Source organism: Apilactobacillus intestinapis (assembly GCF_049166695.1).
GTDB lineage: Bacteria > Bacillota > Bacilli > Lactobacillales > Lactobacillaceae > Apilactobacillus > Apilactobacillus kunkeei_C.
Genome location: NZ_JBMHFD010000010.1, coordinates 1 through 48,143 on the forward strand (window position 1 = coordinate 1; position 48,143 = coordinate 48,143).

43 protein-coding genes, 1 tRNA gene and 1 rRNA gene are annotated in these 48,143 nt (G+C 37.9%); 39 read left to right on the top strand and 6 right to left on the bottom strand.

The features are described 5' to 3' along the window. Positions 1–10: 10 nt before the first annotated feature. Both rrf and ACOMA7_RS06165 read left to right on the top strand, forming a co-directional pair. Positions 11–127: ribosomal RNA gene (gene rrf, locus ACOMA7_RS06160) — 5S ribosomal RNA — on the top strand. Between the two features lie 46 nt (positions 128–173). Beyond that, a tRNA-Thr gene (locus ACOMA7_RS06165) sits at positions 174–246 on the top strand. 44 nt (positions 247–290) lie between these two features. Here ACOMA7_RS06165 and helD read toward each other — a convergent pair. Next, positions 291–2,597, bottom strand: a complete 2,307-nt coding sequence (helD, locus tag ACOMA7_RS06170) for an RNA polymerase recycling motor HelD (protein WP_414827335.1) — start codon at positions 2,595–2,597, stop codon at positions 291–293. 330 nt (positions 2,598–2,927) lie between these two features. On the opposite strand from helD, the gene trpS reads away from it, so the two are divergent. The 16 genes from trpS (at position 2,928) to ACOMA7_RS06250 (ending at position 18,361) form a co-directional block, all read left to right on the top strand. After that, the gene (trpS, locus tag ACOMA7_RS06175; RefSeq protein WP_421392684.1) at positions 2,928–3,947 is read left to right on the top strand and encodes a tryptophan--tRNA ligase; all 1,020 of its coding nucleotides are present in this window, start codon (positions 2,928–2,930) and stop codon (positions 3,945–3,947) included. Between the two features lie 30 nt (positions 3,948–3,977). Further along, on the top strand, positions 3,978–4,910 hold the full coding sequence (locus tag ACOMA7_RS06180; protein ID WP_034532451.1) for a Ppx/GppA family phosphatase: 933 nt from the start codon (positions 3,978–3,980) through the stop codon (positions 4,908–4,910). Between the two features lie 107 nt (positions 4,911–5,017). After that, positions 5,018–6,283, top strand: coding sequence for a hydroxymethylglutaryl-CoA reductase, degradative (locus ACOMA7_RS06185; protein WP_421392687.1), 1,266 nt, complete (start codon positions 5,018–5,020; stop codon positions 6,281–6,283). Beyond that, on the top strand, positions 6,283–7,245 hold the full coding sequence (locus tag ACOMA7_RS06190; RefSeq protein ID WP_041152447.1) for a hypothetical protein: 963 nt from the start codon (positions 6,283–6,285) through the stop codon (positions 7,243–7,245). Before ACOMA7_RS06185 ends, ACOMA7_RS06190 begins: the two co-directional genes overlap by 1 nt. A 16-nt stretch (positions 7,246–7,261) precedes the next feature. Next, entirely contained in the window at positions 7,262–7,966 is a 705-nt protein-coding gene (locus tag ACOMA7_RS06195) for an NAD-dependent protein deacylase (RefSeq protein ID WP_301568701.1), read from the top strand. Between the two features lie 19 nt (positions 7,967–7,985). Next, a complete protein-coding gene (locus tag ACOMA7_RS06200; protein WP_421392691.1) occupies positions 7,986–8,837 on the top strand; it encodes a DUF72 domain-containing protein in 852 nt (283 codons plus the stop codon). A 74-nt stretch (positions 8,838–8,911) separates the two neighbouring features. Then, positions 8,912–10,948, top strand: coding sequence for a methionine--tRNA ligase (metG, locus tag ACOMA7_RS06205; protein ID WP_301945699.1), 2,037 nt, complete (start codon positions 8,912–8,914; stop codon positions 10,946–10,948). A gap of 77 nt (positions 10,949–11,025) precedes the next feature. Continuing rightward, positions 11,026–11,793 (top strand): TatD family hydrolase, encoded by a 768-nt coding sequence (locus tag ACOMA7_RS06210; protein WP_421392695.1) that lies wholly within the window; start codon positions 11,026–11,028, stop codon positions 11,791–11,793. Further along, positions 11,793–12,344 (top strand): ribonuclease M5, encoded by a 552-nt coding sequence (gene rnmV, locus ACOMA7_RS06215; protein ID WP_034532461.1) that lies wholly within the window; start codon positions 11,793–11,795, stop codon positions 12,342–12,344. Before ACOMA7_RS06210 ends, rnmV begins: the two co-directional genes overlap by 1 nt. Positions 12,345–12,347: 3 nt before the next feature. Beyond that, a complete protein-coding gene (rsmA, locus tag ACOMA7_RS06220; RefSeq protein ID WP_301945697.1) occupies positions 12,348–13,235 on the top strand; it encodes a 16S rRNA (adenine(1518)-N(6)/adenine(1519)-N(6))-dimethyltransferase RsmA in 888 nt (295 codons plus the stop codon). Between the two features lie 89 nt (positions 13,236–13,324). Beyond that, on the top strand, positions 13,325–13,576 hold the full coding sequence (locus ACOMA7_RS06225; protein ID WP_034532463.1) for a Veg family protein: 252 nt from the start codon (positions 13,325–13,327) through the stop codon (positions 13,574–13,576). A gap of 133 nt (positions 13,577–13,709) precedes the next feature. Further along, the gene (gene ispE, locus ACOMA7_RS06230; protein WP_054607917.1) at positions 13,710–14,558 is read left to right on the top strand and encodes a 4-(cytidine 5'-diphospho)-2-C-methyl-D-erythritol kinase; all 849 of its coding nucleotides are present in this window, start codon (positions 13,710–13,712) and stop codon (positions 14,556–14,558) included. Between the two features lie 120 nt (positions 14,559–14,678). After that, the gene (gene purR, locus ACOMA7_RS06235; protein WP_054607918.1) at positions 14,679–15,524 is read left to right on the top strand and encodes a pur operon repressor; all 846 of its coding nucleotides are present in this window, start codon (positions 14,679–14,681) and stop codon (positions 15,522–15,524) included. Next, complete coding sequence (glmU, locus tag ACOMA7_RS06240; protein WP_301945695.1) at positions 15,524–16,897, top strand: bifunctional UDP-N-acetylglucosamine diphosphorylase/glucosamine-1-phosphate N-acetyltransferase GlmU; 1,374 nt, start codon at positions 15,524–15,526, stop codon at positions 16,895–16,897. Before purR ends, glmU begins: the two co-directional genes overlap by 1 nt. 133 nt (positions 16,898–17,030) lie before the next feature. Then, a complete protein-coding gene (locus tag ACOMA7_RS06245) occupies positions 17,031–18,011 on the top strand; it encodes a ribose-phosphate diphosphokinase (RefSeq protein ID WP_034532467.1) in 981 nt (326 codons plus the stop codon). Further along, positions 18,011–18,361 carry a DUF3899 domain-containing protein gene (locus ACOMA7_RS06250; RefSeq protein ID WP_054607920.1) on the top strand — a complete coding sequence of 117 codons (351 nt, stop codon included), beginning with the start codon at positions 18,011–18,013 and terminating at the stop codon, positions 18,359–18,361. Before ACOMA7_RS06245 ends, ACOMA7_RS06250 begins: the two co-directional genes overlap by 1 nt. 47 nt (positions 18,362–18,408) lie before the next feature. Here ACOMA7_RS06250 and yidA read toward each other — a convergent pair whose 3' ends face one another. Both yidA and ACOMA7_RS06260 read right to left on the bottom strand, forming a co-directional pair. Then, entirely contained in the window at positions 18,409–19,221 is an 813-nt protein-coding gene (gene yidA, locus ACOMA7_RS06255) for a sugar-phosphatase (RefSeq protein ID WP_054607921.1), read from the bottom strand. A 13-nt stretch (positions 19,222–19,234) separates the two neighbouring features. Continuing rightward, a complete protein-coding gene (locus tag ACOMA7_RS06260; protein WP_301945694.1) occupies positions 19,235–20,581 on the bottom strand; it encodes an HD domain-containing protein in 1,347 nt (448 codons plus the stop codon). 163 nt (positions 20,582–20,744) lie between these two features. On the opposite strand from ACOMA7_RS06260, the gene ACOMA7_RS06265 reads away from it, so the two are divergent. The 5 genes from ACOMA7_RS06265 to ACOMA7_RS06285 all read left to right on the top strand — a co-directional run bounded on the left by ACOMA7_RS06265 (position 20,745) and on the right by ACOMA7_RS06285 (position 25,401). Further along, positions 20,745–21,185 (top strand): YwiB family protein, encoded by a 441-nt coding sequence (locus ACOMA7_RS06265; protein ID WP_051592206.1) that lies wholly within the window; start codon positions 20,745–20,747, stop codon positions 21,183–21,185. Between the two features lie 88 nt (positions 21,186–21,273). Further along, entirely contained in the window at positions 21,274–21,810 is a 537-nt protein-coding gene (gene rpoE / locus ACOMA7_RS06270) for a DNA-directed RNA polymerase subunit delta (protein WP_373301492.1), read from the top strand. Positions 21,811–21,998: 188 nt separating this feature from the next. Next, entirely contained in the window at positions 21,999–23,615 is a 1,617-nt protein-coding gene (locus ACOMA7_RS06275; RefSeq protein ID WP_034532471.1) for a CTP synthase, read from the top strand. A gap of 163 nt (positions 23,616–23,778) precedes the next feature. Beyond that, on the top strand, positions 23,779–25,053 hold the full coding sequence (locus ACOMA7_RS06280; protein ID WP_421392707.1) for a UDP-N-acetylglucosamine 1-carboxyvinyltransferase: 1,275 nt from the start codon (positions 23,779–23,781) through the stop codon (positions 25,051–25,053). A gap of 102 nt (positions 25,054–25,155) precedes the next feature. Continuing rightward, on the top strand, positions 25,156–25,401 hold the full coding sequence (locus ACOMA7_RS06285; RefSeq protein ID WP_034534394.1) for a type B 50S ribosomal protein L31: 246 nt from the start codon (positions 25,156–25,158) through the stop codon (positions 25,399–25,401). Between the two features lie 41 nt (positions 25,402–25,442). On the opposite strand, the gene ACOMA7_RS06290 is transcribed toward ACOMA7_RS06285, so the two are convergent. Continuing rightward, positions 25,443–25,904 carry a low molecular weight protein-tyrosine-phosphatase gene (locus ACOMA7_RS06290; protein WP_041152432.1) on the bottom strand — a complete coding sequence of 154 codons (462 nt, stop codon included), beginning with the start codon at positions 25,902–25,904 and terminating at the stop codon, positions 25,443–25,445. Between the two features lie 201 nt (positions 25,905–26,105). On the opposite strand from ACOMA7_RS06290, the gene ACOMA7_RS06295 reads away from it, so the two are divergent. The 4 genes from ACOMA7_RS06295 (at position 26,106) to ACOMA7_RS06310 (ending at position 31,041) form a co-directional block, all read left to right on the top strand. Next, the gene (locus tag ACOMA7_RS06295; protein WP_041152431.1) at positions 26,106–27,476 is read left to right on the top strand and encodes a UDP-N-acetylmuramoyl-tripeptide--D-alanyl-D-alanine ligase; all 1,371 of its coding nucleotides are present in this window, start codon (positions 26,106–26,108) and stop codon (positions 27,474–27,476) included. Positions 27,477–27,644: 168 nt separating this feature from the next. Continuing rightward, entirely contained in the window at positions 27,645–29,153 is a 1,509-nt protein-coding gene (gene cshA, locus ACOMA7_RS06300; protein WP_421392712.1) for a degradosome RNA helicase CshA, read from the top strand. Between the two features lie 100 nt (positions 29,154–29,253). Continuing rightward, positions 29,254–30,372: an alanine racemase gene (gene alr, locus ACOMA7_RS06305; protein ID WP_421392715.1), complete on the top strand. Its 1,119-nt coding sequence runs from the start codon at positions 29,254–29,256 to the stop codon at positions 30,370–30,372. A 315-nt stretch (positions 30,373–30,687) separates the two neighbouring features. Further along, on the top strand, positions 30,688–31,041 hold the full coding sequence (locus ACOMA7_RS06310) for a type II toxin-antitoxin system PemK/MazF family toxin (RefSeq protein WP_034532478.1): 354 nt from the start codon (positions 30,688–30,690) through the stop codon (positions 31,039–31,041). A gap of 57 nt (positions 31,042–31,098) precedes the next feature. Here ACOMA7_RS06310 and cbpA read toward each other — a convergent pair whose 3' ends face one another. After that, positions 31,099–31,740, bottom strand: coding sequence for a cyclic di-AMP binding protein CbpA (gene cbpA / locus ACOMA7_RS06315; RefSeq protein WP_053792474.1), 642 nt, complete (start codon positions 31,738–31,740; stop codon positions 31,099–31,101). Between the two features lie 151 nt (positions 31,741–31,891). Next, complete coding sequence (locus ACOMA7_RS06320; protein ID WP_421392719.1) at positions 31,892–32,842, bottom strand: L-lactate dehydrogenase; 951 nt, start codon at positions 32,840–32,842, stop codon at positions 31,892–31,894. Between the two features lie 190 nt (positions 32,843–33,032). On the opposite strand from ACOMA7_RS06320, the gene pth reads away from it, so the two are divergent. The 12 genes from pth (at position 33,033) to lysS (ending at position 47,726) form a co-directional block, all read left to right on the top strand. Beyond that, positions 33,033–33,590 carry an aminoacyl-tRNA hydrolase gene (gene pth, locus ACOMA7_RS06325; protein ID WP_041152427.1) on the top strand — a complete coding sequence of 186 codons (558 nt, stop codon included), beginning with the start codon at positions 33,033–33,035 and terminating at the stop codon, positions 33,588–33,590. A 21-nt stretch (positions 33,591–33,611) separates the two neighbouring features. After that, entirely contained in the window at positions 33,612–37,139 is a 3,528-nt protein-coding gene (gene mfd, locus ACOMA7_RS06330; RefSeq protein ID WP_476855496.1) for a transcription-repair coupling factor, read from the top strand. Continuing rightward, the gene (locus tag ACOMA7_RS06335; protein ID WP_421392724.1) at positions 37,129–38,706 is read left to right on the top strand and encodes a putative polysaccharide biosynthesis protein; all 1,578 of its coding nucleotides are present in this window, start codon (positions 37,129–37,131) and stop codon (positions 38,704–38,706) included. Before mfd ends, ACOMA7_RS06335 begins: the two co-directional genes overlap by 11 nt. Further along, a complete protein-coding gene (locus tag ACOMA7_RS06340; RefSeq protein ID WP_041152425.1) occupies positions 38,703–38,975 on the top strand; it encodes an RNA-binding S4 domain-containing protein in 273 nt (90 codons plus the stop codon). Before ACOMA7_RS06335 ends, ACOMA7_RS06340 begins: the two co-directional genes overlap by 4 nt. An 87-nt stretch (positions 38,976–39,062) precedes the next feature. After that, the gene (locus ACOMA7_RS06345) at positions 39,063–39,440 is read left to right on the top strand and encodes an FtsB family cell division protein (protein ID WP_094750943.1); all 378 of its coding nucleotides are present in this window, start codon (positions 39,063–39,065) and stop codon (positions 39,438–39,440) included. 95 nt (positions 39,441–39,535) lie between these two features. After that, complete coding sequence (locus ACOMA7_RS06350; RefSeq protein WP_041152424.1) at positions 39,536–39,994, top strand: S1 domain-containing RNA-binding protein; 459 nt, start codon at positions 39,536–39,538, stop codon at positions 39,992–39,994. A 79-nt stretch (positions 39,995–40,073) separates the two neighbouring features. After that, positions 40,074–41,441, top strand: a complete 1,368-nt coding sequence (tilS, locus tag ACOMA7_RS06355) for a tRNA lysidine(34) synthetase TilS (RefSeq protein ID WP_421392729.1) — start codon at positions 40,074–40,076, stop codon at positions 41,439–41,441. 21 nt (positions 41,442–41,462) lie between these two features. Beyond that, positions 41,463–42,005 carry a hypoxanthine phosphoribosyltransferase gene (hpt, locus tag ACOMA7_RS06360; protein ID WP_041152423.1) on the top strand — a complete coding sequence of 181 codons (543 nt, stop codon included), beginning with the start codon at positions 41,463–41,465 and terminating at the stop codon, positions 42,003–42,005. A gap of 117 nt (positions 42,006–42,122) precedes the next feature. Next, the gene (ftsH, locus tag ACOMA7_RS06365) at positions 42,123–44,111 is read left to right on the top strand and encodes an ATP-dependent zinc metalloprotease FtsH (protein WP_421392733.1); all 1,989 of its coding nucleotides are present in this window, start codon (positions 42,123–42,125) and stop codon (positions 44,109–44,111) included. 65 nt (positions 44,112–44,176) lie between these two features. Further along, complete coding sequence (hslO, locus tag ACOMA7_RS06370; RefSeq protein ID WP_054607932.1) at positions 44,177–45,067, top strand: Hsp33 family molecular chaperone HslO; 891 nt, start codon at positions 44,177–44,179, stop codon at positions 45,065–45,067. Positions 45,068–45,142: 75 nt separating this feature from the next. Further along, positions 45,143–46,153 carry a tRNA dihydrouridine synthase DusB gene (gene dusB / locus ACOMA7_RS06375; RefSeq protein WP_054607933.1) on the top strand — a complete coding sequence of 337 codons (1,011 nt, stop codon included), beginning with the start codon at positions 45,143–45,145 and terminating at the stop codon, positions 46,151–46,153. 64 nt (positions 46,154–46,217) lie between these two features. Then, positions 46,218–47,726, top strand: a complete 1,509-nt coding sequence (gene lysS, locus ACOMA7_RS06380) for a lysine--tRNA ligase (RefSeq protein ID WP_034532490.1) — start codon at positions 46,218–46,220, stop codon at positions 47,724–47,726. Positions 47,727–48,143 lie beyond the last annotated feature (417 nt).

Below are 48,143 nucleotides of genomic sequence, written 5' to 3' on the forward strand. Positions count from 1 at the left end.
AGATAAATAGTGTGGTGGCGATAGCTAGAAGGATACACCTGTTCCCATGCCGAACACAGAAGTTAAGCTTCTAAACGCCGATAGTAGTTGAGGGATCGCCCTCTGCAAGGGTAGGAAGTCGCCGCGCGAATAAAAAAGTCTTCGATGTAAATCGAAGGCTTTTTGTTAATATTGCCGTTTTAGCTCAGGAGGTAGAGCGTTTCCATGGTAAGGAAGAGGTCCCGGGTTCAAATCCCGGAAACGGCTTATATAAAAAGACCAATCAATTTCGATTGGTCTTTTTTTGTTTGTTATTTAATTTTTCTATCAATCTTAACTTCATTAATTGGTAGGTTGGCGTTTGCGATAATTGGTGAAACAGTACCATTACTAATTAATGTTAGGTGGTGCATTGCACGAGTGGCAATTGTGTAAAGTGTTCCAACATAATCATCGTTTGGATAATTATCTTTAGAAACGTTCCAAGCAATGACAGAATCAAATTCTAGTCCCTTAGCTAAATAGATTGGCATAATCACGACGCCCTTTGGAAGTGATCTATCTGTATCAGCTAATAGGGTTGGATTAAGTTGGTTGTAGGTATGTTGATGAAGTTGTTTGGCCTCAGTTAGGTTTTTGGTAACAATCGCAACAGTTCCTTCATCCTTTAACTCTTGTTTAGCGCAATTAATTAAAGCATCAATACATTCTTGTTCATTATGACGAATGAAAATCTCAGGTGATTTACCTGGACGGTTGAATGCTTCAATCTCATCACCGTTTGGTAATAGTGATTTAGCAAAGTTAGTGATTGGATAAGTTGAACGATATGATCGGTTCAAAGTAATCAATCTTGATTTCTTAGTAGCAAATGCTTGGTTTAACTTATTTAGTAGTTCTTGAGGTGCTTCAACTGCCTTGAACAATGCCTGTTCACTGTCACCGATTAAGTTAATCTTGGTTTGTGGAAATGCATGCTTGATGTAAATCAATTGGGCAATTGAGTAATCCTGCATTTCATCGACGAAGAGGTATTGCATTGTTTGGTTTTGACCGCCACCAATCATTAAATCACGCATATATAGAAGTGGGGCAGCATCATCCAAACGAACTTGATGCAATTCGATTGAATCGGAAAAACCATCGACGTCATCGTTCCATGCATCAACATTGACGTCCTTAGGTAGGACCACTTGTTGCATGAAGCGTTGGTATTGAAGGTATGAATCAAAGAAAGAACCATTATACAAAGCATCGTATATTTTCCTGAAGTGTTCGGTCACGATTTTTTTAGCGATGAAGTATCTTTCATCATCCTCATCTTGGAAGCTACCTAATTGATGGCCTTCCATGAAATCGTGATATTGTTCAGAGTTAAGTTGATCGATGGCATCATCAACCCATGGTTTATATACTTCGACCTCAATACGTTTCTTCAAGATTTCAATCAAACGGTTTTTAGTCTTTAAGAACTTATCAGCCGGTTTCATTTGTTTAGGTTGAGAAGCATAGATATCTTTAATCACATCAGCATCGAAGAAGACCTTGCCATCGATCAAGATGCTTTGAAAGGCAATGTCATCATTGAAAACGTTATTGATATAGTTCTCAATTGATGTCATATATTGATGACTACGTTTAAATGATTGAATTGTTTTTTCGTCATCGGTGTAAGCTTGTTCGGTTTCATATTGGTCGAATAAACTTTGAACCTTTACACCTTCAAGTCGGTGATCGATGAATTCTTGTAAGGTAACCTGTCTCATATTGCGTTCACCTAAACTAGGTAAAACGTCAGAAATATAATGTGAGAATAAACGGTTAGGGGAGAACAAAATAATTTGATCAGCTTGAAGTGAACTTCTACTGTGGTACAACAAGAATGCGATTCGTTGAAGAATTGCAGAAGTCTTACCAGAACCGGCAACCCCTTGAACAACAAGTAGGTCGCTGTTGGTATCTCTGATGATATCGTTTTGTTCTTTTTGAATTGTTGAAACGATGTTTTGCATCACTTCATCATGTTGTTGCCCCAACACAGATTGAAGCATTTCATCACCCACGGTTTCATTGGTATCAAACATGTTGTTGATTTCACCGTGACTAATTTGAAACTGGCGCTTCTTTTCCAAGTCGGTGCTTTGTTTACCGGCTGGGGTTTGATATGAAACTTTTCCCAACGTTCCGTTGTAATAGATACTAGAGATTGGTGCACGCCAATCGTAGACTAGGAAGTTTTCATCATCGTCAACGAATGAGGCGGTACCGATGTATAAGCTTTCGGTATCATCATCTCCGTCATCCTTGATATCAATTCGTCCAAAGTATGGAGAATCAGCTAATTTCTTGTATGTTTCAAGTTGGTTTTTAATGATTGCTTCGCTTTGGACTACCTTATTAACTAGTCCTCTTTGTTGTTGGAGGTCAGCGGAAGTTTCAATTCTATCATCGACTTCGACGTAGTTAACGGAAGTATTATTACCGTAGTTTTGTTGGACACGCTTTGTTTCTTTATGTGCCTTTTGGTATTCAGCTTCTGTCTTATCGATTCGTTTGTGTAATTTGGCGACAACTTTATCGACACGATTTTGTTCATTTGTAAGATCGTTATTAGCCATTTTTACCTCCTAATTTATTGTTAAATCCGTTCATTTATGCTCAATAATTCTAATTAGATTTGGCCGTCATGTCAATTAATATCCTTTTTGACATGTCAATTTAAATCCAGTAAAATATAGTTAATATTAAAGTAAGTAGCGATGTCATTTACAGAGAGATTATGTAGTACTGAAAGTAATCACGACTAGCGAAATGGATGAATTTATGGGATTGCACCCTTATCGCAGAGTGGCAAATGATTATACATTTGCAAGTTAGGTGGTACCGCGCTCAAGCGTCCTATTGTTTTTTTAACAATGGGGCGCTTTTTTTGGAAAGGAAGTAACAAAATGGCAGATAAAAAAGTAATTCTAACTGGTGATCGACCAACTGGTAAACTACATATCGGACACTACGTTGGATCATTAAAGAACAGAGTTGCATTACAAAACTCAGGTGAATACGACACCAATATCATGATTGCGGACATGCAAGCATTAACTGATAATGCACGTGACCCAGAAAAAATCAGGAACTCACTATTACAAGTAGCTTTGGATTACTTAGCTGTCGGAATTGACCCAGAAGAATCAACAATCTTGGTTCAATCACAAATTCCTGCACTAAACGAATTAACAATGCACTACTTGAACTTAGTTTCAGTTAACCGTTTGAAGAGAAACCCAACTGTTAAGACTGAAATCCAACAAAAGAAGTTTGGTGAAAGTGTTCCTGCTGGATTCTTCATTTACCCAGTCAGTCAAGCTGCAGATATCACTGCATTTAAGGCCGACACTGTTCCAGTTGGTGAAGACCAAGAACCAATGCTAGAACAAACTAGAGAAATCGTTAGAAGTATTAACGGTATCTACGGTAAGGATGTATTAGTTGAACCAGAAGGCTACTTCCCACCAAAGGGAATGGGTAGAATCCCTGGTTTAGATGGAAACGCTAAGATGAGTAAATCATTGAACAACGCCATCTACTTAGCAGACGATGCAGATACCATTCAAAAGAAAGTAATGTCAATGTACACTGACCCTAACCACATTCACGTGGAAGATCCTGGTCAAGTTGAAGGAAACACTGTATTTACTTACCTAGACATCTTTGCTGACGACAAGCAAAAGGTTGCCGAATTAAAGGAACAATACAGACACGGTGGTCTAGGTGATGTGAAGATCAAACGTTACTTAAACGAAGTATTACAAGCTGAATTGGCACCAATCAGAGAACGTCGTGAACAATTCGAAAAGGATCCACAAGCTGTTTATGACATTCTAAAGGCTGGTAGTGACAAAGCGAATAAGGTAGCCAACCAAACCCTAGATGAAGTAAGGGATGCTATTGGTATTAATTACTTTAAATAAAAACTATTTTAGGAGTTTAGGGTGAATCGGATGGAGAACTTAGTAATTGTTGACATCGGTTCGAATTCTGCTCGAATGTCCATCTATCGGATTGAAAATGACGGTTATTGCGTTGAGCTAAAACGTAGTAAGAGCGATAGTCGTCTATCCGAAGGGATGGGGAAAGAAAAGATTCTACAACCGGTTGCAATTAATCGGACAATTAATGCTTTAAAGTCTTTCAAAAGAATTTATAGCTCAATGAATAATGCCACTGTGATTACCATTGCAACTGCTGCGGTTCGACAAGCTGAAAACCAAAAAGCTTTTATTCGCAAGGTAAGAAAGAAAGTTGGCTTAGACGTTAGAGTCCTATCAGGTCGTGAAGAAGCTTATTACGATTATTTAGGTGTCGTAAATAAGATTAAGATGAACGACTACATGGTGATGGATATTGGTGGTGCTAGTATCGAATTGGTCCGCGTTCAAGGTAAGAAACGTCGTGACTTAATTAGTTTACCAATTGGTGCCGTTAATATTTCAGAACGTTTTAAATTGAATAACTCAGTTCATGCAGCTGACTTATTCAACGCGCAACGTTTCTTAAAGGAAAACATACATCGTGTTCCTTGGCTTAAAAAAGCTGATCACTATCAATTAGTTGTGTTGGGAGGAGCTGCTAGAAGTTTAGCGAGAATTAATCGCAGTCATCAACACTTCAAGAACTCTGATAACCTAAATGGCTATCACCTAAATCAACGCCAAGTGATGGGAACGTATGAATTACTTTTACGTAAGAACTTACACAATCGAAAAGAAATTCACGGATTAGAAAACGAGCGAGCTGATATTATACTAGGTGGTCTATTACCTCTTATTACAGTCATTGATGAAATTGATTCAAGAAGAATCGTATTTTCAGAAGGTGGCGTAAGAGAAGGACTTATTGCTGAATATATAAAGAAGCACTATCGAAACTATTAAAGAGGTTTTTAATCCATTGACGGGTTAAAAACCTTTTTAAATGATTGAATTTTAAATAATGTTATTATAAATATCAGATATAAATACCGCATCCGGGGGGACTAATAATGGGAACTTTCAAACATTTCTACCATCGTAATTATGATGATAGAATAAAACTAGTCAGTGAATTTGCTGGATTAAACATGAATCAAAAACATGAAATGACTAGCGACTATCACCAATCAAGCGATAGTTTAGTTGAAAACTATGTAACTGATTACTCCATTCCAGAAGGAGTGGCCGTTAATTTTATGATTAATGGTAATGAAAAAATTGTTCCAATGGTAACAGAAGAACCATCCGTGATTGCGGCGGCTAGTAATGGTGCCCGTTTATTTGCCAAGGGTGCCGGGATTACTGCTGAAGTATTGGGTCGTAATCTAATGGGCCAAATCGTTGTTAAAACACACGATATTAACCTATTGATTGGAATAGTCAATACACATCAAGAACATATCATTGATATCGCAAACCAATCACATCCATCGATTCTAGAATACGGTGGTGGTGCTAAGAAGGTGCGCGTCAGAAAATTAGATGATGACTATGCATCAGTTGACTTGTTTGTGAACGTTGGTGAAGCAATGGGAGCAAACATTATTAACTCAATGCTAGAAGCTACTTCTGAGTTTATCGAGGAACGCTTCAGTGGGGATGTTTTGATGAGCATCCTATCTAACTACGGTGAAGATAACCTGGTGAAGGTATCCGGATCCATTCCAGTTAGCCAACTGGGTAATCCTGATACCAACGGCATGGATGTTGCAAACAGAATTGTTGAAGCATCACACATCGCTCAAATCGATCCGTATCGTGCTGCTACTCATAACAAGGGCATCTTGAATGGAATCGATGCTGTGGTAATGGCAATGGGTAATGATTGGCGTGCGGTTGAAGCTGGCATTCATTCCTACGCCAGCAAAGATGGTCAATACAAGGGATTATCCAACTGGTCAATTGATGGTGACAAGTTAATTGGTGAGATGACAATTCCGTTGTCACTAGGTTTTATCGGTGGTGCCGTTAAGATATTACCAAAGGTTAAAATCAACCAACAACTATCGCAAGTAACCTCAAAGGAAGAGTTAAGCCAAGTGGTTGCATCAGTTGGGTTAGCCCAAAACCTAGCTGCTCTAAAGGCGTTAGTTACCGATGGAATTCAAAAGGGGCACATGAACCTTCAATTGAATTCATTAGTGATGAGTGCCGGAGCCAAGGGCAAAGAAGTAAAACAAGTGGTTTCAGAAATGAGAGCCAACCATTTAAATGACTTAAAGTCAGCACAAAAAATCTTAAACCAAATTAGAAATAATAATGAAGGTGAATTTTAATGGAAATCGAATTAAATCAAGACACACAAAGTTTAATTAACGTTGTAAACAAATTTTTCCCAGGTAAAATTGAAGTTCAATTTATCGGCCAACTTCAATCTGGATACGTTAGACATGATCAAGCACAAGTGGTGCAAGACGGTAAGAACCTATTTGTTCAAATCTCAGACATGTCAGCTCCTAACTACACTGCTTCACACGAACTAATTCACTTGTTGATGACACTACGTGGTTTCCCACAAGTGTTCTTCTCACTATCAACTGGTCAAGACGAATTAGACGAACAACTAGAAGTAATGGGAACTGAACTATTTGATATCGTTGCCCACTTTGTGGTTGTTTCAGAACAAAGAAAACACGGCCTAATTAACGAAGACATCGAAAAGATGTACCTAAAGGGAATTCAAAACACAATTGAACCTGAACCAGAAGAATTAGATAACGCCATGGAATTACGTCTATTGACCCTAATCGACGCTCACGTATTCTACGGTGACAAGTTCGATTCATTTGCACGTCCAACCCTTGAAAAAGATTACCCAGTTGCCCTAAAGGCTGCTGATGAAATCTACAAGATTATCACTGAAAAGCCAACTGACTCACCATTTGGTTTCAGAAGAAACGTTGTTAAGTTATTCAAGGCCTTTGATGAACAACTAAAGAAGTGGGGACTACCTGCATTGCATAACTCAGAATTTGCAACTATCTCCAGTGTTGTTTCAGAAAGACAACTAAACTTAAACGTAAAACAACAATTTGAAATCTTCCATTCAGAATTACATGATAAGGAAACTGGTCGTCGTGCATACGTTGGTTTCAACAAGTCAGATGATCAAAACTCATTCGTCATTCCTGCACCAACAGGTATGGATGACAGTCCAGAATACTTCAAGAAGTTATACGCGATGACTGTTCAAGAATTGTTTAAAGAACTAAAAATGCCATATATCATTAGAAAATAAGGCAGGAGGCAATCTGATGGATAAGGAAATTCAATCATTATTTGATAATGCAAAAAACATTGTATTTTTGACAGGAGCCGGGGTATCGACAGCTTCCAACATTCCAGACTATCGTTCTAAGAATGGACTATATGCAACTGATACAACTGGAAAACCAGCTGAATATTATTTAAGTCATGCATGTTTAGTTAATGAGCCAGATGTGTTCTACACATTTGTGAAGGAAAATATGTACTATCCAGATGCCAAACCCAATGTAATTCACGAAAAACAAGCTGAACTTACTAGGGAAGGTAGAGCCAGTGTGATCACTCAAAACGTTGATGGATTATACGGTGCTGCCGACACCAAGAACTTAATTGAATTTCATGGCAATCTATACGACGTATATTGCCAAAAGTGCCATCAAAGAGTTGATTGGCATGAATATATGCAAAGCGACAAGCACGCTGATTGCGGCGGAACGCTTCGTCCAGGGATCGTTTTATACGATGAAGGACTTAACCAAGCCAAAGTGGTTAACAGTGTTCAACTAATGGAAAAGGCGGACTTGGTAGTGATCGTTGGAACTTCCATGCGTGTCTACCCATTTGCCGGACTATTGGATTACAGAAATCCGGGTGCCAAAGTAATTGCGGTTAACCAAGAAAAGTTAAACTTAGGAATCGATTTTAAGATGATTCAAGAGGACGCAACGAAATTCTTTAGTGAATTGAAATAAGAAGGAAGATGATGGTTTAATGATAACTTTAGGAGTAACGACTTGGAGTGAGCATCCAGCTTTGATTAATGGTGAGAAACGTCCTGTTAAGTTAAACGAGTATGCGGCCCATTTTCCAGTCGTGGAAGTCGATAATCCTTTTTACGGCATTCCACAGGAAAAAATAGTTCGCCAATGGATGCGCCAAGTGCCAGAATCATTCCAATTTATCTTAAAAGCCAATCAATTGATGACCAAGCATGACATGCGTTCACAAATGGCTGCCGACGATGATCAAAGAAGACAGGCGTTTAGTGATTACGTCAAAATGCTTCAACCATTAATTCAGACCAATCAATTAAAGACGGTCTTATTTCAATTCCCACCATATTTCCAACGTAACAATGACAACATTCGCTATCTAATGACCATCCGTGAATTGATGGGAAGAAAGGTGCCAATTGCAGTCGAGTTTAGAAATCCGACATGGACAGAAAAGTCGATGCAAAACTCAATTCAAAATTATTTGAAACGTTTAGGGATGACCTTTGTGATTGCTGATGAACCTCATAACCTAAACGATGGAATTGAGTTATTACCAATGGTGACTACTTCTAAGATGGCGATGTTAAGACTACACGGACGAAATGCCCAAGGATGGTTTAACCAGGACAAGAACTGGCGTAGTCAAAGAACGTTGTATAAATATAGTGAGGACGAATTAAAGCAATTCGCCGACATCGTCACTAAGTTAAACAAAGAAGTCGATGAGGTGTGTGTGATCTTTAACAACAACTCTGGTAGGGATGCCGCACCGAATGCACTACAATTAAAAGAGATGTTGCACGTATCATTTAACGATTTGGCACCAATGCAATTAGATTTGTTCTAAGAGCAATATTATTGACAATTCAAGTATGATATACTAATAGTTAATATTAATTACTGGTTGAAAGGATGATTAACATGGCTGATAACAATACTTTTTATGTTACAACGCCTATCTACTACCCATCAGGACGTTTACATATCGGGAACTCATACACAACTATTGCGTGTGATGCGTTAGCTCGTTACAAACGTGCTGAAGGTTTTGACGTGTTCTTCCTAACAGGAACAGATGAACACGGACTAAAAATCGAAGAAAAGGCAGAATCATTAAACACTACTCCACAAGCATATGTGGATAAGATGGCTGCTCAAATTAAAGACTTATGGAAGAAATTGGACATCTCAAACGACAAGTTCATCAGAACCACTGATGCGCAACACAGAGAAGTTGTTCAAAAGATTTTCCAACAATTATTAGATCAAGGTGATATTTACCTAGGTGAATACTCTGGTTGGTACTCAGTATCTGACGAAGAATACTTCACCGAATCACAATTAGCCGAAGTATACAAAGACGATAATGGCAACGTTATTGGTGGAAAGGCTCCATCAGGACACGAAGTTGAACTAGTGAACGAAAAGTCATACTTCTTCAAGATGAGCAAGTACGCTGATTGGTTATTACAATACTACAAGGATCATCCTGATTTTATTCAACCAGAATCAAGAATGAACGAAATGATTAATAACTTCATCAAACCAGGTCTAGAAGACTTAGCTGTTTCTAGAACATCATTTAGTTGGGGAATTCCTGTTAAATCAAATCCAGAACACGTTGTTTACGTATGGATTGATGCGCTATCAAACTATATTAGTGCGTTAGGATACGATACTGATGATGATTCACTATTCCAAAAATTCTGGCCTGCTGATGTTCACATGGTTGGTAAGGAAATCGTTAGATTCCATACTATCTACTGGCCAATTATCCTACATGCTTTAGGTTTACCATTACCAAAACATGTTATCGGTCACGGTTGGTTAACCATGAAAGACGGTAAGATGTCTAAGTCAAAGGGTAACGTTATTTATCCAGAAGTCTTAGCCGAAAGATACGGTTTGGATGCAGTAAGATACTACTTACTAAAGGCCGTTCCATTTGGTAACGACGGTGTGTTCACACCAGAAGACTTCGTAGATCGTATCAACTACGACCTAGCAAACGACTTAGGAAACTTATTAAACCGTACCGTTTCAATGATTAACAAGTACGAAGACGGTGTGATTCCAGAATTCAAGTCAAACTTCTTAGAACCTGACAAGGAACTAGAAGCACTAAGCAAGGATGTTATTGCTGAATATAAGACTAAGATGGATGAATCACGCTTCTCAGATGCTTTAGCTGCTGTTTGGCAATTAGTTTCTCAAACTAACAAGTACATCGACCAAACTACACCATGGATTCTAGCTAAGAATGAAAACGATGGTGACGCTGAAAAGCTTGCTGATGTAATGGCTCATTTAGCTGCCAGTTTACGTGTAATTGGTCTATTAATTAGTCCAATTATGACTAATGCACCAAAACAAATCTTCACACAATTAGGTTTAGACGATCAAGCAATTGATTTAACTAACATTGCGATTGAAGACTTACCAACAGGTGGTAAAGTGGTTGCTAAGGGAACTCCAATCTTCCCACGTCTAGACAAGGAAGAAGAAGTTGACTTTATCAAGAACCAAATGACTAAGTCAGACAAGAAAAAGGGTCGTGCAGCCAAAGAAGAAGCTAAGAAACAAGCTCAAGTTGCCCAAGAGGGCGCTGAAAGTGCTGCTGATAAGAAAGAAATCAAGTTCGATACCTTTGAAAAAGTAGAACTAAAAGTTGCCGAAGTTAAGAACGTTGAACGTGTTGAAGGGGCAGACAAGTTATTGAAATTCACCCTAGATGCAGGTAAGGAAGAAACTACTCAAATCCTTTCAGGAATTGCTAAGTGGTATCCTGACTTCGAAAAACTAATCGGTAAGAAAGTAATCATAGTTTCCAATTTGAAACCTAGAAAGATGCGTGGCCAATTGAGCCAAGGAATGTTACTATCTGTTGAACATGACGATGGCAACATTGAATTAGTTACAATTGGTAGCCAATTTGAAAATGGTGCCACTTTGGAATAATGGTGAGATAACAAACTAAAAAATAGCCATTAATTCAAAATGAATTGATGGCTATTTTTACGATAGGAGCAAATATAATGCAAATTTTTGATTCACATACGCATTTAAACGATGATGCTTTTAGAGGACAAGTGCCAGAATACATCGAACACGCTAGAAAACTAGGTGTTACCAAGATGGCAATTGTTGGATCAAACCGTCAAATGAACGAAGAAGCGATTGAACTAGCTCATCAATACGATAACCTATACGCAATCGTTGGTTTTCATCCAGAAGATGCTTTGAACTATAACGATGAAGAAGAAGCCATCCTATACAAGCAACTACAAGATGACAAGGTGGTTGCCTTAGGCGAAATTGGTCTTGATTACAATCAAAGTACTGCCCCTAAGAAGGCTCAATTCAATGTGTTCAAACGCCAAATCGATATTGCCAAAGAACTTGGGATGCCAATCTCTGTTCATAACCGAGATGCCTTTGAAGATACCTACGCTATTTTAAAGGAAAAAGGAGTTAACAACGGAATAATTCATAGTTTCAATGGTGATGCGCAATGGTTAAACAAGATTATGGATTTAGGGATGTACGTCTCATATTCTGGTGTTGCCAGTTTCAAAAAGACCAAGGAAATCCACGATTCCGTTTCTAAGACACCAATCGATAGAATGCTAGTGGAAACAGATGCACCTTATTTAGCACCTGAACCATTACGTGGTCACCAAAACGAACCGGGTTATACTTTATACACTGTCGAAGCAGTCGCTCGTTTTAGAGATACCACACCAGATAAGATTGCCGATGCAACTTATCAAAACGCACTACGAATTTTTGGATTGGATGAATAATGGAAAAAATCAAAGAAGTAATCGTGGTAGAAGGCCGCGACGATACCAAAAGAATTAAAATGGCGGTCGACTGTGACACCATCGAAACCAGAGGATCAGCGATTGATGACAAGACACTTGCGTTGATTAAGAAGCTAGATAAGCAACGCGGGGTAATCGTCTTCACTGACCCGGACTTTTCTGGTGAACGCATCAGAAAGATTATTACTCAGGAGGTACCAAACGCTAAGCACGCGTTTGTCGATCGTAAAAAGTCGGTACCAACCAAGAGTGATGGATCACTAGGTGTTGAACACGCCAGCGTCGAAACCATCAGAGAGGCGCTAAAAAACGTCTATACAGCAGACACTAATCATGAGAGTGAAATTTCAGTTGCTGATTTAAATGCTGCCAGGGTCATTAATGATTCTGAGGCTAAAATTAGACGTACTCAACTATGTAATGAATTAAAGATTGGATACGTGAATGGGAAACAGCTATTGAAACGACTATCCATGTTTGGAATTACTAAAGAACAATTTAACGAAGCACTAAGTCATATTAAGGAGTAAACAATGCCAAATAATCCAGAAATCGCTAGCCCAGCTAGAACACAAGCAATCTTAAATCGTTTCCATTTATCAGCTAAGAAGAGTTTAGGTCAAAACTTTTTAACTGACTTAAACGTTTTAAACAAGATTGTCGATGCTGCGCATTTAACAGATACAGATAATGTCATCGAAATTGGACCAGGTATCGGTGGTTTAACTGAATTCCTAGCACGTAGTTCAAAACGTGTCCTAGCTTTTGAAATTGACCAAAATTTATTGCCTGTATTGGATGAAACACTAAGTCCATATGATAATGTCGAAGTGATTAACCAAGACATCCTACAAGCTAATTTACCAGCTATTATCGAAGAAAAATTCAACAACGAACGTCCAATTAAGGTTGTTGCCAACTTACCTTACTACATCACAACTCCAATCATCTTGGATCTATTGAAGGGGAATGCTGAATTCGACAACATTACCGTTATGATGCAAAAAGAAGTTGCTCAAAGACTAGAAGCAAAACCAGGTAGCAAGGATTACGGTTCACTATCAGTGATTATCCAATACCTAAATGATGTTAAGTTAGCATTTGAAGTATCAAGAAAATCATTTATCCCTGCACCAAATGTCGATTCAGCAATCGTGACTTTGGAAAGAAAAGAATCCATTCAAAACGAAGTCTTTGATGAAAAGGCATTTGCTAGTTTTGTAAGGGGATGCTTTGCTCACCGTCGAAAGACCTTATGGAATAACCTACAAGGATTATTCGGTAAGGACGCTGAAACTAAGGAAAAGGTCAAAAACGTCCTAGATGAATTCGACATTCAACCAAGCATTCGTCCTGAAAAACTAACAGTTGATCAATACGTCGATTTAACAAATAAGTTCCATTCTATAAAATTGGTATAATATTATTTGATTATTAAAAAACACTGTGATATAATTTTGATTTTTAATATTTTCCGTGGTATAATTAACCTACTAGAGAGGTGAATATTATGCCAACCAGTTTGACTGACATTAAAAGCCACTTGGACACTCGCCTAGGCGAAAAAGTTGTTGTAACTGTTCAAGTAGGAAGAAACAAAACATTAGAACGACATGGGATGTTAGCAGAAACATTCCCTGCAGTGTTTGTTGTTGAGTTAGAGGAAGATGAAAATCTTAAGAGAGTATCTTACAGCTACACTGATATTCTAACCAAGAACATCGAAATGGATTTTACCGACGAAGTAAGTGAAGAAGCTTAAAACTAAGAGCTAATAATGTTTATTAGCTCTTTTTATTTTGCACTTTTGACAAAATCCGAAAGTTTCACTGACTTTTCAATTTAACTTTAGTATAATGTTATTAAATAATTTAGTTAAATTGGGGGTGTGATACTTGAGAACCGTAGAGAAAGCATGCGCCAAACTTAACCTAGGCTTGGATACGCCGTATCGTCATAAAGACGGCAAAATTGAGTGGAATATGATAATGACATCGATTGAATTATCTGATTACGTCGAGATTGTTACCGAAAAGGGAAACGGAATTTCCGTTCACTGTAATCGTGTGTTTTTACCGCAAGATCATCGCAACTTAGCATATCAAGCAGCATTTCTACTTAAAAAGAAATTTGGAATCCAACAAAAAGTGGACATCCATATCAGAAAGAATATTCCTGTTGCTGCCGGAATGGGTGGAGGATCATCTGATGCTGCAGCTGTTATTCGAGGTCTGAATCGTCTCTGGAACCTACATATGACCGATCAAGAAATGGCAACATTCGGATTGCAACTTGATTCAGACGTTCCTTATTGTGTTTACAGTCAGACTGCGATGGTTACCGGTAAGGGTGATAACATTGAATTAATGCCAAAACTGCCAAAGATGTATTTCGTAATTGTGAAACCAAAGGTTAGTGTTTCAACACCAGAAATCTTAAACAAGATTGATTACGATAAATTAGAACATGTGAATGTTAACGAATTGGCAGCAGCGGTTGAAACGCAAGACTATGATCAAATCGTTTCTCACATGGGAAATGTATTGGAACCATTGTCTTCAAAGCATCACAGTGAGATTAAAAAGATTAAAGAGAAGTTCGAGAAATACGGTGCTGACAGTGCCCAAATGAGCGGAACTGGACCGACTGTCTTCGGGATTTGTAAGACGGAAAGCCAAGCAAAGCACATTTTTAACAGCATTCGTGGTTTCTGTTCTGAGGTATATATTGTAAGACCTATATAAAAATATCCGTTTAGGTGAAAGTTTAAACGGATATTTTTTTATTATTTCGTTTAAAAAGTATCTTAAATCCGAACATTATGATAAAATTTAGATGTAGTTTTTACTTAATGAGGTGAAAGAATGAAAGCAAAGCGTAGTGCGCGTCTAGTAGATATGACTCGCTACTTAATGGAGAATCCTAATACGGTAGTACCATTGACTTTTTTTGCAAATCGTTATGATTCTGCTAAGTCATCTATTAGTGAAGACCTAACCATTTTACGAAAAACATTTATGGAAACAGGAACTGGTGTATTAGAAACCATTCCCGGTGCCGCTGGTGGAAGTATGTTCATGCCCGGCATTCAAAAACAAGAAGCTAGTCAATTTATTGACGAAGTTCAATCAGCATTAGCTGACAATTCAAGAGTTTTACCTGGTGGATACGTATATATGAACGACCTACTTAACCGTCCATCAATTTTGAGACAAATTGGTCGAATTATTGCGACATTGTACAGTCACAAGAAGATTGATGCTGTATTAACTGTTGCCACTAAGGGTATTCCGGTTGCACAAAGTGTTGCAACCTTATTAAACGTTCCATTCGTGATTGCTAGACATGATTCTAGAATTACTGATGGTTCAACTATCAGTGTGAACTATATTTCTGGTTCTCAAAAGAGAATCGAAAAGATGGTTCTATCAAAACGTAGTTTACCTGCTAATTCCAACGTCTTAATCGTAGATGATTTTCTACGTGGTGGGGGATCAGCCGATGGACTATGTAGTTTAATCAAAGAATTTGATAGTGAAGTTGCCGGAATTGCATTCGTTGCCGAACGTGATTACGAAGGCCAACGTAAGATTAGCGAAGATGATTACACTTCATTATTCAAGATTGATACTAATAACGGTGATATTAAAGTTGATTTAGGTAATTTTACCTACGATAACTTTAGCGACGTCACCAAGGAGGAAGAATAATGACGACTAGAAATACAATTATTTTAGCTGCCGGTAAAGGTACGCGAATGAAGTCAAAACTATACAAAGTTTTGCATCAAGTTTGTGGTCGTACAATGGTTGATTGTGTATTAACACAAGTTGAAAAAATTCATATGGATAACATTGTTACTGTTGTTGGTTTTGGTGCAGAAGACGTTAAAACTCAACTAGGTGACAGAAGCCAATATGCATTACAAGAAAAACAACTAGGAACAGGGGACGCAGTTAAAAAGACTGCCGACATTCTAGAAGATGTTGATGGATCAACAATGGTTGTTAGTGGAGATACTCCATTATTTACAGCTGAAACTTTTAATCACTTGTTTACTCAACACGAAGAAAGCGGTGCAGTTGCGACTGTACTAACTTCAAAAGCACCTAACCCATTTGGTTACGGTCGTATCGTTAGAGATGACAAGGGTAATGTTAACAAGATTGTTGAACAAAAGGATGCCTCAGTTGCCGAACAAAACATCGATGAAATCAACACTGGTGTTTACGTTTTCGATAACCATGAATTATTCGAAGCTCTAAAGAAGGTTAAAAACGATAACGCACAAGGCGAATACTACCTACCAGACGTTATTGGTATCTTCAAAGAAGAAGGTAAGAACGTTGGTGCTTACCAAATGAAGGACTTTGATGAATCAATGGGTGTAAACGATCGTATTGCACTTTCAAAGGCTAACCAAGTAATGCAACAACGCATTAACGAATACCACATGTCAAACGGTGTTACTATGCCAAACCCTAATGACACATATATCGACTTTGGTGTTGAAATTGGTCAAGATACAATCGTAGAACCTGGTGTTCACATTAGTGGTCATACCAAGATTGGTAGTGACTGTAAGATTGGTGCTAACTCAGAAATTAGAGACTGCATCATTCATGACAACGTTACTGTAACTTCATCATTACTTGAAGAATCAGAAATGATGGAAGGCTCAAACATTGGACCATACTCACATCTTCGTCCAGAAGCTAAGATTGGTGAAAATGTTCACCTTGGAAACTTCGTCGAAGTTAAAAAGGCCCAAATTGATGAAGGTACTAAGGTAGGTCACTTAACTTACGTTGGTAACGCTCATCTAGGCAAGAACATCAACGTTGGTTGTGGTGTTATCTTTGCTAACTACGATGGTAAGAACAAGCACAACACCGAAGTGGGTGATAACTCATTTATCGGAAGCAATGCTAACTTGATTGCGCCATTACACATTGATGACCACACATTTATCGCTGCTGGTTCAACTATTACTGATGACGTAAAACAATACGATATGGCGATTGCAAGACAACGTCAAACCAACAAACCAGGATATTTCAAAAAGCTTCCATATGCTGATTAAGAGATAATCCAATGATATTTTATTTATTATTTGTATAATTTTTGAATGAAAAATTATCAATTATAGTGTAAAATTAACTGTGAATTAAGAATATAGTTACGAATTATAGAATTTATTGTTAGGTGGAGGACTTATGGCTGAAAGATATTCTGATCCTAAATTGAAGATTTTCGCTTTAAACTCTAACATTCCTTTGGCAGAAAAAATTGCTGATCGTGTTGGTGTTGATTTAGGTGAAACATCCGTTGACAGATTTAGCGATGGCGAAATTAGAATTAACATTGAAGAAAGTATCCGTGGGGATAACTGTTATATCATTCAATCTACATCAGCTCCCGTTAATGATAATTTAATGGAATTAATGATTATGATTGATGCTCTTAGACGTGCAAGTGCTAAGACAATTAATGTGGTAATCCCATATTATGGTTACGCTAGACAAGACCGTAAGGCTCGTTCTAGAGAACCAATTACTGCAAAGCTAGTTGCTAACATGCTAGAAACTGCTGGAATTGACCGTGTAGTTGCATTGGACCTACATGCTGCTCAAATCCAAGGTTTCTTCGATGTTCCAGTTGATCACATGATGGGTGCACCACTATTAGCTGATCACTTTATTAACCACGGCTGGGACTCAAACGCAGTCGTAGTTTCACCTGACCATGGTGGTGTAGTTCGTGCCCGTGCATTGGCCGAATTCCTAAAGGCACCAATTGCCATCATCGACAAGCGTCGTCCTAAGGCAAACGTTGCTGAAATCATGAACATCATTGGTGATGTTAAAGGTAAGTCATGCTTGATGGTTGATGACATGATTGATACTGCTGGTACTATCACTTTAGGTGCTCAAGCATTGATGGATGCTGGTGCTAAAGAAGTATACGCATGTTGTACACACCCTGTATTATCAGGTCCTGCAATTGATCGTATCCAACAATCACCAATCAAGAAGCTTGTTGTTACTGATACAATTCGCTTACCAAAAGAAAAGCAAATTGATAAGATTGAACAAATCTCAGTTGCTCCATTAATTGGGGACGCAATTAAGCGTATTAACGAAGATCGTGCCGTTAGTCCATTATTCAGCAACCGTTTCAGAAGTAACGCAGAATAATGAATAAACCAAAAAGATTAGGACTGCTAATAGCGTTAGTTGGAATCGTCGTTGCTTTAATAGCAATGGTGTTTAAAGTTAGTGCTATTACGATTAGTAACTATCTATTCTTGATAGGGTTACTATTCACAGTCATTGGCTTGATTGGAGTATTATCCAAGGGACATCTTTTCACTGGATGGCGTATTTTTCACCGTAAGGGTGATGATGAACGTTTTGAAAACGAAAAGATTCCGGCCGATAAAATTGGCGGCATTAAGAATGCCAAAATCGTGGTACGTCCATTTGCACAGTTAACGTTGATAATTGGAATTATCTGGATTGCGTTTGCAATCATTATCACACTATAAAAAAAGAACTCACTTCATTGAAGCGAGTTCTTTTTGTTTATGATTGATTATTTTAAAGCAAAGTTTCTAATGGCGTATGCAACACCGTTTTCCTTATTTGTCTTAGTAACCTTGTCGGCAACTTTCTTTAAGTCGTCAGCAGCATTACCCATGGCAACACCAGTACCTGCGTAAGTAACCATGCTAATGTCGTTACCTTGATCACCGATTGCCATTACGTTTTCAGCGGTGAAGCCTAAACGAGTAGCAAGTTTGCTTAGGGCAGCACCCTTTGAAGCCTTTTGGTTAACGAATTCTAGAAATACGGGTTCACTTCTAACCATTGTTAGGTGGTCTAAGAAGTTTTCTGGAATGTTTGGAATAGCCTTATCGATGATATCTGGATCAGCGATTAGCATTGCCTTAACGATTTCAGTATCGTCAGTAATTTCTTGTGGTTCACGAACACGAATTGGCATTCTCACAAGATAACTTTCAGCCACACTGTATGGACTTAGGTCACGGTTAGTGGTGTAGATATAGTCGGTAGTTTCGATTTGGAAGTTAGTGTTTAACTTGTGGCTTAGTTTTTCTAGTCCGACGAAGTCGTTGTAATCTAAATCAAACTTTTCGATGATGTTAGCATCTGCATCTTGTACTTGAGCACCGTTGAAAGTAATGGCGTATTCGTCATTACCAGAAATGTTTAGTTTCTTTAGGTATGGTTTAACACCAGTCAAAGGACGACCAGTACATAGAACAACTTTGACACCGCTGTTTCTGGCTTCAGTAACAGCATCGATTGTTTCTTGAGCTAAAATGTTTTCTTCGTTTAAAAGGGTACCATCGATATCGATGGCGATTAATTTGATTTCACTCATGGAGAAATCCTCCTTACTTAATTAATTCATCGTTTTTAATGTGTTTTTGAAACTCTTGATAAACTGGTTCGAATAAATCGATGTCACTATCTTTAGATAACATTTCCTTAGGGAAGAAGAAGCGTTCATCACCTAAGTGCTTACCAGTAACGGCACTAACTAGTTGAGATATCTTTGATAGTTCAATCATTGTACCATCGTTTCTTCTAAGTTCAATTTGCGTAGCATGATGTTTTTTGTTTGGATCATAAGCATCATATGGTAAATCAAAACTGTTGTTAACGGCGGTGTAGTAGGTGGTTTCGAAACCAGCTTCTTGAATCCATTTTTGCATGGTTGGAATCAATGATTCAGTTTCATTATTGTATTCTACAGATTTAAGTGGCTTTCTGTTAATAAAACGATCGGCTAAATCAGATAGAATCTTGTCGTCTGAATCAATCCAGTTAATGAAGTAGGTGTTTAGAACACCGTCATCTAGTTTCAAATAGTCATCGATAGTAAAGTCGTTCTTGAAGAATGGCATTAATAGATGTGGAGTTAGGCGGTCATTTTTATCCAATTGACTCGCTAGTTCCTTGGCTCTTTGAAGTAGGTGACTTAGGATAACTTCCATAGAACGTGATACTGGATGGAAGTACACTTGCATGTACATTTGCAAACGAGAGATGATGTAGTCTTCAACGGCATGCATCCCATTGATTTCAAAACAGATACCACCTTCGTAAGGTCTCATCACACGTAAGATTCTAGTTAAGTCAAAGTTACCGTAGTTGGCACCGGTGTTGTACGCATCCCTTAGTAGGTAATCCATTCTATCGGCGTCACATTGACTAGAAATCATTTGAACGACTTGTTGGTTTGGATAAGTATGGTCGATTACGCTAGCAACTTCCTTTGGAAAACTAGGGCTAATCTTGCTTAATACTTGGTTAACCTCGGTCTTTTCAGAAGTGATGATTTCTTGGGTGATTGCTTCGTGATTGGTACCAAAGATGTGTTCAAATGTATGTGAGTAAGCACCGTGTCCGATGTCATGAAGCAATGCTGCACATAGTGCAACTAATCTTTGAGAGTCATCCCAAAGGCCATCTCCATCAACTTTGCTAGGATAGTTTCTAAGGAAACCATCACAGATGCGACGGGTGATTTCGTACACTCCTAAACTGTGGGTGAATCTCGAATGTTCTGCACCATGGAATGTGTATGAAGCAGGACCTAATTGTTTTATTCGTCTTAATCGTTGGAATTCTTTAGTATTAATCAAGTCTAAGATGACTTGGTGTTGTACGTAAATGTAGTTAAGAACCGGATCTCGAAAAACCTTTTCTCGAGGTAGTAGTTTTTCTTGGTATTCCAAATTCTTACCTCCTTACTATTTATATATAAGTTATTTATGCTTATTATAACAAAGTTTTAAACGAAATAATTAATTTTCCGACCATTAATTAATGCATTTATGGACATGTCCGTATATAATATTAGTTTGTGATATATGAAATGAGGGAAGGTGAGTCAGTGTGATGGATAAAAATGAAAATGCTCAAAAGGTTGTTGTGAACTTAAAGACAACTATTTTCCAAGATGCAGAGCGCGAAGACTTTATATTTGAAGAAGTGGGTAGCCTGGTTCAAATGAACAACGGCCTATACCTTCGCTTCACCGAACATCAAGATAATCAAGCGGTAGCAAACGTTACTTTGAAAATCACCGATGAACATGTTCAATTAACTCGCCAAGCCAATGGTGGACATCACTCTAGAATGATTTTTGACGAAAACAAAGATCACGACACAATTTACCAAACTGAGTATGGTCCAATAAAAATTTTGGTCAAAACAAAAGAGTTAAACTACGATTATAATGAAGATATAATGAATGGTAAACTTGGAATTGACTATGAATTACATTCTGGCGGAATGATTGTAGGAGAATATAATCTTACATTGCAATTTTCTGCTTAAAAAGGTATGATATTAATAGTATTTTGAAAGGACGTGCACCGATTTGAAATTACAAGCCTTAGAAGGTAAAGACAAAAAAGAATTATCAATGGTCGAAGTTGCTCACGCAATTCTTTCTGAACGTGGGGAAGTAATGGCCTTTGCTGATATCGCCAACGAAATCCAAAAATACTTGGGTGATTCTGATGAAGAAATTCGTAAACGATTGGTACAGTTCTACACAGATATGAACGTTGATGGTAGTTTTATTTCTTTAGGTGATAATCTTTGGGGACTAAGAACTTGGTATCCATATGATTCAATCGATGAAGCTACAGTTCATCCTGAAGACGAAGATATCGATCGTCCTAGAAAGAAAAAGCGTCGTAAGGTTAACGCATTCTTAGCTGATGCTTCTGACGATGATGACGTTATCGATTACGATGATGATGATCCAGAAGACCAAGACGACGAATTTGAAGATGCCGATGAAGGTGTCGACGAAACCGACAAGTATCACAAAGATTTAGATGAAATTGACGAAGAGAACGATGTTGACGACGATAACATCCCTGATGGTATCGAAGGCGAATTGTCAGAATTACACGATGATGACGATGACATCGACGATGATTCTAAAGATTAATTTTTCTTAGAAATAATAATTATATTTCTTGACTATAAACCTAGAACAATGTAATATTATTTTTGGGCTCCTTACAAAAGATTTTGTAAGGACAATTGATCGATTATAGTAATCAATGACTCCCTATTCTCAATGAATAGGGAGTTTTTAATTTTTACCCTAATAGATTTTATGAGGAGTTTTTTCACATGACTAAATATGTTTTTGTTACTGGTGGGGTTGTTTCTTCACTAGGAAAAGGAATTGTTTCTGCATCACTAGGACGTTTATTAAAAAACCGTGGAATCAACATTACTATTCAAAAGTTTGATCCATACGTTAACGTCGACCCAGGTACTATGAGCCCATACCAACACGGTGAAGTGTTTGTTACTAATGATGGTACTGAAACTGACCTTGATTTAGGTCACTATGAACGTTTTATTGATAATGACTTAAATAAATACTCAAATGTAACTACTGGTAAAATTTATTCAGAAGTATTGAGAAAAGAACGCCGCGGTGACTACTTAGGTGCAACTGTTCAAGTTATTCCTCATATCACTGGTATGATTAAAGAAAAAATCATGCGTGCAGCTAAGGTATCAAATGCTGATATCGTAATTACTGAAATTGGTGGTACTGTTGGTGATATCGAATCACTACCATTCCTAGAAGCTATTCGTCAAATGAAGAGCGAAGTAGGGGATGAAAATGTATTCTACATCCACACCACTTTAATTCCTTACTTACGTGCTGCTGGCGAAATGAAGACTAAGCCAACACAACACTCAGTTAAAGAACTACGTGGTTTAGGTATCCAACCAAACCTATTAGTTGTTAGAACTGAACAAGACGTTACTGATGCAATGAAGAGAAAGATTGCTCTATTCTGTGACGTTAAGCCAGAAGCTGTTGTTGAATCAAAAGATGCTCCAACACTTTACACTGTTCCATTGATGCTAGAAGCTCAAGGTATGGATCAACAAGTTGTTGACCACTTTGGTATGGATGCTCCTAAGGCTGACATGACTGAATGGAAGGCACTAGAACAAAAAGTACAAAACTTAAAGAATGTTGTTAACATTACTTTAGTTGGTAAATACGTAAAACTAAAGGATGCTTACATTTCAATTACTGAATCATTACGTCATGCTGGTTACCCAGTTGATGCAAAGATTAACCTAAAGATGTTAAATTCAGAACTAGTTACTGAAGATAACGTTGAAGAATTACTTGGCGATGCTGACGGTATTATCGTTCCTGGTGGTTTCGGTGACCGTGGTATCGAAGGTATGATTACTGCAGTTAAGTACGCTCGTGAAAACGACGTTCCTTATCTAGGTGTATGTTTAGGTATGCAAATTGCAAGTATCGAATTTGCTCGTGATGTATTAGGTTACAAAGATGCTAACACTACTGAAATTGACCCAGAAACTCCACACAAGATCATTGACTTAATGGCTGACCAAGCTGATATCGATGGTATGGGTGGTACTCAACGTCTAGGTGCTTACCCATGTAAGCTAAAACCTGGTACTGTAACTGCTGCAGCTTACGGTAACAAGGCTGAAATTTCAGAACGTCACAGACACCGTTACGAATACAACAACGAATACAGAGAAGAAATGGAGGCTCACGGTCTAGTTATTGCCGGTACTTCTCCAGATGATCACTTGGTAGAAGTTGTTGAAATTCCTACTAACAAGTTCTTCGTTGCTGCTCAATACCACCCAGAATTCCTATCACGTCCAACAAGACCTGAAGGATTATTCAAGGCATTCGTTGCAGCTGCACACGAACAACATGAAGAAAACAACAAATAATATGTTTTACAGAAAAGGCCAGGAAATTTTTCCGGCCTTTTTTTGTTGTTTTTATTAAATGTATGTTTAATTTAGCTGAAACTATTGTATTTTTAATATTTATTATTTAATATTGTTATTGTTCACTATTATTTAGTGAAACTGTAAGCGAGGAATTTAAACAATGAATAAAATGATAATAAAGGGTGGCCATCGTTTATCTGGTAACGTAACCATTGGTGGAGCTAAAAATAGTACTGTTGCATTAATCCCAGCAGCTATCTTAGCTGACACACCAGTGCAATTCGACATGGTGCCAAACATCTTAGATGTACACAATCTAATGGTGATTTTGGAATCAATGAATGTCTCATCAGATTTTGCCGATGGAATATTAAACGTCGACCCAACAACAATAAATGAAAGTGCCTTACCAAGTAAGGCAATTAAAAGTTTAAGAGCATCATACTACTTCATGGGAGCACTATTAGGACGCTTTGGTCGTGCTAAGATTACTTTCCCTGGTGGAGATAACATCGGTCCTAGACCAATTGACCAACACATCAAGGCCTTCGAAGCAATGGGGGCAAAGGTTGAAAATGATGGGGATGAAATCATCATCACAACCAACGAAGATGGTTTACACGGAGCACAAATCTTTTTAGATGTTGTGTCAGTGGGGGCAACCATCAACGCTATTTTAGCTGCCGTTAAAGCAAAGGGTTCAACTGTCATCAGAAATGCTGCCAAGGAACCAGAAATTATTGATGTCGTTACATTCTTGAATAACATGGGTGCCAAGGTTAGGGGAGCCGGTACAGATGTGATTAGAATCGAAGGGGTTGAATCACTTCGTGCTAAGAACACTCACATCATTATCCCTGACAGAATCGAAGCAGGTACATACCTATCCATGGCTGCCGCATATGGTGACGGTGTGAAGATTCAAAACGTGATTCCAGAACATTTGGAATCATTTATTGCCAAGTTACAAGAAATGGGTATTGATCTACAAATTAATGAAGATAGTATCTACGTTCCAAAGACAGAAGAACTTAAAAACATCGAAATTAAGACAATGCCATATCCTGGATTTGCCACTGATTTACAACAACCAATTACGCCACTACTACTAATGGCTGCTGGTGATAGTACAATCATTGACACTATTTATCCAAAGAGAACCAAGCACATCTCCGAATTAAAGAAGATGGGAGCCAAGATTAGATACGATGAAGGTAACGGTACCATCATCGTAAGTCATACTGACGCACTTGTTGGTTCGAAGATTGAAGCAGGGGAAATTCGTGCCGGAGCATCAGAAATGATTGCCGGTTTAATGGCACAAGGAACCACTGTGATTGATAACGCAGACAACATTTTACGTGGCTATGACAACATCATTGATAAGCTAAGTAATCTAAATGCTGTCGTTGAATTAGTTAACGACGAAAGTTAATTTTCGTGTTGAATTAACTTCTATTTAGTGTTACTATAATCAAGTCGACTAAACGATAATCTCTGAATCAACATATGATACAGGGCAAAGGAGCGATTTATAATGAAACAAGGAATTCATCCAGAATACCACCAAGTGGTATTCCAAGATACAAGTACTGGTTTTAAATTCATGGCTGGTTCAACTATGAACTCAGCTGAAACTATCACTATGGATGATGGTAATGAATACCCATTAGTACGTCTTGAAATTTCTTCAGATTCTCATCCATTCTACACTGGCCGTGAAAAGTTCACTCAAGCCGATGGTGCTGTGGATCGTTTCAACAAGAAATACGGTTTCAAGTAAAGATAAAAAAAAGACATATCCGTTTCGGATATGTCTTTTTTTTACATATTTAACACATAGTCAATCCATTTTGGCATCGCTTCGTTAATTTGATCAAAGGTTAAATTAAAGTTACCGGTATACCAAGGATCTGCGATTTCTTTACCTTGCATTCCATCGATAACATCTAAGCAAAGATGAATCTTGTGGGCTTGGTCCTTAGGTGCCCAGTGAAGCAGGTTGTTCATGTTTTCGTAATCCATTCCAATGATTAAATCATATTTTTGGAAATCAGATGATTCGATTTGTCTTGAATGTTGACCCGCATAGCTAATTTTTTTTCGGTCCAACAATTTACGAACTTCTGGGTGCGGTGGATTACCGATTTCCTCGGTACTTGTCGCAGCTGAATCAACTGCGATTTCATTTTCCAATCCACGCTCTTTTACGATCTTGCTAAAAATGGCCTGAGCCATTGCAGAACGACAAACGTTTCCATGGCACACAAATAAGACTTTTTTCAAAGTAGTCACGTCCCCATTAATTATTATCTATTAAACATATTAACAGTGTTTTGACAATTAGTTAATAGTTTTTATAAGACCTCATTAAAAACAAAGGATTGTCTCATAATGGATTGACAAAACGGGTTTAAAATAATTTCTCGTTTCATGTTATAATATGTGTAACACTTATCGAACTGATGAAATGGAGATTTATTAGATATGAAAATGTCACTTACAGAAGTTGCTCGTGCAGTTTCTGCGCAAAACGATATTAGCGAATATGAAGATATTGATATTACTAGTGTTGCTTTTGATAGCAGGGAACTAACAGACGGGGCACTATTTGTGCCACTTGTTAGTCAAAACGATGGTCACGACTACATTCAAAGTGCAATTGATAATGGTGCCGTAGCAACTTTCTGGCAAAAAGACCACGAAAATGCTCCAACAGATTTTCCAATTATCGTTGTAGATAATACATTAGAAGCACTACAAAGATTGAGCCAATACTACTTGGCAAAGATTAATCCTAAGGTTGTCGCAATCACTGGAAGTAATGGAAAGACTACTACCAAGGATATGGTGGCTTCAGTATTATCCACTCAATTCAATGTTACTAAGACTCATGCCAACTTCAATAACGAAATTGGTGTGCCAATGACCATTTTGGATATGGAACCAAACACAGAAGTATTGGTTGTTGAAATGGGAATGGATCGTCCAGGTCAACTAGACTTCTTGAGTCACTTAGTTGAACCAGATGTTGCTGCAATTACAATGATTGGTGAAGCCCACATTGAATTCTTTGGTACTCGCGACAAGATTGCCGATGCCAAGATGGAAATCGTCAACGGACTAAAAGAAGATGGTATTTTTGTTTATAACGGTGACGAACCACTATTAGCAAGTCGCAGTGAATCATTACCATTCAAACGTACTTTTGGGTTGTCTGAAGATAATGACTTTTATGCTTATGACATTGCTGGAACAGAAGTGCAAACCACATTTAAGGTTAATAAGTACTCAGATGTTGAATTCAAGATTCCAATGATTGGTGAATACAACGTTAACAATGCATTGGTAGCCATCACCATCGGTGACTTATACAGGATCAGAGAAGAAAACATCCAAAAGGCATTATTGAATGTTAATTTGACTAATAACCGTACTGAATGGATTGAAGGAAGTAAACACGAAATGATCCTTTCAGACGTTTATAATTCAAATCCTACTGCTGTTAAAGAAGTAGTGAACGCATTTACTCAAGAAAAGATTGATGGCCGTAAAATTGCCGTTTTAGGTGATATGTTGGAATTAGGTGATCAATCAATTAAATTGCACGAATCACTAGCCGAAGTATTAGATCCAAAAGAAGTCCAAAGCGTGTACTTAATTGGTCCTGATATGAAGTACTTGTACGACAAGCTAAGCTCAGTTTATCCATCAGAAAATCTTTTCTACTTTAAGGCAGACCAATTGGATGATTTATACGACCAATTAAATGCAGAAATTTATGAAGGTGACCAAGTACTATTAAAAGCTAGTCACGGAATTCATTTAGAAAAACTATTAGATAAACTAACAAATTAATATAGGTAATTCATTTGCTAATTTGACCCAAAAGGGTTATATTAGTCTAGTTACATTTTTTAGAACACGGAATTTTTATAATCAAGTGATTAGCGCATTAACGGGAACGGACTCTTCCTTAGCTAATGACGGTATTATATTGAATGTTTCGTTTAGGAGGAAACATATTTGAAGTTTAGAGAATTAGGTCTTTCAGAAGATCTATTAAAAGCGATTGAAGACAAGGGTTTTAAGGAAGCCACTCCAATCCAAGCAGAAACAATTCCTTTATCCCTACAAGGTAAGGATGTTTTAGGACAAGCACAAACAGGTACAGGTAAGACAGCTGCTTTTGCTCTTCCTATTATTGAACACGTTGATTTAGACAATCCAAACGTGCAAGCATTAGTTATTTCACCAACTCGTGAATTAGCTATTCAAACTCAAGGCGAAATTAGTCGTTTTGGAAAAGAAAAGGGCGTTAAGGCTGTATCAGTTTTTGGTGGTTCTGACATCAGAAGACAAATCCAAAGCTTAAAGCGTAAACCACAAGTTGTTGTGGGTACTCCTGGACGTTTATTGGATCATATCAACAGACGTACATTAAAATTAGACCATGTTAAGACATTGGTTCTAGATGAAGCCGATGACATGTTGGACATGGGATTCCTAGATGATATTGAAAGTATCGTAAAACAAGTTCCAGAAGAAAGACAAACATTGTTATTCTCTGCAACTATGCCACCACAAATCAAACGTGTTGGTGTTCAATTCATGAAGGACCCTCAACAAGTTACTATCAAGGCTAAAGAATTAACTACTGATTTAGTTGATCAATACTACATCAGAGTAAAACAATTTGAAAAGTTTGATATCATGACTAGATTCTTTGATATCCAAGCACCTAAGGTAACTATCGTATTCTGTCGTACTAAGCGTCGTGTTGACGAAGTTTCTAAGGGACTTCTACTACGCGGATACCGTGCAGCAGGAATTCATGGTGACTTAACTCAAAACCGTCGTTCACAAATCATGAAGGACTTTAAGCATGACAAGGTTGACGTTTTAGTTGCAACCGACGTTGCTGCTAGAGGTATTGATATCTCAAGTGTTACTCACGTATACAACTACGATATCCCTCAAGATTCAGAAAGTTACGTTCACAGAATTGGTCGTACCGGTCGTGCCGGACGTCATGGTGTTTCAATGACTTTTGTTGAACCAAACGAAACTAGTTACTTAAGAGACATTGAAAAGCTAACTAAGGTTAGAATGTTACCTCTTAAGCCACCTTCAGCTGATGAAGCATTGAAGGGTCAACTAGAAGTAGCCACTAAGGAAATTGGTTCATTAATTGAAAAGACTAAGATGGAACCATTCTCAGAAGCTTCTGATGAATTGTTAGAAAAATACGATGCTAAGGAATTAGTATCAGTGCTATTAAGCAAGATGACTAGAAACCAAGTTAAGGTTCACATCACTGCTGAAAAGCCACTTCCTAACAAGAACAAGCGCGGTCATGGTGGTGGATATCACCGTGGCGGTGGTAACCGTCGTGGCGGCTTCAAACGTGGTGGTAACCGTCGTCGTTACAATGGTAATGGCTGTGGCAACCACCGTGATGATCACAAGAAGGGTAACCGTTCATCAAACCACAAACGCCCAAACAAGTCATTTACAATTAAAAACAAAGATTAATAAAAAAAGCTGTTGATATGAAAATTTGTCAATAGCTTTTTTTTACATAAAGAACTACAATAAAAGGAAATGCCCATTATTAATTGGAGGAAAGATTAATATGGTAGTAGGAACTCATAGAAATGCACAAATACTAATTAGTAAGAGTGCTTTATATCATAATATTAGTAACGAAAAGAAACGTTTGACAAATAACGAATACTTATTCATGGTGGTAAAGGCCAATGGATATGGCCACGGGGCGGTCGCAGTAGCACACGAAGCGAAGAAGGCTGGCGCCGATGGCTTTTGTGTGGCCATTTTAGATGAAGCATTACAACTAAGGGATGCTGGTTTTGACGAACCAATCCTAGTGTTAGGAATCACTGATGTAGAACATGCATCATTAATGGCAGAAAGAAACATTTCAGCCACTGTCTCATCCATTGATTGGTTAAGAGCAGCCGATGAACAATTAGCTCAAAAAGATCTACCAAAACTAAATGTTCATATCGGTTTGGATACTGGAATGGGTAGAATTGGTTTCCAAGACAAAGATTCACTTAAAGAAGCGGTGGATTTCTTGAATCAATCCGATAAATTGAACTTTGAGGGGATTTTTACACACTTCTCAACCGCTGACACACATAACGTAAAGTATTTTGATTTGCAAGTTGAACGATTTAATGATTTAATTTCAGTTATAGATACATTGCCTAAATATGTACATGTGTCTAATTCAGCTACTAGCTTGTGGCATAGTGAATTTAATTGCAACATGATCAGATTTGGTGTTGCTGGTTATGGTTTGAATCCATCCGGTGGGGAACTAGACTTACCATATGAATTAAAACCAGCACTTAGTTTAACAACAGAAGTTGTCTACTGTAAGAAAATTGATACAGGTCGTTCAGTTGGATATGGCGCGACATACACATCAAAGCAACCTGAATGGATTGCCACAGTTCCAGTTGGTTATGCAGATGGAATTGTGCGAGCATTACAAGGCTTCTCACTATTGGTGAACGGCAAGTTCTGCCCAATTGTTGGTCGTGTTTGCATGGATCAATTAATGATTAAACTAGACGAACCAGTGAAGCCAGGCACAAAAGTTACAATTGTGGGTCAAGACGGTAAAGAAAAGATTACTTTACAAGACATTGCGTCATATTGTGATACAATTCATTATGAAGTGGCTTGCTTATTCACTGATAGACTACCACGCATTGTGGTAGAATAACCCGTTTTAAGAGGATTAATAAATGCAATCTAAGAATCGATATGTTTATTCACTTCTAAGCACAGCTACATCAAGTAACGAAGCAAAAATATCACATCCTAGAATGAACGTTACCATTGATACACATACTAGGATTGTGGTTAATCCATGTTTTAACGATTATTTGATAGTCAAAAATTTAATTGCGGGGTACACTGAGATGACCGATATCAATTGTGCTATTTCAAAGGAATTCACTTTTTGTGAACCCTCAAGTGTGCATCACATTACGTTTTCAGAATTCAGATGAATTCATTATAGATAGGGGATGTTAGAATGGCTAACGTTGAAATTAAACGTGGCGACGTTTTTTATGCTGACCTATCACCAGTTGTTGGTTCCGAACAGGGGGGAATGAGACCGGTATTAATCATCCAAAACAATATCGGGAATCACTACAGTCCTACCGTGATTGTTGCCGCAATTACTGCTAGAATTTCAAAGCCAAAGATGCCTACTCACGTAGCTATTAGTGCTGATAAGACCCGAATCGAAAAAGATTCAGTTATCCTATTAGAACAAATTAGAACTATTGATAAACAACGATTACATGATCGAGTAGATCACTTAAGTGATAAGTTTATGAAACGAGTGGACGAGTCATTGAAATTAAGTATTGGTGTACAGTAAAACATACATAAAAAAAGGATGCGAATTTAATTCGCATCCTTTTTTGTTTCGATAATGTTATTTCTCGTCCGCTAAATCTTCAATCTCTGCAATCTTAAAACCTTTACGTTCTAATGCAGCAGTGATTCGTTTTAACAATTTCTTATCTACCTCTTCGGGAAGGGTGAACATAACTCTATGTACCAATTCACCTTCTTGACCGTCTAAACTGATAACACTGGCAATTGCAGTGTATTTGGTAATGATTCTAGACATTGATTCTAGATCACCACGGTTACCAGGAGCTAGAACTGTAAGAACATAGCTGCCAACGTTTACGTTCCATGATTGTGAAAGCATGTCCAATAAACGGGTGTGGGTCAAGATACCGTAGAAACGATTATTATCATCCAATACAGCGATATAAGGTAAATCCTTAATCGAAAAGAAAATGTGGAAGAAGGCTGAATTAACATTGATGAACTTAGTGGCATTCTTTAATAATGTGGTAACAGGTTGAGACATATCACCACCGTTAGCTTTATGACGGTAGATATGCATCTTATAGATGTTACCTCTAAAGATTGTTCCAGTTTCGTCTAAGATAGGAATACATCTGTAACCAGATTCTTCCAACGTTTCAAGAGCTTGTTCTAATGAAACGTTTTCTGAAACGGTAACTAAACTGCCTTTAGGTTTAACCAATGACTTCAATAGCATAACATAACCTCCTTTTTAATTATTAGAATTTTTCTCATAATCTAATTTTAACATAAATTGATGACTTTGTGGCGATAAATCAATAATTGCCCAAAATAAAAAGCCGGGGAGCAAAGTGCGCCTCGACTTAATATCTAATCAAGTTGATCGATTATTTTAAAGCTTCCATACCTTTTTCGGCAGTTTCCTTTAAGGTCTTACCTGAAGCTTCCATCTTAGCCTTTTCTTCATCACTTAGAGGAACTTCGATAACTTGATTAATACCTGATGCGTTAACAACAGCTGGAGTACCGATGTAGATATCGCTTAAACCATATTCACCGTTAACTGGAGCACCAACAGGTAGTACTGAGTTTTCGTCACGTAAAATAGCACGTGAAATTCTCATTAGGGCAGTAGCAACACCGTAGAAAGTAGCGCCTTTCTTGTTGATGATTGTGTATGCCTTGTTTCTAGTTTCATCTTCTAATTGTAGTAAGTCATCTTTGCTTACGCCAGCATCTTTAGCTACGTCTAATAGAGGACGTGAACCAACAGTTGCTTCGTCAATAGCAGCAAATTCTGAGTCACCATGTTCACCCATGATGTAGGCGTTAATGTCAGCAGGGTTAACACCTAACTTCTTAGCAACAGCAACTTGGAAACGTGTAGTGTCCAATGAAGTACCTGAACCTACAACCTTTTCCTTTGGCCAACCTGAAAGTTTTTGAACACCGTAAGTTAAGATGTCAACTGGGTTAGCAGCAACTAAGAAAATACCCTTAAATCCTGACTTAACAACTTCAGGAACGATTGATGAAAGAATCTTTAGGTTCTTTCCAACTAGATCTAGTCTAGTTTCACCTGGTTTTTGAGGTGCACCGGCAGTGATAACAACTAAGTCAGCATCTGCACAGTCACTGTAGTCACCAGCGTAAATGTTCTTAGGAGCAGTAAATACTTGAGCATCTTCTAAGTCAAGTGCGTCTCCTTCGATACGATCTCTAATAATATCAACGATGACGAATTCTTCGCCTAGTCCTTGTTGCATCATAGCAAATGCGTATGAAGAACCAACGGCACCGTCACCAACTAAAACAACTTTTTGATGTTTTAAAGCCACAATAATCATCCCTTCAAAAACATATTTAAATCTACAACTGAATTATATCATTAATTTGGAAATTAGTAATTACAAAGCGCTAAAAAAACGAATAGTTTTCTATATTTCTATAAGCGACGGGATAAATATCGGATTGCATACTATGATATAATTTACATATTAATTGAGCGAAAAAAGGAGCGGATTTTTTATGAAGATGATTGTGGGATTAGGAAACGTGGGACCACAATATAAGGAAACCAGACACAACACTGGTTTTATGGTAGTAGACGATTTTGCAGATAAGCATGGAGTGGAGCTATCAACACAAAAGATGGAAGCAAAGATTGGATCAACTAACATTAATGGTGAAAAGGTTATGTTAGTCGAACCACTAACATTTATGAACGAATCAGGTCGTTCAGTTGGACCTTTAATGAAGTTCTTTAAGTTAGATTTAAGCGATTTAATAGTAATATATGATGATATGGATTTACCAATCGGCAAAATCAGATTGAGAAACCACGGATCAGCCGGTGGTCACAATGGAATTAAGAGTTTAATTGCTCATTTAGGCACCGACAAGTTTAACCGTATCAAGGTGGGAACAGACCACCCAACTAAGGAAAGCGTCGTTAACTATGTATTAGGTCACTTTACAGACGACCAAAAACCAGGATTAAACCAAGCAATTGACAACAGTGTTTCAGCGCTAGAAGAATTTATCAATGGGGAAGAATTCAACAAGCTAGAAAACAAGTACAACTAATATTTAGAGGGGATAACTATTTTGGAATTAAGTCAATTTTTCACACAACTGCCACAATACGATGAGATTGTTAATGATTTAGCACCCAAACATCGTCAGTTAGTGACTGGTTTATCAGGTTCTGCGAAGACAATGATGATTGCTGCTTTGTTTAAGTCAACAAATAAAAACTTCTTGATTGTGACTGATACTTTATCCAGATGTGATGATATTGTTGAAGATTTACAAAATGTTGTCTCCGAAGATGATGTATTAGAATTTCCAGTCGAAGAAGTTTTAGCCGCAGAAGTTGCCACCAGTTCACCTGAATACAAGGCCACTCGTGTACAGGCTTTATCAAATCTATTAAGCGATGAACCTAAGATTATCGTAACGTCTGTTTCCGGTACTAAACGTATTTTGCCGGAACCAGGCGATTTTTCTGATGCTAATCTAACCATCTCAATCGATGATGAGGTTAATCTAGATGAATTAAGAAACAAACTATTTCAAATGGGCTACACACCTGAAAAGATGGTGGCAGCACCAGGGGAGTTCTCACTTCGTGGATCAATTATTGATATCTATCCATTGAATTCAGAATATCCAGTTCGAATCGATTTATTCGATACCGACGTCGATTCATTGAGATATTTTGATGTATCAAATCAAAGAAGTTTGGAAAATATTGAAACCATCTCAGTACTACCAGCGACTGATATGGTATTAAACGAAGCACAAAGACAACAAGCGGTTGCTAATTTAACGAAACTACGTGATAAACGTTTAGCCAAGCTAGATAACGATGAATTAAAGCAACGTCTAAGTGATGCCGTTCAAACTATGATTGATGATGCCAACGAAGGTGTCATTGATCCGGATTGGATAATGTATGCTAAGGCGATGTATGAAAACGAAACGACCATCTTTGACTACTTAGATGATGATGGTGTCGTCTTATTCGATGACTACAGCCGTATCTTAGAAAACAGTCAACAACTAGTCGAAGAAGAACAATCATGGGCTAATGATAAGTTTGACCATGGTGAAATTGCATCAACTGATTTGTTTAGCGTGGACTTTAGAGAACACTTCCACAAAATTAATCAGGCAGAAATTTTAATGTCATTGTTCCAAAAGGGGATTGGGAACCTTAAGCTAACCAAATTAAATGACATTAAGGTTCGTCCAATGCAAAAGTTCTTTGGTCAAATGCCACTATTGAAGACTGAAATTGATAGATGGCACAAACAAGATGACACCGTTGTGATTTTGGTGAAGGATAAGTCCAGAATGCAAAAGGTATCGCAAACATTGACTGACTTTGAAATTGAATCGGTTCAAACCACCAGTGATAACATCTTGGAACACCAAGTCCAAGTCGTCAGTGAACGTTTAAAGAATGGGTTCGAACTACCAATTAAACAATTGGCGGTAATTACCGAATCAGAAATGTTTACGACCGTTCACAAGAAGAGACCACGTCGTCAAACCTTCTCCAATGCGGAACGAATCAAGAGTTATGCTGATTTGAAACCGGGCGACTATGTTGTTCATGCTAACCACGGGATTGGTAAGTATGAAGGGATGAAGACCATGGAAGTCGACGGTAAGCACCAAGACTACATGACCATCGCTTACCAAAAGAACGCGAAGTTGTTCATTCCGGTGACGCAATTAAACTTAATTCAAAAGTACGTTTCATCCGAAGACAAACACCCACGTGTTAACAAATTGGGTGGCAGTGAATGGCAAAAGACGAAGTCAAAGGTCCAAGGAAAGATTGAAGATATCGCCGATGACCTAATTGACTTATACGCTAAGCGTTCCAACCAGGTTGGATATGCCTTCCCAGAAGATGACGAATACCAAGAAGAGTTTGAAGGAGCATTCCCATACCAACCAACCCCTGATCAGGTGAAGAGTTCCGAAGAAATTAAAAAGGATATGGAACAACCACATCCAATGGACCGTTTGTTGGTTGGGGATGTTGGTTACGGTAAGACCGAAGTAGCATTACACGCAGCCTTTAAGGCGGTCGAAGCAGGTAAACAGGTTGCTTTTTTGGTACCAACTACCGTATTGGCACAACAACACTACGAAACAATGGTGAACCGTTTTGAAGGCTTCCCAGTATCAGTAGCAGTGCTATCTCGTTTCAGAACCAAGAAGCAGGTCGAAGAGACCAAAAAAGGTTTACTAGATGGGTCAATCGATATCGTTGTCGGAACCCATCGTTTGCTATCTGATGACATCAAGTTCGCCGACTTAGGATTATTGATGGTCGATGAGGAACAACGATTTGGTGTTAAGCACAAGGAAAAGATTAAGCAACTAAAATCTAATGTTGATGTTTTGACACTAACTGCAACCCCAATTCCTCGAACTTTGAACATGTCGATGATGGGAGTTCGTGACCTATCAGTTATCGAAACTCCACCAGCAAACCGTTACCCAATTCAAACATACGTAATGGAAGAAAATGCCGGCGCAATCCGTGAGGGGATTACCCGTGAAATGCATCGGGGAGGCCAAGTCTTCTTCATGCACAACCGTGTTTCAGACATTGAAGACACCGTCATGAAGTTACAAACATTGGTACCGGATGCTAGAATTGCTTATATTCACGGTCAAATGACCGAAAATCAATTGGAAACCATCCTATATGATTTCGTTAACGGTGAATACGATGTGTTAGTAACCACAACAATCATCGAAACCGGGGTCGACATTCCAAACGCCAATACGTTATTTGTCGAAGATGCCGATCACATGGGACTATCCCAGTTGTACCAAATTCGTGGAAGAATTGGTCGTTCCAACCGTGTCGCTTATGCGTACTTTATGTATAAACCAAACAAGGTGTTGACCGAAGTATCCGAAAACCGTTTGGAAGCCATTAGGGACTTTACCGAACTAGGTTCTGGTTTCAAGATTGCCATGCGTGACTTATCACTTCGTGGTGCCGGGAACCTATTAGGTAAGCAACAATCTGGATTTGTCGATTCTGTTGGTTATGATATGTATACTCAAATGTTGGCGGATGCGGTGGCAACTAAACGTGGTCGTCGTGCTGAACAAAGAGTTGACACAACCGTCGAAATGGACGTGGAAGCATACTTGCCTAGCGAATATATTCAAGATGAAAAGCAAAAGATTGAATTGTATAAACGAATTAGACAAATGCAAAACGATGATCAATATCGTGAACTACAGTCTGATTTAATTGACCGTTTCGGTGATTATCCAACCGCGGTTGAAAACCTTTTAACAATCAGTCGCATTAAGATGTACGCCGACTCATCGTTAATTGAAAAGATTAGACAAACACCAAAACAAATCACAGTCACTCTATCAACGATTGGAACTCAATTCTATGACAGCAAGCAAGTGCTAAAGGCAATTGCACAAACTGAATTCAGATCAATGGTTGGTACTGCGAACGACAAGATGCAAATTACCTTAATCATTCAGCCTAATATGGATGAACAAAAGTGGTTAGGTGAATTAAGTAAGTTTGTCGAAGCATTAGATAAAGAACACACAGGAAACTTAACAAATGAAAAATGACAATAAACTATCAGTGATAATGAAGGGTGCGATGATTCTATCAATCGCCTCTTTAATTAGTAAGGTATTAAGTGCCGTTTACCGTGTGCCATTTCAAAACTTGGTCGGAAACATTGGATTCTACGTTTTCCAACAGGTTTATCCTATCTATGGAATTGGGATGGTATTAGCTCTAAGTGGGATGCCAATTATTATTTCACGTGTTATCGCTGAGCAGGAAACAACATTGCAAAAAAAAGCCCTTTTAAGACAGCTATTTATCATGCTTTCAATCTTTGGTGGTTTGATATTTATCATCTGCCAGATTAAGGCAACATCGATTGCTGCTTTAATGGGTGATATCAGATTAGACAGTTTGATTCGCGCAGTTAGCTGGATGTTTTTAATGATGCCAATACTGGCCTGCTTAAGAGGTTACTTCCAGGCAACTTTGATTATGAAACCAACCGCTTATTCACAAGTCGTTGAACAGGTGATTCGAGTGGGGTTAATCATTGCAGCTGCATACGTTGGCGTTAGACACCATGTGGATCCATATACAATTGGGACCTATGCGATGGTGGCAACGCCAGTAGCTGAGATTTTCTCGGTGGCCATTCTAATTCGCTACTATGCGGTTGATATTAAACGACTACCGAGTCAAAAGGTAATGTCGTATCAATCATTATTCAAGCGATTATTGTTTGAAGGTGGCACAATCTGCATGCTTTCATCTTTAATGGTGCTAATGCAATTAGTCGATTCGTTTACAGTCAGAAAGGGATTACTATTAAACGGATTGAACTTGATTGATTCGCAGGCGGTCAAGGGAATCTACGATCGTGGCCAGCCGCTGGTTCAATTAGGTTTGGTAATTGCGACATCGTTTGCTTCAGCAATCTTGCCATCATTGAGTTTGGCCTATTCTAAGAAGCAAATGAAGTCGTTTCATAACTTAGCATCCGAAATGCTTAGGGTCAGCATGTTTATGACAGTTGGTGTGGCAGTAGGGATGATAAGTTTGATGCCACTAATTAACCGTTTACTATTTAACAGTGGTCAACAAAACACCACAATTAGTATCTTTATGATTAGTGTCGTTCTAACGACGATGATTACGATTTATAGTAGTATTTTGCAAAGTGCAAATCACTTTAAAATTACCATTATCGCGATTATATTAGGGTTAGCAGCTAAGATATTGATTACTAAAGAAATGGTTGCTCATATGGGAATCGCTGGTGCAAGTATCTCCACCGTGATTAGTTTGCTATTAATGCTAATCGTGGAAGTGAAATTCGCACCAACTGACATCGTTAAAATTGAAAACAAGTGGATCTTCTTATGGAAGTTAACTGCGATTGCTTTTGTGATGTTGGTCATCGAAATGATTTTGATGAACCTATTTGGATCGATTCACTTGGTTCACAGTCAAAGATTAAGTGCCATCATCTCACTATGTTTCTTAGTTCCGATTGGTGCAGCCGTCTTCGGTGTCTTAGCAATTAAATGGAAACTATTAACATATCAAGAATGGCAATCAGTTCCAGTAGTAAATAAGTTTATAGATAGGTGGATGTCAAAATGAGATTAGACAAGTTTTTAAAGATTTCAAGAATTATCAAAAGAAGAACAGTAGCAAAGGATATTGCTGATCAAGGTCGTATTACCATTAATGACCGTGTGGCAAAATCCTCATCAGACGTTAAGTCAAACGATAAGTTAGTGATTAAGTTTGGTAACAAGACACTAACTGTTCAAGTTAACCAATTGTTCGAAACAACTAAAAAGGCTGATGCAGATAGAATGTACACCGTTTTGGATGAACAATACGAAAGAGATTTCAACGCCGAATAATTAAAATTTAGTTACAAAATTAATTATCTATTTATTTTTTTTAAGAATCATCTATACTATTAAGTAGCAAATTGAGGAGGGAATACCATGGATGTTGATAAGGTTCATCAATTGAATAATCAATACACGAAGATCAAGCGTTCTCGACATCAAGAAATTTTACGCAGTCGAAAAAAACGTGGAATTATCCTGGTAAGCTTTTTCCTCGTCGTTATCTTAATGTTGGTTGCACAAATCTTTATAACTAAATCTAAGATTAGCAACGTTTCTGAACAACAAGTTCAAACCAAGAAGGAACTTAAGAGAAGTAAAATTGATAATCAAAAGCTAAAACAAAATATTAAGCAGTTACATGATAAGGACTACATCCAAAAAGTAATTCGTGAAAAATATTATTACACCAAGCCAGGAGAGACTGTTTACAGTCTTCCAGGGGATGTTTCAAAGGATGTAACTCAAAATTAAAATGGTATGAAAAAATACCATTTTTTTTATACAATTATCATTTAAATGGTGCTATACTAAAGTTACTAATCATTATTAGGAGGACAAATTTTTTTATGGCAATTGAAGTTGGAGCAAAAGTTTCCGGCAAAGTATCAGGAATCACTAATTTTGGTGCTTTTGTTGATCTAGGCGAACACAAAACAGGATTGGTTCACATTAGTGAAATTTCTGATGGCTATATCAAAGATATCAAAGATGTATTAAAAGTTGGCGATGACGTTAAAGTTAAGGTTCTAAGTGTTGGTGACGATGGTAAGATTGCTTTATCAATCAGAAAAGCAGTTGATAAGCCTGCCGAACCACAAAGAAGAGAACAACCAAAGATGGCCCATGGACATTCAAATCATGGTAAGTTTGGTGATAACCGTCATCACAATGATAACCATAAAAATAACAAGGCTAGTTTCGATGACTTAATGGACAGTTTCCTAAAGGAAAGTGAAAGCAGACTAGCTACAATCAAGAAAAATACTGAAGGTAAGCGTGGAGGCCGTGGCGGTCGCCGTAGTTAACCAAATAAAAAATGATTGGGGTAGATTACCTTAATCATTTTATTTTTACCAAAAATGTGACTAAAAGGGGACGGTATTAATGCCGGAACAAAATATTACCCAGCAAAAATTTAATCGATTGATTGAGAGTAGAGATTGGTTTAACCAGTCAGATTCTGTAGTTGTCGCAGTTTCTGCAGGTGTCGATTCGATGGCGTTGCTTAACCTAATGATGAACTTGCCAAAGAAGATTCGACCTGAAATAATCGTTGCTCACGTTAACCACCACCTAAGAGCACAAAGTGCTGAGGAAGAACAATATGTCAGAGACTTCTGTCAAAGTCATAACGTTAAAATTGAAGTTGGTAACTGGGAAGAACAGTTACATCCAATTAATGGAATTGAGATGGCGGCTAGAAAATATAGGTATGACTTCTTTTCAAAGGTCGTTAAGAACAATAATTCACGTATATTATTAACAGCACATCATGCCAATGACCAAGCTGAGACAGTCTTGATGAGACTAATTCGTGGATCTTTTGTAAAGGATCTAATTGGGATTAAGGAAAGTCGTAAGTTTAATGATGGTCGTCTGATTCGCCCACTACTGAGTTTTAGCAAACAAGAACTAACGCAATACATGCAAACCTTATCAATCAAATGGTATGAAGATGACACTAATCAAAAACTAGATGTCACTAGAAACCGAATTAGACATCGTTTGATTCCATTTATCGAAGAAGAAAATAGTCGTGGAGTTGAACACGTTAATGACTTTTCACACCACCTGAATTCAATGAAGAAACAAAATGATTTCTTCTTTGATAAGTTAGCAAAAGATATCAGTGTTGATACCAACATTTTTGAGTTAGGTTCATTCTTGAAGCTGCCCAAATACGTTCAGACCGGATTAATCGATTATCTAATTGATCAAGAAGTTGTTGATGGTTTAAACGTCAACATTGTTAATCAGGTGACCTCACTACTTAATAATGATGAAAAACCACAGGGTGTTGTTGAGTTATCAAACAATTTAAGCATAAAAAAAGAATATGACGAATTTTTAATTGAAAATATCAATCAAAACCAAATAACTGGATTTAAAAACGATTATTTTGTGGTAACATTGAATAAATGGTATTTCGAAGATAATATCCAGTGGATGATTACGGATAATTCCGATGTTTCAGATGATGAAGCAAGAAGGGTTTCTCGTTTTAACCTATTGGATTCAGAATTCCCATTGATTGTACAAAAGACGCAAAATCGTGATAGAATAACGCTTAAAAATGGTGGCCATCAAACGGCTAAGCGACTGTTTATTAACAAGAAGATACCTGTTGATAAGAGGCAATCTGCCAAGAGCTTGATGACTGATCAGGGAAGGCTATTAGCCGTTTTAGGCTACAGTGAATCTGTATCTATCGATAACTCTAAAGCTAGAGTTTATACATTAATCATTAAATAAAGTATGTGGAAGGAGAAACTAATGAACAACGACATTCTAAAAACCTTATACAGTAAGGAAGACATCACAGACGCTTGTCGCAGATTAGGTCAACAAATTACAACTGATTACAAAGACAGAAAACCAGTGGTAGTTGGTGTATTGAAAGGTGCTATTTTCTTCATGACAGATATTGTCAGAGAAATGGACCTATACATGGACATCGATTTTATTGACGTTTCAAGTTACCATGGAGGTACTGCATCAAGCGGAACCATTGAATTAATGAAAGATATTGATGTGGATGTTAACGGTAGGGATGTTATTTTCATTGAAGATATTATCGATACTGGTAGAACATTGAAATATTTAGAAGACCTATTAGCTGAACGCGGTGCTAGATCAATTAAGGTATGTACTTTAATGGACAAGCCTGAAGGAAGAGTAGTCGAAGCCAAAGCCGATTACGTTGGTTTAGAAGTACCAAACGAATTCGTAGTTGGATATGGTTTAGATTACCAAGGCAAGTATCGTAACCTTCCATATGTTGGAGTATTAAAACCAGAGGTTTATTCAGACAAATAAATGGTTAATTCTTCTGAAAAATGATAATATATGCTTCGTGTTATGTATTGAAAAAATGGCGGGTCTCACCATGTTATTTTTAATACATAAACAAGCATTGAACACAGGAGGCAATTGATGCGTAATAACAATAATAAAGGATTATTCAAGAACAGCCTGTTCTACATAGTGTGCTTCTTGATTGTCTTGGGAGTTACTTTCTTTGTCACATCAAAGAACGGTCAACCTCAAAACAAGGAATTGCAATCTAGTCAGTTTGTTCAAGAACTAAAAGATAACAAAATTAAGAGCTTTTCAATTCAACCAGAAAATGGTGTTTACACTGTTTCTGGTGAATACAGAAAAGCCCAAAGCGTTAAATCAAACAATTCTGGTAGCATTTTATTCAGTAATACCAAGAGTGAAACTAAGGTTTCATCATTCAAGACTAAGGTTTTGAAGAACAACGGTACTATTAATGAAATTACAAACTACGCTAAGAAGAATAACGTTAAGATGGGTGCCAAGGCTGCCGACACAGACGGTGGCTTCTGGTCAAACCTAATCTTCTCATTACTACCAATGCTAATTATCATTATTTTCTTCTTCGTTATGATGAACCAAATGGGTGGTAAGAATGGTAGCAAAGGCGGCATCATGGGTGTTGGCAAGTCAAAGGCTAAACCAACCAAGAGTGATGTTCGTTTTACAGATGTTGCTGGTGAAGAAGAAGAAAAGCAAGAACTTGTTGAAATCGTTGAATTCTTAAAGGATCCAAAGAAGTTCACCAAGTTAGGTGCTAAGATTCCTCATGGTGTCCTATTAGAAGGACCTCCAGGAACTGGTAAAACTTTACTAGCTAAAGCCGTATCAGGTGAAGCTGGTGTTCCATTCTACTCAATTTCAGGTTCTGATTTCGTTGAAATGTTTGTTGGGGTTGGAGCTAGTCGTGTTCGTGACTTATTCACACAGGCTAAAAAAGAAGCTCCAGCAATCATTTTCATTGATGAAATTGATGCTGTTGGTAGAAAACGTGGTAACGGCATGGGCGGTGGCCATGATGAAAGAGAACAAACCTTGAACCAACTATTGGTTGAAATGGATGGTTTCTCAGGTAATGATGGTGTTATCGTTATTGCTGCAACTAACCGTGCTGACGTATTGGATCCTGCCTTGACTCGTCCAGGTCGTTTTGACCGTAAGGTACTAGTTGGTAGACCAGACGTTAAGGGTAGAGAAGCAATCTTAAAGGTACATGCTAAGAACAAGCCAATCGCTGATAACGTTGACTTGCATGAAATTGCTAAACAAACTCCTGGTTTTGTTGGTGCCGATTTAGCTAACTTGTTAAACGAAGCTGCTTTATTAGCTGCTAGAAGAAACAAGTCAGAAATTGGTCCATCAGAATTGGATGAAGCTGAAGACCGTGTAATTGCTGGTCCAGCTAAGAAAGATAAAGTTATTAGTCAAAAAGAACAAAACATTGTTGCCAACCACGAAGCTGGTCACACAATTGTTGGTTTAGTTCTAAACGATGCTCGTGTCGTTCACAAGGTAACTATCGTTCCTCGTGGACGTGCTGGGGGATACGCAATTATGCTTCCAAGAGAAGATCAACAATTGCTATCTAAGAAGAACGCAATGGAACAACTTGCTGGTCTAATGGGTGGTAGAACTGCCGAAGAAATTATCTTCGACTCATTGTCTTCAGGTGCTTCTAATGATTTCGAACAAGCTACTAACTTAGCTCGTGCTATGGTTACTCAATATGGTATGAGTGAAAAGCTAGGAACTGTTCAATTGGAAAGTCCAAACGATGACCCATACGCAAGAAGATATTCTGAAAAGACTGCTTCAGTTATTGATGAAGAAGTAAGAAGATTAATTGATGAAGCTCATGGTCAAGCTCATGATATTATTGAGCAACACCGTGAACAACATAAGGTAATCGCTGACGCATTGCTTAAGTACGAAACATTAGACGAAAAGGAAATCTTGAGTCTATACCGTACTGGTAAGATGCCAGAAGAAAACACTTCAAGTGATAACGAAGATGCTTCTTTTGAAGAAAGCAAAGAACAACTAGAACAAAAAGAAAATCAACATCAAGATAATGATGAAGACTAACTAATAGAGCGTGGGTTGAATTTATTTGACTCACGCTTTTTTAGGTGATTATGGAGGAATAAAAAATGGCAGACTATTTAACAAAGAGTGTCACTAAAGACGGTATGTTTAGAGCATACGCAATGGAAGCTACTGGCGTAGTTGACGAAGCACAAAAAGATCATAAAACATGGCCTGTATCTTCAGCGGTATTAGGTCGTTCATTGGTAGCTAGTTTATTATTAGCTACATCAGTATTAAAGGGTAAGGAAACAATGACTGTAAAGGTATTGGGTGATGGCCCTGCCGGCCCAGTATTGGTTGACGTCGACGCAAATGGTCACGTTAAGGGATACATTCACAATCCACACGTTGATTTACCATTAAACAAGCACCACAAGCTAGATGTTGGTGGCGCCGTTGGGCAAGGTAGCCTAGAAGTAATGAAAAATCTAGGTGGCGATGAACCATACGTAAGTAACGTTCAACTAGTTTCAGGTGAAATTGGTGATGACTTTACTTTCTACCTAGCTCAATCAGAACAAATTCCATCAGCTGTTGGTGTATCTGTATACGTAAATGAAGATGGAACCATTGGTGCTGCCGGTGGATACTTAATTCAAGTACTACCTGGCGCATCAGATGATGCAATCAGCAAACTAGAAGAACGTTTGAAGTCAATTCCAATGATTTCAGAACTATTCCTATCAAAACAAAAGCCAGAAGACATCTTGAAACTGATTTTTGGTGAAGACAACATCGATATCCTACAAAACATGCCTGTAGAATTTAAGTGTGATTGTTCAAAAGAAAAGTTCGGTGAAAAGATTGCCGGTTTAAACGATAAGGAAATCCAAGCCATGATTGATGAAGACCATGGAGCAAAGGTTATCTGTAACTTCTGTGAAACCGAATATAACTACAGTGAAGACGACTTGAGAGCATTGTTGTCCGATAATTCAGATTCAAAAGAATAGTAAGTATGCAGTTTTAATTTTAGTGTGATATTATATTTATCATGCTAAACGTGTTTAATATTGAGGTGAATATAAATGGAATGGAAAATCGGAGATGTTACAATCCCCAATCAAGTAGTTGTTGCTCCAATGGCTGGGGTTACTAACACTGCTTTTAGAATGATTTGTAAAGAATCAGGAGCCGGACTTGTTGTCTGTGAAATGATTTCTGATCGTGGTTTAATGTACAAGAACAAGAAGACGCTAAGTATGTTGGATATCGATCCAAAGGAACATCCAATGAGTATTCAAATTTTTGGTGGAACTAAGGAAACCCTTGTTGAAGGGGCTAAGTTTATCGACCAAGAAACTGATGCCGATATCATTGATATCAACATGGGCTGCCCTGTAAATAAGGTTATTAAGACTGACGCCGGTTCAAAATGGCTATTGGATCCTAACAAGGTATATGAAATGGTTTCATACGTTACTGACGCTGTTAAGAAACCTGTTACTGTTAAGATGAGAACTGGATGGGATGAAGACCACGTATACGCAGTTCAAAATGCATTAATGGCTGAAAAGGCCGGTGCTTCAGCGATTGCAATGCACGGTAGAACTAGAAAACAAATGTACACTGGTAGCGCCGACTGGGATGTTTTAAAACAAGTTGCAGATGCTTTAACAATTCCATTTATGGGTAATGGGGATGTTAGAACTCCTCAAGAAGCTAAGAAGATGTTAGACGAAGTTGGAGCAGACGCCGTAATGATTGGTCGTGCCGCTGAAGGTAACCCATGGATGCTACAACAAACCAAACACTACCTAGAAACTGGCGAACTATTGAAAGAACCTACAGTTGATGAAAAGATTGCAACTGCTAAGGAACATCTACACCGTTTAGTTGGTGTGAAGGGTGAATTTACTGGTCCTCGTGAATTTAGAGGCCAAGCTGCATACTACCTAAAGGGTATCTCTCACTCAGCTAGAGCTAAGGTAGCTTTAAACAATGCAGAGACTGAAGAAGAAATGGACGATATTTTCGACAATTTCCTTGAAAAGACTCATAAAAGAGCAGCAAAAAATGCGGATTTAAGTGAAATGTAATTTTTTAAATTATTTTATGGTATTATGTTAATATAAAATAATTTATTCTGATGGAGGTTTTACTGTGGCACAAGAAAAGCAAATGAATGACCAATTGCGAGTTCGTCGCCAAAAGATGAATGAATTACGAGAAGAAGGGGTCGACCCATTCGGTAGCCGTTTTGAACGTACTCATTTAGCTAAACAATTACACGATAAGTACAACGATAGTACTAAAGAAGAACTAGAGGAAGAAAATCTAAAAGTTGTTATCGCTGGACGTATGGTTGCAAAACGTGGAAAAGGTAAGGTAGGTTTTGGTGATTTACAAGATCGTACCGGTAGAATTCAACTATACGTAAGAAAAGATGAAGTAGGTGAAGACAACTACCATTTCTTCAAGCGTGCCGACTTAGGTGACCATTTAGGTATCGAAGGTGAACTAATTAAGACAGACATGGGTGAATTAACTGTTAAGGCTACTCATGTAACTTTCTTATCAAAGGCTTTGCGTCCATTGCCAGACAAGTACCATGGTCTACAAAACAAGGAACAAAAATACCGTCAAAGATATCTTGATTTGATTTCAAACCGTGATAGTTTTGACCGTTTCCAAAAACGTAGCAAGATTATTTCTGCAATCAGAAACTACCTTGACAATGAAATGGATTGTACTGAAGTAGAAACACCTGTACTACACAACCAAGCTGGTGGTGCTAGTGCACGTCCATTTATTACTCACCACAATGCATTAGACATCGACTTATACCTACGTATCGCACTAGAACTACACTTAAAACGTCTAATCGTTGGTGGTATGGAACGTGTATACGAAATCGGTCGTGTATTCAGAAATGAAGGTATGGATCAAAACCATAATCCAGAATTTACTGAATTAGAATCATACATTGCATACTTCGACTTCCATGATGTTATGGATGAAACTGAAGGTATTTTCAAGGCAGCTGCTAAGGTTGTTACTGACAACGGTATTATTAACTACCGTGGTGAAGAAGTAGACTTTAACAAGCCATTTGAACGTTTGCACATGGTAGACGCAATCAAAGAATTTACTGGAATTGATTTCTGGAAAGAAATGAGTCTAGAAGAAGCTAGAAAACTTGCTGACAAGAACAACATTGAATACCAAGATTTCTGGACTGTTGGCCACATTATCAACGAATTCTTCGAAGAAAAGGTTCAACCAGAAATTAAGAACCCAACATTCATCTACGGTCACCCAGTAGAAATCTCACCATTAGCTAAGAAGAACGCTGATGATCCAAGATTTACTGACCGTTTTGAACTATATGTTGAAGGTATGGAATACGCTAACGCATTCTCTGAATTAAATGATCCAATCGATCAAAAGGAAAGATTCCAAGCTCAAGCTGCTGAAAAGGCTAACGGTAACGATGAAGCGCAACCGGTCGACTTAGACTACGTTGAAGCTCTAGAATACGGTATGCCACCAACAGGGGGACTAGGTATCGGTATTGACCGTCTAGTTATGTTATTAACTGACGCTGAATCAATCAGAGATGTTCTACTATTCCCAACAATGAGACCAGAAGATAACTCAGAACAAGACTAAGATCTACAACTAAGCGTAGAGAATTGATTAATTTCAATTCTTTACGCTTTTTTTGTTGAAAGTGGTTGACGATGTTCCACAAACTTGATAATATATTAAATGTTGTTTGAAAGACGAACAGCTAGAAAAAATAAATATAAAAAGTTGTTGACATAACAACGATTGCATGGCACAATATTTATTGTTGTCGTTAAGGGATAACGTTAATAAATTTGATTGCTTGAAAAAAGTTGTTGACATTGTTTCACAACTTTGATATAATTAAGAAGTCGTAATTTAGACATATAAATGGTAGATCTTTGAAAACTGAACAAGATTGATAATCGATGATGTGTAAGGAACTTACAACTTGGTTGTAAGAATTAAACATTGCGAAGTCAATTCGCTTATAAAATAACAATTTATTCAGAAGAGCTA

What these genes read in the sequence shown, in the direction of transcription:
- ACOMA7_RS06280 (WP_421392707.1), top strand. Translation starts at nt 23,779, where the DNA reads ATGAATAAAATGATAATAAAGGGTGGCCATCGTTTATCTGGTAACGTA.
- rpoE (WP_373301492.1), top strand. Translation starts at nt 21,274, where the DNA reads ATGGTCGAAGTTGCTCACGCAATTCTTTCTGAACGTGGGGAAGTAATG.
- ACOMA7_RS06180 (WP_034532451.1), top strand. Translation starts at nt 3,978, where the DNA reads ATGGAGAACTTAGTAATTGTTGACATCGGTTCGAATTCTGCTCGAATG.
- ACOMA7_RS06195 (WP_301568701.1), top strand. Translation starts at nt 7,262, where the DNA reads ATGGATAAGGAAATTCAATCATTATTTGATAATGCAAAAAACATTGTA.
- pth (WP_041152427.1), top strand. Translation starts at nt 33,033, where the DNA reads ATGAAGATGATTGTGGGATTAGGAAACGTGGGACCACAATATAAGGAA.
- helD (WP_414827335.1), bottom strand. Translation starts at nt 2,597, where the DNA reads ATGGCTAATAACGATCTTACAAATGAACAAAATCGTGTCGATAAAGTT.
- ACOMA7_RS06275 (WP_034532471.1), top strand. Translation starts at nt 21,999, where the DNA reads ATGACTAAATATGTTTTTGTTACTGGTGGGGTTGTTTCTTCACTAGGA.
- ACOMA7_RS06200 (WP_421392691.1), top strand. Translation starts at nt 7,986, where the DNA reads ATGATAACTTTAGGAGTAACGACTTGGAGTGAGCATCCAGCTTTGATT.
- ACOMA7_RS06245 (WP_034532467.1), top strand. Translation starts at nt 17,031, where the DNA reads ATGGCTGAAAGATATTCTGATCCTAAATTGAAGATTTTCGCTTTAAAC.
- alr (WP_421392715.1), top strand. Translation starts at nt 29,254, where the DNA reads ATGGTAGTAGGAACTCATAGAAATGCACAAATACTAATTAGTAAGAGT.
- dusB (WP_054607933.1), top strand. Translation starts at nt 45,143, where the DNA reads ATGGAATGGAAAATCGGAGATGTTACAATCCCCAATCAAGTAGTTGTT.
- ACOMA7_RS06285 (WP_034534394.1), top strand. Translation starts at nt 25,156, where the DNA reads ATGAAACAAGGAATTCATCCAGAATACCACCAAGTGGTATTCCAAGAT.
- ACOMA7_RS06210 (WP_421392695.1), top strand. Translation starts at nt 11,026, where the DNA reads ATGCAAATTTTTGATTCACATACGCATTTAAACGATGATGCTTTTAGA.
- ACOMA7_RS06310 (WP_034532478.1), top strand. Translation starts at nt 30,688, where the DNA reads ATGGCTAACGTTGAAATTAAACGTGGCGACGTTTTTTATGCTGACCTA.
- ACOMA7_RS06295 (WP_041152431.1), top strand. Translation starts at nt 26,106, where the DNA reads ATGAAAATGTCACTTACAGAAGTTGCTCGTGCAGTTTCTGCGCAAAAC.
- cbpA (WP_053792474.1), bottom strand. Translation starts at nt 31,740, where the DNA reads ATGCTATTGAAGTCATTGGTTAAACCTAAAGGCAGTTTAGTTACCGTT.
- ACOMA7_RS06340 (WP_041152425.1), top strand. Translation starts at nt 38,703, where the DNA reads ATGAGATTAGACAAGTTTTTAAAGATTTCAAGAATTATCAAAAGAAGA.
- ACOMA7_RS06185 (WP_421392687.1), top strand. Translation starts at nt 5,018, where the DNA reads ATGGGAACTTTCAAACATTTCTACCATCGTAATTATGATGATAGAATA.
- metG (WP_301945699.1), top strand. Translation starts at nt 8,912, where the DNA reads ATGGCTGATAACAATACTTTTTATGTTACAACGCCTATCTACTACCCA.
- hpt (WP_041152423.1), top strand. Translation starts at nt 41,463, where the DNA reads ATGAACAACGACATTCTAAAAACCTTATACAGTAAGGAAGACATCACA.
- purR (WP_054607918.1), top strand. Translation starts at nt 14,679, where the DNA reads ATGAAAGCAAAGCGTAGTGCGCGTCTAGTAGATATGACTCGCTACTTA.
- ftsH (WP_421392733.1), top strand. Translation starts at nt 42,123, where the DNA reads ATGCGTAATAACAATAATAAAGGATTATTCAAGAACAGCCTGTTCTAC.
- rsmA (WP_301945697.1), top strand. Translation starts at nt 12,348, where the DNA reads ATGCCAAATAATCCAGAAATCGCTAGCCCAGCTAGAACACAAGCAATC.
- ACOMA7_RS06225 (WP_034532463.1), top strand. Translation starts at nt 13,325, where the DNA reads ATGCCAACCAGTTTGACTGACATTAAAAGCCACTTGGACACTCGCCTA.
- ACOMA7_RS06250 (WP_054607920.1), top strand. Translation starts at nt 18,011, where the DNA reads ATGAATAAACCAAAAAGATTAGGACTGCTAATAGCGTTAGTTGGAATC.
- ACOMA7_RS06350 (WP_041152424.1), top strand. Translation starts at nt 39,536, where the DNA reads ATGGCAATTGAAGTTGGAGCAAAAGTTTCCGGCAAAGTATCAGGAATC.
- trpS (WP_421392684.1), top strand. Translation starts at nt 2,928, where the DNA reads ATGGCAGATAAAAAAGTAATTCTAACTGGTGATCGACCAACTGGTAAA.
- tilS (WP_421392729.1), top strand. Translation starts at nt 40,074, where the DNA reads ATGCCGGAACAAAATATTACCCAGCAAAAATTTAATCGATTGATTGAG.
- yidA (WP_054607921.1), bottom strand. Translation starts at nt 19,221, where the DNA reads ATGAGTGAAATCAAATTAATCGCCATCGATATCGATGGTACCCTTTTA.
- ACOMA7_RS06335 (WP_421392724.1), top strand. Translation starts at nt 37,129, where the DNA reads ATGAAAAATGACAATAAACTATCAGTGATAATGAAGGGTGCGATGATT.
- rnmV (WP_034532461.1), top strand. Translation starts at nt 11,793, where the DNA reads ATGGAAAAAATCAAAGAAGTAATCGTGGTAGAAGGCCGCGACGATACC.
- ACOMA7_RS06345 (WP_094750943.1), top strand. Translation starts at nt 39,063, where the DNA reads ATGGATGTTGATAAGGTTCATCAATTGAATAATCAATACACGAAGATC.
- ACOMA7_RS06265 (WP_051592206.1), top strand. Translation starts at nt 20,745, where the DNA reads ATGGATAAAAATGAAAATGCTCAAAAGGTTGTTGTGAACTTAAAGACA.
- hslO (WP_054607932.1), top strand. Translation starts at nt 44,177, where the DNA reads ATGGCAGACTATTTAACAAAGAGTGTCACTAAAGACGGTATGTTTAGA.
- ACOMA7_RS06190 (WP_041152447.1), top strand. Translation starts at nt 6,283, where the DNA reads ATGGAAATCGAATTAAATCAAGACACACAAAGTTTAATTAACGTTGTA.
- glmU (WP_301945695.1), top strand. Translation starts at nt 15,524, where the DNA reads ATGACGACTAGAAATACAATTATTTTAGCTGCCGGTAAAGGTACGCGA.